The organism is Duganella aceris (assembly GCF_011090165.1).
In the GTDB taxonomy this organism is placed as follows: Bacteria; Pseudomonadota; Gammaproteobacteria; order Burkholderiales; family Burkholderiaceae_D; genus Rugamonas; species Rugamonas aceris.
The window spans coordinates 965,045-1,018,145 of the sequence record NZ_JAADJT010000001.1 but is presented as its reverse complement, the minus strand read 5'-3'; the positions used below and the strand labels follow the sequence as shown (position 1 = coordinate 1,018,145).

General features: G+C 68.1%; 38 protein-coding genes (1 of these 38 only partly in view). 22 read left to right on the top strand and 16 right to left on the bottom strand.

The features are described from left to right. Together GW587_RS04510 and GW587_RS31155 are read left to right on the top strand one after the other, a co-directional pair. A partial coding sequence (locus GW587_RS04510; RefSeq protein ID WP_166098985.1) for a transposase occupies nt 1–342 on the top strand: 342 nt, incomplete at its 5' end. A 9-nt stretch (nt 343–351) separates the two neighbouring features. Then, complete coding sequence (locus GW587_RS31155) at nt 352–510, top strand: type II toxin-antitoxin system RelE/ParE family toxin (protein ID WP_166099175.1); 159 nt, start codon at nt 352–354, stop codon at nt 508–510. A 3-nt stretch (nt 511–513) separates the two neighbouring features. Here GW587_RS31155 and GW587_RS04500 read toward each other — a convergent pair whose 3' ends face one another. Both GW587_RS04500 and GW587_RS04495 read right to left on the bottom strand, forming a co-directional pair. Next, nucleotides 514–1,125, bottom strand: a complete 612-nt coding sequence (locus GW587_RS04500) for an FMN-dependent NADH-azoreductase (RefSeq protein WP_166098983.1) — start codon at nt 1,123–1,125, stop codon at nt 514–516. After that, nucleotides 1,122–1,577: a GNAT family N-acetyltransferase gene (locus tag GW587_RS04495; RefSeq protein WP_166098981.1), complete on the bottom strand. Its 456-nt coding sequence runs from the start codon at nt 1,575–1,577 to the stop codon at nt 1,122–1,124. The genes GW587_RS04500 and GW587_RS04495 overlap by 4 nt, the downstream gene beginning before the upstream one ends. Nucleotides 1,578–1,662: 85 nt before the next feature. Between GW587_RS04495 and pdxR the strand changes: the two genes are divergently transcribed. Both pdxR and GW587_RS04485 read left to right on the top strand, forming a co-directional pair. Further along, the gene (pdxR, locus tag GW587_RS04490; protein WP_166098979.1) at nt 1,663–3,081 is read left to right on the top strand and encodes a MocR-like pyridoxine biosynthesis transcription factor PdxR; all 1,419 of its coding nucleotides are present in this window, start codon (nt 1,663–1,665) and stop codon (nt 3,079–3,081) included. A gap of 56 nt (nt 3,082–3,137) precedes the next feature. After that, the gene (locus tag GW587_RS04485; protein ID WP_166098977.1) at nt 3,138–4,859 is read left to right on the top strand and encodes a cation:proton antiporter domain-containing protein; all 1,722 of its coding nucleotides are present in this window, start codon (nt 3,138–3,140) and stop codon (nt 4,857–4,859) included. 119 nt (nt 4,860–4,978) lie between these two features. Here GW587_RS04485 and GW587_RS04480 read toward each other — a convergent pair whose 3' ends face one another. Beyond that, nucleotides 4,979–7,018, bottom strand: a complete 2,040-nt coding sequence (locus GW587_RS04480) for an NADPH-dependent 2,4-dienoyl-CoA reductase (RefSeq protein WP_166098975.1) — start codon at nt 7,016–7,018, stop codon at nt 4,979–4,981. 75 nt (nt 7,019–7,093) lie between these two features. Between GW587_RS04480 and GW587_RS04475 the strand changes: the two genes are divergently transcribed. After that, the gene (locus tag GW587_RS04475; protein WP_166098974.1) at nt 7,094–7,693 is read left to right on the top strand and encodes an SRPBCC family protein; all 600 of its coding nucleotides are present in this window, start codon (nt 7,094–7,096) and stop codon (nt 7,691–7,693) included. A 1-nt stretch (nt 7,694) separates the two neighbouring features. On the opposite strand, the gene GW587_RS04470 is transcribed toward GW587_RS04475, so the two are convergent. The 6 genes from GW587_RS04470 to GW587_RS04445 form a co-directional block, all read right to left on the bottom strand. Further along, nucleotides 7,695–8,147, bottom strand: coding sequence for a hypothetical protein (locus tag GW587_RS04470; protein WP_166098971.1), 453 nt, complete (start codon nt 8,145–8,147; stop codon nt 7,695–7,697). An 18-nt stretch (nt 8,148–8,165) separates the two neighbouring features. Next, nucleotides 8,166–8,609 (bottom strand): DUF2721 domain-containing protein, encoded by a 444-nt coding sequence (locus GW587_RS04465; protein ID WP_166098969.1) that lies wholly within the window; start codon nt 8,607–8,609, stop codon nt 8,166–8,168. Between the two features lie 117 nt (nt 8,610–8,726). Beyond that, nucleotides 8,727–9,683 carry a prolyl aminopeptidase gene (pip, locus tag GW587_RS04460; protein WP_166098966.1) on the bottom strand — a complete coding sequence of 319 codons (957 nt, stop codon included), beginning with the start codon at nt 9,681–9,683 and terminating at the stop codon, nt 8,727–8,729. A gap of 96 nt (nt 9,684–9,779) precedes the next feature. Beyond that, nucleotides 9,780–10,520, bottom strand: a complete 741-nt coding sequence (gene phbB / locus GW587_RS04455; protein WP_166098962.1) for an acetoacetyl-CoA reductase — start codon at nt 10,518–10,520, stop codon at nt 9,780–9,782. Between the two features lie 76 nt (nt 10,521–10,596). Beyond that, a complete protein-coding gene (locus tag GW587_RS04450) occupies nt 10,597–11,775 on the bottom strand; it encodes an acetyl-CoA C-acetyltransferase (RefSeq protein ID WP_166098960.1) in 1,179 nt (392 codons plus the stop codon). A 253-nt stretch (nt 11,776–12,028) separates the two neighbouring features. Further along, on the bottom strand, nt 12,029–12,937 hold the full coding sequence (locus GW587_RS04445; protein WP_166098957.1) for a LysR family transcriptional regulator: 909 nt from the start codon (nt 12,935–12,937) through the stop codon (nt 12,029–12,031). Nucleotides 12,938–13,044: 107 nt separating this feature from the next. Here GW587_RS04445 and metE point away from each other — a divergent pair, with 107 nt between their 5' ends. From metE to minE, 4 genes are all read left to right on the top strand, one after another. After that, on the top strand, nt 13,045–15,444 hold the full coding sequence (metE, locus tag GW587_RS04440; RefSeq protein WP_166098955.1) for a 5-methyltetrahydropteroyltriglutamate--homocysteine S-methyltransferase: 2,400 nt from the start codon (nt 13,045–13,047) through the stop codon (nt 15,442–15,444). 167 nt (nt 15,445–15,611) lie between these two features. Next, the gene (minC, locus tag GW587_RS04435) at nt 15,612–16,397 is read left to right on the top strand and encodes a septum site-determining protein MinC (protein ID WP_166098953.1); all 786 of its coding nucleotides are present in this window, start codon (nt 15,612–15,614) and stop codon (nt 16,395–16,397) included. Nucleotides 16,398–16,424: 27 nt separating this feature from the next. Next, nucleotides 16,425–17,240 (top strand): septum site-determining protein MinD, encoded by an 816-nt coding sequence (gene minD / locus GW587_RS04430; RefSeq protein WP_166098951.1) that lies wholly within the window; start codon nt 16,425–16,427, stop codon nt 17,238–17,240. A gap of 2 nt (nt 17,241–17,242) precedes the next feature. Beyond that, complete coding sequence (minE, locus tag GW587_RS04425; protein WP_166098948.1) at nt 17,243–17,494, top strand: cell division topological specificity factor MinE; 252 nt, start codon at nt 17,243–17,245, stop codon at nt 17,492–17,494. Nucleotides 17,495–17,497: 3 nt separating this feature from the next. On the opposite strand, the gene GW587_RS04420 is transcribed toward minE, so the two are convergent. Further along, nucleotides 17,498–18,010 carry a hypothetical protein gene (locus GW587_RS04420; protein WP_166098945.1) on the bottom strand — a complete coding sequence of 171 codons (513 nt, stop codon included), beginning with the start codon at nt 18,008–18,010 and terminating at the stop codon, nt 17,498–17,500. A 235-nt stretch (nt 18,011–18,245) separates the two neighbouring features. Between GW587_RS04420 and GW587_RS04415 the strand changes: the two genes are divergently transcribed. From GW587_RS04415 to prmC, 5 genes are all read left to right on the top strand, one after another. After that, on the top strand, nt 18,246–18,935 hold the full coding sequence (locus GW587_RS04415) for a response regulator transcription factor (protein ID WP_166098942.1): 690 nt from the start codon (nt 18,246–18,248) through the stop codon (nt 18,933–18,935). 104 nt (nt 18,936–19,039) lie between these two features. Next, on the top strand, nt 19,040–20,314 hold the full coding sequence (gene hemA / locus GW587_RS04410; RefSeq protein ID WP_166098939.1) for a glutamyl-tRNA reductase: 1,275 nt from the start codon (nt 19,040–19,042) through the stop codon (nt 20,312–20,314). 66 nt (nt 20,315–20,380) lie between these two features. Further along, nucleotides 20,381–21,457 carry a peptide chain release factor 1 gene (prfA, locus tag GW587_RS04405; RefSeq protein ID WP_166098937.1) on the top strand — a complete coding sequence of 359 codons (1,077 nt, stop codon included), beginning with the start codon at nt 20,381–20,383 and terminating at the stop codon, nt 21,455–21,457. Between the two features lie 83 nt (nt 21,458–21,540). Further along, the gene (locus tag GW587_RS04400; protein ID WP_166098934.1) at nt 21,541–22,011 is read left to right on the top strand and encodes a disulfide bond formation protein B; all 471 of its coding nucleotides are present in this window, start codon (nt 21,541–21,543) and stop codon (nt 22,009–22,011) included. Then, nucleotides 22,008–22,856, top strand: coding sequence for a peptide chain release factor N(5)-glutamine methyltransferase (prmC, locus tag GW587_RS04395; protein WP_166098931.1), 849 nt, complete (start codon nt 22,008–22,010; stop codon nt 22,854–22,856). The genes GW587_RS04400 and prmC overlap by 4 nt, the downstream gene beginning before the upstream one ends. On the opposite strand, the gene GW587_RS04390 is transcribed toward prmC, so the two are convergent. The 3 genes from GW587_RS04390 to GW587_RS04380 all read right to left on the bottom strand — a co-directional run bounded on the left by GW587_RS04390 (nt 22,831) and on the right by GW587_RS04380 (nt 37,835). Beyond that, a complete protein-coding gene (locus GW587_RS04390; protein ID WP_166098929.1) occupies nt 22,831–23,862 on the bottom strand; it encodes an ATP-binding protein in 1,032 nt (343 codons plus the stop codon). The two genes, prmC and GW587_RS04390, sit on opposite strands and share 26 nt — an antisense overlap. Beyond that, nucleotides 23,859–24,656 (bottom strand): response regulator transcription factor, encoded by a 798-nt coding sequence (locus GW587_RS04385; protein WP_371875539.1) that lies wholly within the window; start codon nt 24,654–24,656, stop codon nt 23,859–23,861. The genes GW587_RS04390 and GW587_RS04385 overlap by 4 nt, the downstream gene beginning before the upstream one ends. Nucleotides 24,657–24,788: 132 nt before the next feature. Next, nucleotides 24,789–37,835, bottom strand: coding sequence for an Ig-like domain-containing protein (locus GW587_RS04380; protein ID WP_166098926.1), 13,047 nt, complete (start codon nt 37,833–37,835; stop codon nt 24,789–24,791). 239 nt (nt 37,836–38,074) lie between these two features. On the opposite strand from GW587_RS04380, the gene gshA reads away from it, so the two are divergent. Continuing rightward, nucleotides 38,075–39,679, top strand: coding sequence for a glutamate--cysteine ligase (gene gshA, locus GW587_RS04375; RefSeq protein WP_166098923.1), 1,605 nt, complete (start codon nt 38,075–38,077; stop codon nt 39,677–39,679). 22 nt (nt 39,680–39,701) lie between these two features. Then, nucleotides 39,702–40,745 (top strand): histone deacetylase family protein, encoded by a 1,044-nt coding sequence (locus tag GW587_RS04370; protein ID WP_166098920.1) that lies wholly within the window; start codon nt 39,702–39,704, stop codon nt 40,743–40,745. Here the strand turns inward: GW587_RS04370 and GW587_RS04365 are convergent. After that, nucleotides 40,742–43,147, bottom strand: a complete 2,406-nt coding sequence (locus tag GW587_RS04365; RefSeq protein WP_166098918.1) for a PepSY domain-containing protein — start codon at nt 43,145–43,147, stop codon at nt 40,742–40,744. The two genes, GW587_RS04370 and GW587_RS04365, sit on opposite strands and share 4 nt — an antisense overlap. A gap of 255 nt (nt 43,148–43,402) precedes the next feature. Between GW587_RS04365 and GW587_RS04360 the strand changes: the two genes are divergently transcribed. Both GW587_RS04360 and GW587_RS04355 read left to right on the top strand, forming a co-directional pair. Beyond that, nucleotides 43,403–43,828 carry an organic hydroperoxide resistance protein gene (locus tag GW587_RS04360; RefSeq protein WP_166098916.1) on the top strand — a complete coding sequence of 142 codons (426 nt, stop codon included), beginning with the start codon at nt 43,403–43,405 and terminating at the stop codon, nt 43,826–43,828. Nucleotides 43,829–43,923: 95 nt separating this feature from the next. Continuing rightward, nucleotides 43,924–44,376 carry a GNAT family N-acetyltransferase gene (locus GW587_RS04355; RefSeq protein WP_166098914.1) on the top strand — a complete coding sequence of 151 codons (453 nt, stop codon included), beginning with the start codon at nt 43,924–43,926 and terminating at the stop codon, nt 44,374–44,376. Here GW587_RS04355 and GW587_RS04350 read toward each other — a convergent pair. Both GW587_RS04350 and GW587_RS04345 read right to left on the bottom strand, forming a co-directional pair. Next, nucleotides 44,373–45,890, bottom strand: a complete 1,518-nt coding sequence (locus tag GW587_RS04350; protein ID WP_229259275.1) for a sensor histidine kinase — start codon at nt 45,888–45,890, stop codon at nt 44,373–44,375. The two genes, GW587_RS04355 and GW587_RS04350, sit on opposite strands and share 4 nt — an antisense overlap. Beyond that, nucleotides 45,880–47,277, bottom strand: a complete 1,398-nt coding sequence (locus GW587_RS04345; protein WP_166098911.1) for a sigma-54-dependent transcriptional regulator — start codon at nt 47,275–47,277, stop codon at nt 45,880–45,882. The genes GW587_RS04350 and GW587_RS04345 overlap by 11 nt, the downstream gene beginning before the upstream one ends. 170 nt (nt 47,278–47,447) lie before the next feature. On the opposite strand from GW587_RS04345, the gene GW587_RS04340 reads away from it, so the two are divergent. The 4 genes in view from GW587_RS04340 to GW587_RS04325 are tightly spaced (at most 29 nt apart) and all read left to right on the top strand, a layout consistent with a single transcriptional unit that may run on beyond the window. Next, nucleotides 47,448–48,731 carry an efflux RND transporter periplasmic adaptor subunit gene (locus tag GW587_RS04340; protein WP_229259274.1) on the top strand — a complete coding sequence of 428 codons (1,284 nt, stop codon included), beginning with the start codon at nt 47,448–47,450 and terminating at the stop codon, nt 48,729–48,731. A gap of 29 nt (nt 48,732–48,760) precedes the next feature. Then, nucleotides 48,761–49,441, top strand: a complete 681-nt coding sequence (locus GW587_RS04335) for an ABC transporter ATP-binding protein (protein WP_166098909.1) — start codon at nt 48,761–48,763, stop codon at nt 49,439–49,441. Between the two features lie 5 nt (nt 49,442–49,446). Then, nucleotides 49,447–51,840, top strand: a complete 2,394-nt coding sequence (locus GW587_RS04330; protein ID WP_166098906.1) for an FtsX-like permease family protein — start codon at nt 49,447–49,449, stop codon at nt 51,838–51,840. Between the two features lie 11 nt (nt 51,841–51,851). After that, nucleotides 51,852–53,101, top strand: partial view of an ABC transporter permease gene (locus tag GW587_RS04325; protein WP_166098903.1) — the 5' portion only. It continues 1,165 nt past the right edge of the window; only the first 1,250 of its 2,415 coding nucleotides appear in the window; it begins with the start codon at nt 51,852–51,854; the stop codon falls past the right edge of the window.

The following is a 53,101-nucleotide window of genomic DNA, read 5'->3' as shown; positions in this document are numbered from 1 at the left end:
GAATTGTTGGCCGCAAACCAAGCGTTGATGACGGTCTACGTGATGAGGGCGAGCTTGAAGGAACTCTGGCAGCCCACAGATCCTCGGCGCTGGCGGACTGCTTGGCGAGCGTGGCACGCCATGGCAATAAGCAGCGCCATTGAGCCACTGGTTCGCTTCGCCAAACGCCTTAAATTGTACTGGAGAGGTATCTTGGCCCGAATGCGTTGGCCGATGCACACCGGCCAACTCGAAGGCATCAACAACCGGATCAAGGTCATGAAACGCATGGCCTACGGCTATCGCGACTCTGATTTCTTCTTCATGAAGATCAAAGCCGCGTTTCCCGGTAATCCGCGATGAACCTAAAAAATAACCCAGAATCCTCATCTCGGCGCACCACACGCGGAATTTCGCGAATGGCCGGCCAAGTTCGGAAAGCGCGCCTACATGCTGCGCTACTTCATTCTGGAAAACGGCGACGTCCTGATCACCCGTGTCTGGCATAGCCGGGAACAGCGGCCCGCTTGACTGCTAAGCGACGACGAAGTCCAGCTCTTTCTCGACGGCCGCGTATGCGGCCGTCATCGCTTCCGGGTCCATCACGGTGGCTTCGGCCGAGATGAAGTTGAGGCTCTTCAGGCCTATCGTCGCCAGGATCGCGCGCAGATAGGGTTCGAAGAAGTCGGGCTGGCGCGCGCGCTCGCCGGTGCGGTAGCCGCCGGAGCTGACCGCGATGTACACCGGCCGGTCCGGCAAGGTGCCGATCTTGCCGTGCGGCGTGGCGTTGAAGGTGACGCCGATCCGCACCACGTGGTCGATCCACGCCTTCAACACCGACGGCACCGTGAAGTTGTGCATCGGCGCGCCGATGACGATGCAGTCGGCCTGCTTCAATTCCTCGATCAGCAGATCCGACCAGGCCAGCGACGACAGCCCCTGCGCATGCGCCTCGCCGCCGCTGGCGCGGCTCAAGGCGCTGGAATACTGGCCGTCGACATGCGGCAGCGGCGTCTCCGACAGGTCGCGCGGCACCACCCGCGCCTGCGGATGGCGCGCCTGCAAACGCTCGACCACGTGGCGCGACAACTGGTAACTGGCCGAATCGCCGGCGCGGGAACTGCTGGTGATGTGCAGGATGTTCATGCCGCTTCCTTCAAAAGTTTGCCGAAACGCAGGGCGCCCGGCAGCAGGCCCTCGCGGAAATAGAAGCGCTGGCCCAGCCCGTTGGTGAGGGCGGTGTCGAGCACCAGTTTGACGCAATCGGCGCGCTCCGCATAGCCGGTCAAATGGGTGAGCAACTGCGAGCCCCAGCGCTGGCTGCGGTGCTTTTCGCCGGCGATCAGGTCGTCGACGTAGAGGAACTTGCCGTACACCAGATTTTCCTGCAGCCGATAGCCGGCCAGCGCCACCACCTCGCCATGCTCCCACGCCGCCAGGATGCGGTAGCCCTGTTCATTCTGGCGCGTCACGCGTGCCACGAATTCGTCCTCGTTCTGCAGATGCGGCCGCAGCTCCTTCATCACCGGGTAGCAGGCGCGCAGTTCGGCCTCGGTTTGCACCTCGCGCAAGGCGGTGCCGTGTAGTTTGTCGTTCATGTTCATGCCCTCAATTCGAATGAGGCCAGTGTAGAACTTTTATGGCACAATCCACAGAGCCATGAAACAACATCCTGAGTAGGCCATGAAAACCAGCAAGCCAGACTTCCTGCAACTCGACCCCGGCGCGGCGGAACCACTGTACCGGCAGATCTACACCCGCTTTCGCGGCGCCATCGCCGACGGCCTGTTGCAGCCGGGCGCGCGCATCCCCGCCGCGCGCGCGCTGGCGCTGGAACTGGGCCTGGCGCGCGGCACGGTGGAATCGGCCTACGCGCTGCTGACGGCGGAAGGCTACGTCGAGACGCGCGGCCAGGCCGGCACCATCGTCACGCCGGCGCTGCTGCGCCACGCGGCGCTGGCCCCGGCCGCGCCGGCCAGGGATCCGGTACGCGCGCTGCCCGGCTCCCCCACCGCCGCCAGCCGGCCGTTCCAGATGGGCCTGCCGGCGCTGGACGCCTTCCCGCGCAAGGTGTGGGCGCGGCTGGCGGCGCGCTCGGTGCGCGCCACCCAGCCCGACGACATGGCCTACCCGCCCTACGCCGGCGTGCCGGCGCTGCGCACCGCCATCGCCACCTATCTGCAACTGTCGCGCGGCATCGACTGCGCGCCGTCGCAGGTGTTCGTCACCAGCGGCTACCGCAACACGATGGAACTGGTCACGCGCGCGCTGCTGCGGCCCGGCGACGACGTCTGGGTCGAGGATCCCGGCTACCCGCCCACCGGCGCGCTGCTGACCGAGGCCGGCATGCGGATCGTGCCGGTGCCGGTCGACGCCGACGGTTTGCAGGTGGCGCATGGCATCGCCGCCGCGCCGGCCGCCAGGGCCGCCGTGGTCACGCCGGCGCATCAAAGCCCGCTGTGCGTGTCGCTGTCGCTGCCGCGCCGCCTGGCGCTGCTGGACTGGGCGGCGCAGGCCGGCGCCTGGATCGTCGAGGACGACTACGACGGCGAATACCGCTACGTCAGCCGCCCGCTGCCGGCGCTGCAAAGCCTGGACCGCGAAGGCCGGGTGCTGTACGCCGGCACCTTCAGCAAGGTGCTGATGCCGGCGGCGCGGCTGGCCTACCTGGTGGTGCCGCCGGCGCAGGTCGAGCGCTTCGAGCGGATCACCCAGACCTTCGCCGCCGGCGGTCCGACGCTGATGCAGAACATCGTCGCCGACTTCATGAACGAGGGCCACTTCGCGCGCCACATCCAGCGCATGCGGCGCCTGTACGCCGAGCGGCGCCAGATCGCCGCCGACGGCCTGGCCGAGGTGCTGGGCAAGCATTTCCAGATCGATCCGCAGCCGGGCGGCATGCACATGGTGCTGCGCATGCAGGGCCACCACACCGACCGACCGCTGGTGGCGCGCATGCACCGCGAAGGCATGGGCGCGCACGCGCTGTCGGCCTTTACGCTGCTGCCGCCCGCCGCCTCCGGGCTGCTGGTGAGCTTCACCAATATCGACACCCCGCAGCGCGCGCGCGAGCTGGGAAGGCGGATCGTTCATTTGCTGTGAAACCGGAGTGTGCTACGCTAGGGTTCATCCACCCCACTCTCAGGAGCCCCGTACGCATGCCCCACAATATCAGCCTGATCACCACCATCGCCGCCGCACTGGGTTTCGGCCTCCTGTTCGGCTATCTTGCAACGCGCCTGCGGCTACCGGCGCTGGTGGGCTATCTGGCTGCGGGCATCATCATCGGCCCGGCGACGCCGGGCTTCGTGGCCGATACCGCGCTGGCCGGACAGCTGGCCGAGATCGGCGTGATGCTGATGATGTTCGGGGTCGGCCTGCACTTCTCGCTCGACGATCTATGGCAGGTGCGCAAGGTCGCGCTGCCCGGCGCGATATTGCAGATCGCGGTCGCCACCGCGCTCGGCATGGGGCTGGCCCACTTCTGGGGCTGGAGCATCGGCGGCGGGCTGGTGTTCGGCCTGGCGCTGTCGGTGGCCAGCACGGTGGTGCTGCTGCGGGCGCTGGAGGAACGCGGCATACTCGATAGCTTCAACGGCCGCATCGCGGTCGGCTGGCTGGTGGTCGAAGACTTGGTCACGGTGCTGGTGCTGGTGCTGCTGCCGGCGCTGGCCGGCTCGCTGGGCGGCGTCTCGGTCGACGCGCACGGCGCGCCGGTGGCCGCCGGCGACGTCAACCTGTGGAAGACGCTGGCGCTGACGCTGGGCCAGGTCGCCGCCTTCATCGTGCTGATGCTGGTGGTCGGCCGCAAGCTGTTCCCGTGGATCCTGTGGCAGGTGGCGCGCACCGGCTCGCGCGAGCTGTTCACGCTGTGCGTGATCGCCGCCGCCGTCGGCATCGCCTACGGCTCGACCCACTACTTCGGCGTCTCGTTCGCGCTGGGCTCCTTCTTCGCCGGCATGGTGCTGCGCGAATCCGAACTGGCGCACCGCGCCGCCGAGGAATCGCTGCCGCTGCGCGACGCGTTCGCGGTGCTGTTCTTCGTCTCGGTCGGCATGCTGTTCGAGCCGGCCATCATCCTGGAGCAGCCGCTCAAGCTGCTGGCGGTGGTGGGCATCATCGTGGTCGGCAAATCGGTGGCCGCCTTCCTGCTGGTGATCATCCTGCGCTACCCGGCCAAGACCGCGCTGATGGTGTCGGCCAGCCTGGCGCAGATCGGCGAATTCTCCTTCATTCTGGCGGCGCTGGGGCTGTCGCTGAAGATGATGCCGGTCGAGGGACAAAGCCTGATCCTGGCCGGCGCGATCATCTCGATCGCGCTCAATCCGGTGGTGTTCCATGTGACCAAGCCGCTGGAGCGCTGGTTGTCGAAGAATCCTTCGCTGGCGGCCAAGTTCGAGCGTCCGGCCGATCCGCTGGCGGAGCTGCCGATGTCGGTGCCGCACGAGCATCTGCGCGGCCAGGTGGTGTTGGTGGGGTATGGCCGCGTGGGCCGCCGCATCGCCGCCGCGCTGAAGGAGCGCGGCATTCCCTTCGTGGTGGCGGAGCAGAACCGCGAAGTGGTCGATCAGCTGCGCAAGGACGGCGTGCACGCCGTGGCCGGCAACGCCGGCGAGCCGGCGGTGCTGATCCAGGCGCACATCGCGCACGCCAGCATGCTGGTGATCGCGACGCCGGACACCTTCCACGTGCGGGCGATGATCGAGACCGCGCGCGCGCTCAACCCGGACATCAAGACCGTGGTGCGCACCCACAGCGACGAGGAAGCCGACCTGCTGCGCTCCGAGCGCGCCGGGCAGATCTTCATGGGCGAGCAGGAGCTGGCCAAGGGCATGACGGAATACGTGCTGGAGAACGTGAAACAAGCCAGCCACCACTAACGTCGTTCCCGCGCAGGCGGGAACCCATAGAACGCCGGCCGGCATGCGGTGTATGGATCCCCGCTTTCGCGGGGATGACGGGGCGGCGCGGCGGCAAGGGCTGCGCGGCCGGCCGGGCGTCAGAGACTGACCGCCAGCTCCGCGCCTTCCTTGATGGCGCGCTTGGCGTCCAGTTCCGCCGCCAGCGCGGCGCCGCCGATCTTGTGGAAGCGCGGCCACGATGCATTCGCCTTCACCTCTTCCTCCGACGGCATCAACTCGGTCAGGCTGTCCTGGCCCGCGCACACCACCACGTTATCCACCGCCAGCAGGCGCTGCTCGCCGCCGACGGTGATGTGCAAACCCTGGTCGTCGATGCGGTCGTACTGCACGCCGCTCAGCATCACCACGCCGTTGCGCGCCAATACCGCGCGGTGCACCCAGCCCGAGGTCTTGCCCAGGCCCGCGCCCGGCTTCGAGGTCTTGCGCTGCAGCAGATACAGCTGGCGCACCGGCTCCGGCTGCGACGCCGGCACCAGCCCGCCCGCCGTATCGCCCTTCATGCCGACGCCCCACTCCCTGGCCCACACATCCAGCGCCAGCGGCAGCGGATGCGTCGGATCGTGCAGCAGGAATTCGCCCATGTCGAAACCGATGCCGCCGGCGCCGATGATCGCCACCCGCTTCCCCACCGGCTTCTTGTCGCGCAGGACGTCGACATACGACAGCACCTTCGGATGATCGATGCCTTCGATCGGCGGCTTGCGCACCTTGATGCCGGTGGCGACGATCACGTCGTCGTAGCCTTCGGCCAGCAGCTGCTCGCGCGTCGCGCGCACGCCCAGCTTCAGCGTCACGCCGGTCAGTTCCAGCTTGCGCCGGAAGTAGCGGATGGTCTCGGCGAATTCCTCCTTGCCCGGCACCTGCATCGCGATCTGGAACTGGCCGCCGACGCTGTCGGCCGAATCGAACAGCGTCACCTCGTGGCCGCATTCGGCCGCCACCGTCGCCGCCGACAAGCCCGCCGGTCCGGCGCCGACCACCGCCACGCGGCGCGGCTTGACGGCCGGTTTGTAGACCAGCTCCGTCTCGTGGCAGGCGCGCGGATTCACCAGGCAGCTGGCGCGCTTGTTGGAGAAGGTGTGGTCCAGGCAGGCCTGGTTGCAGCCGATGCAGGTGTTGATTTCATCGGCGCGGCCCTGCGCCGCCTTGACCACGAAATGCGCATCGGCCAGGAACGGCCGCGCCATCGAAATCATGTCGGCGTCGCCGCGCTGCAGGATGCCTTCCGCCTCGGCCGGCATGTTGATGCGGTTCGACGCCACCACCGGGATCGACACCTCCAGCCGCAGCCGCCCCGCCAGGCCGGCGAAGGCGCCGCGCGGCACCGAGGTGACGATGGTCGGCACGCGCGCCTCGTGCCAGCCGTAGCCGGTGTTGAGGATCGACACGCCGGCCTGCTGCAGCGCCTTGGCCACCGCTACCACGTCGTCCCAGGTGTTGCCGCCGTCGACCAGATCGAGCAGCGAATGGCGGTACATGATGATGAAGTCCTCGCCCACTTCGGCGCGGATGCGCTTGACGATTTCCACCGGCAGCCGCATGCGGTTCTCGATGCCGCCGCCCCAGCGGTCGGTGCGCAGGTTGGTGCGCGCGCACAGGAACTGGTTGATCAGATACCCTTCGCTGCCCATCACCTCGACGCCGTCGTAGCCGGCGTCGCGCGCCAGCTTCGCGCAGCGCGCGTAGTCGCGGATGGTCGCTTCGATCCCGGCCTCGGTCAGCGCGCGCGGCTTGAACGGCGAGATCGGCGACTTCTTGTCCGACGCCGACACCACGAACGGCTGATAGCCGTAGCGGCCCGCGTGCAGGATCTGCATCAGGATCTTGCCGCCCTCCTCGTGCACGGCGGCGGTGACCTTGCGGTGGTTGAACACGTCGCCCTTGAAGTTGAGCGTGCCGCCGAACGGCAGCAGCCATCCCGAGCGGTTCGGCGAGATGCCCCCGGTGACGATCAGCCCCACGCCGCCGCGCGCGCGCTCGCGGTAGAAGGCGGCCAGCTTGCCGTAGTTGTAGAAGCGGTCCTCTAAACCGGTGTGCATCGATCCCATCACCACGCGGTTGCGCAGCGTGGTGAAACCGAGATCAAGGGGGGCGAGCAGGTGCGGGTAGCTTGTCATGATGATGTAGGTTGAATTTTGTATCAGTGAGGTGCCGCTCTTGTATTCTGCCATCCTTTCCCTTACGCTGGACAGATGAAGCGATTCCTTGTGTTTTTGTTGTTAGGTGTGACCGCCCAAGCGGGGTTGGCGCAAGCACCTAGGCTTGAATTGCCCAAGCTGGAGGTGTCGGTCAACCGCGTCGATGTGGACGCCATGCACATGTATGAAGTGGACGCCACCGGCACGGTGGCGGCGCCACTGCCGAAGGTATGGCGCATCCTGACCGGCTATGAACGCATGGCCGAATTCGTGCCGGACATGGAGTCGTGCCGGGTCCTGTCACGCAACGGTAACGAAGTGATCCTCGAACAGTTCGGCGTCGCGCGCTTCCTGTTCATGTCCAAGGCCATCCACCTGATCGTGCGCGCCACCGAGCAGCCGATGTCGTCGATCGACATCACGCTGATTTCGGGCGACATGAAGCACTACGAATCGCATTGGGAATTGATCCCGGTCCCCGAGACCGGCGGCACCCGCATCGTCTACAGCGGCAAGATGATCCCGAACTTCTACGTGCCCGGCATCCTCGGTTCCAAGATGATACGCAGCGATATCCAGCGCATGATGAACGCGGTGCTGGCGCGGCTCGACCGCCGCGACGAGCCGCGCGTCGAAGCCGTGCCGGGCAAGTGAATCAGGCCAGGTAGGTATCGCGGTCGCGCAGCTCGGCGAAGTTTTCCAGGCTGCCGATCTTGATCAGCACCGGATTCAGACTCAGCTTGGCCTGCATCGCGCGCCAGGCGAATTGCCATTCCTGTTCCTGCGCTTCGGCCAGGGTCTTGGTGAAGGCCGCGCCCAGCGCCGCGCGGGCGCCGTACTCGACCGCGCCGTCGATGCCGGCCCAGCTGGGCAAGGTGCGCTGCACCGCGCGGTGCAGGCGCTCGCCGAATTCCTCGCTGTTGTGGATCACCAGGCAGCTGTCGGCGTTGAACAGCTCGAACAGCTTGCGGTCCCAGGCCTTGGAAAAGCTCAGCGTCAGGCAGCTGGAGGCGGGCGTCAGGATGAATTGGCCCTGGGTCAGCGCCAGTTCCAGGTCTTCGCGCACGCCGTAGCGGTGCAGGGTCGGAGGGCGTTGGTAGTCGTGCATGATGCTAGTCTTTACAGGTTATTTCAGCGGCCGCCGCACGTGTCGGTGCGAGCGCATCGCCGCCGAGGCGATGAAAATTTCACGCAGCAGGAAGCAGAAGCTGCCGATCAGGCACAGCATCGCCGCCACGAACATGCCGGCGATGTACTTGTCCAGCGAGAGATTGGTGATATCGCCCAGGAACAGCATCGCGATCACCAGGCAGATCAGCAGGCCGCAGGCGGTCGACAACGTGATCGCGGTGTTGATCAGGTGCGAGCGCCGGTACAGCACATCGAGCTCGTTCAGGTAGACATCGCTGTAGCCGATGTCGAGCCGGTCCTCCAGCACCCGCGAACGGTCGATGATGCGCGCCAGGCGGTTGGTCAGCACCAGCAGATTGGTGCACACGCCGGTCAGCAGGAACACCGGCGCGATCGCCAGTTGAATGATGTGGCCGATGTCGCCGATCTGAATGTTCATGAATGCGTATAAGCTGGGTTTAATGCCGGTCTCTCTGGGCTGATATTGCGGTGTAAGCCGTAGTGTAGCAGCCCGCGCCGCCGGCGGGCCGTTTTCCCGGCCGGGCGCAGGCGCGCGCTAGGCAAACGTGCGGCTGCGCTTGAAGCGTTCGGTGGCCGCCACCAGCGCCGCCGCGATGCCGCTTTCCATCGCGCCGTGGCCGGCGTCCGGGATCACGTGCATCACCGAACCGGGCCACGCCTGCTGCAGCCGCCATGCCGACACCGGCGGGCAGATCACGTCGTAGCGGCCCTGCACGATCACCGCCGGCAGGTGGGCGATGCGGCCGATGTCGCGGATCAGCTGGTCGTCGCCGAAGAAGCCGAGGTTGGCCATGTAGTGCGACTCGAGCCGGCCGACGCCGAGGTCCAGCGCGTCCGACGGCGGGTCCTCCGCCTGCGGCAGCAGGAACACGCGGCGGCCCTCGAAGCGGCTCCAGGCGCGCACCGCCGGCCAGTGCACCGCCGGATCGTCGCTCATGATGCGGCGGACGTAGGCTTGCAGCAGGTCGCCGCGCTCCGCCTCCGGGATCGGCGCGACGAACTCGGCGTGCACCTCCGGATGGAACCACCTGGCGCCGTCGAGGAACCAGTCGATTTCCGTTTGCGTGCAGAGGAAGATGCCGCGCAGGACGAAGCCGAGGCAGCGCTCGGGATGCGCCTGGCCGTAGGCCAGCGCCAGCGTCGACCCCCACGAGCCGCCGAACACCAGCCACTGCTCGATCTCGAACAACGCGCGCAAGCGCTCGATGTCCTCGACCAGCAGCTGCGTGGTGTTGTTGCGGCACTCGCCCAGCGGCGTCGACTTGCCGGCGCCGCGCTGGTCGAACAGGATCACGCGGTACTGCTCGGGATCGAAGAAGCGCCGGTGCGCCGGCGACAGGCCGGCGCCGGGGCCGCCGTGCAGGAACACCACCGGGATACCGTCCGGATTGCCGACTTCCTCCCAATAGATGGTGTGCAGGTCGTCGACCGCCAGCATGCCGTGCCGGGATGGCGCGATGGGCGGGAACAGCGGGGAGGATGGGTCGAACATGGCGGGCCTTGAAAACTTGAAGAGCAATAATGGATTGTACGAAAAAAAAGCCGGGATCGCGAACGATCCCGGCTTTGCGGTGCGCCAGCGCCGCGATTACGACATGTGCTGGCCGCCGTTGATGGCGATGTTGGAGCCGGTGACGAAGGCCGCCTCGTCCGACGCCAGGTAGGCCACCAGGCCCGCGACTTCTTCCGGCTTGCCCAGGCGCGCCATCGGAATTTGCGGAATGATCTTGGTGTCGAGCACTTCCTGAGGGATTTCGCGCACCATCTTGGTGCCGATGTAGCCCGGCGAGATGGTGTTGACGGTCACGCCCTTGCGCGCCACTTCCAGCGCCAGCGCCTTGGTGAAGCCGTGCATGCCGGCCTTGGCCGCCGAGTAGTTGGTCTGGCCGAAAGCGCCCTTCTGGCCGTTGACCGACGAGATGTTGATGATCCGGCCCCAGCCGCGCTCCACCATGCCGTCGCACACCGGCTTGGTCATATTGAACACGGAATCCAGGTTGGTGGCCATGACGGCGTCCCAGTTCGGCTTGTCCATCTTCTTGAAGGTCATGTCGCGCGTGATGCCGGCGTTGTTGACCAGCACATCGACCGGGCCAATCTCTTTTTCGATCGCGGCGATGCAGGCGGCGGCCGAATCGTAGTCCGACACGTCGCACGGATAGGCGCGGAAGTTGAAACCTTGGTCACGGGTAGTGGCCAACCATTGCTCGACCTTCGGATTGCCAGGGGAATACGTGGTGACTACGCAATAGCCCAGCGCCGACAGCTTGAAACACACCGCTTCGCCCAGACCACCCATACCACCGGTTACTAACGCAACTCTAGCCATTTTCGTCCCCTCTTTTAATGAACATTGAACTCATGCAACGGCGCCGGATCTGTGCCCGGCGCCGTACCAACCTTGCTTACGCGCGCTCGATCGCCAGCGCCACGCCCATGCCGCCGCCGATGCACAGCGAGGCCAGGCCTTTTTTCGCGTCGCGACGGATCATTTCGTGGATCAGCGTGACCAGGATGCGGGCGCCGGACGCGCCGATCGGGTGGCCGATGGCGATCGCGCCGCCATTGACGTTGATCTTGCTGGTATCCCAGCCCATTTCCTTGTTGACCGCCACCGCTTGCGCGGCGAAGGCTTCATTGACTTCCAGCAGGTCCAGGTCGTCCGGGGTCCAGCCGGCCTTCTTCAGGCACAGGCGGGTGGCCGAGACCGGGCCCATGCCCATGAAGGCGGGATCCAGGCCGGACGAGGCGTAGGCCTTGATCTTGGCCAGCACCGGCAGGCCCAGCTCCTTGGCCTGGGTGGCCGACATCATGATGACGGCGGCGGCGCCGTCGTTCAGGCCGGAGGCGTTGCCGGCGGTGACCGAGCCGTCCTTGGCAAAGGCCGGACGCAGGCCGGCCAGGCCTTCGATGGTCGAACCCGGCTTGATGTATTCATCGCTGTCGAACACGATGCTGCCCTTTTTCTGCACGATTTCCAGCGGCAGGATCTCATCCTTGAACTTGCCGGCTTTTTGCGCGGCCTCGGCCTTCAGCTGCGAATTCAGCGCGAATTCGTCCTGCTCGGTGCGCGAGATGTCGTATTTTTTCGCCACGTTTTCCGCCGTGGTGCCCATGTGGTACTGGTTGAACGCGTCCCACAGGCCGTCGACGATCATGCTATCGGTCATCTTGATGTCGCCCATGCGGAAGCCGTCGCGCGAACCGTTCATCACGTGCGGCGCGGCGCTCATGTTCTCCTGGCCGCCCGCGATGACGATTTGTGCGTCGCCGCATTTAATCGCCTGCGCCGCCAGGTGGGTGGCTTTCAAACCGCTACCGCAGACGTGGTTGATGGTGAAACCGGGTATGGTGTTCGGCAAGCCGGCCTTGATGACGGCCTGGCGCGCCGGGTTCTGGCCGACGCCGGCGGTCAGCACCTGGCCGAGGATGGCTTCGCTGATCAGGTTGGGATCGATGCCGGTCTTCGCCAGCAGGCCCTTGATGACATGCGCGCCCAGTTCGGACGCCGGGGTCTTGGCCAGGCTGCCGCCGAATTTACCCACACCGGTACGGCCAGCGGCCACGATAACTACATCATCCATGTGATTCTCCAATGCGCCGGACCGTGCCGGCTTAGTTTAGCAACAACGCGAACTTCGATGATACGCTTCCCGCCGCAAGGGCGTAGGAGGTTTCGATGGTGCGTCGCCGCGAGGAATCGCCGAGACTTGTCTAGCAGCATCCATGCCAGCGGTGAGCAACCGTCGGGGAGTCATCGTAAGCGCCGCTTCGGCGGCTTACTTTGATTTGCGTCAAGTCCCGTGAACGACATTTTGAAGAAACCATATCAATTTGTCACGGCAATAATTTGATACCGTCGAGGGTGGCGGCGCACTGCTCGCGTATCACGTTGACGAAGTCGAGCACGTAGGCTTTCTGCTTTTGCGCCTCGGGCACGGAGACGTACAGATCGCTCCACAGGCCATGGTCGCCGATCGGTTTGGCGATCACGTAGTCGTAGTCGACATAGTTCTTGATGCCCCAGTTCGGCAACGCGGCGATGCCGCGCCGGCTGGCCACCAGTTGCAGCACCGCCACCGTCAGCTCGGCGGTGCGGCGTTCGTAGCGGATGTTGGCCGGCTGGAGCACTTCGCGGATCAGGTCGATGCGGGTTTCCGGCACCGGGTAGGTGATCAGGGTCTCGCCTTCGAAATCGGCGGCCTGCAAGCGGCGTTGCGCCGCCAGCCGGTGCTTCTGCGCCATCACCACCAGGATTTCAAAGCGAAACAGCGGGAAGGTGGCGAACTCGGGGCCGTACGGCGAGCCGATCACCAGGTCGGCGTCGCCGCTGCGCAGCAGCTCGGCCGGCTCGCTGTGGAAGCCCGACACCAGGTCGATTTCCACCTCCGGCCAACGTTTGCGGAATTCATCCATGACCGGCATCAGCCAGTCGAAGCAGGTGTGGCACTCCAGCACCACGCGCAGCTGGCCGGTGTCGCCCTGGGTCAGGCGCGCCACTTCGCGCTCGGCGGTTTCGATTTCCGGCAGCAGCAGATCGGCCAGCTTGAGCAGCCGGGCGCCGGTGGCGGTGAAGCCGATCGGCACGGATTTTCGCTCAAAAAGCGGCCCGCCGTAGCGATCTTCCAGTAACTTGATTTGATGCGACAGGGCCGACTGGGTCAGGTTGAGCAGCTGCGCGGCGCGTACCAGACTGCCCGCCGAGCGCAGCGCGCTGAGGGTGCGGAGGTGGCGTATCTCTAGCATGGTCTATTAATATTTTTCATGTGAAGCCGCAAAATCTTTCGTTTTGATTATAGACCGGTTTGCCGCACACTTTATAGCACCAATATTAAATGCGGATGACACAGATCATGACCAATTCGAACAAAACCATACACAGCCACATCCTCGGCTTCCCCCGCATCGGCGCCGCGCGCGAACTGAAATTCGCGCTGGAGGCGAACTGGCGCGGCGAACTGCCGGACGCGCAACTGGAGGCGGTCGGCCGCGATTTGCGCGCCCGACATTGGGCGCTGCAACAAAATTCGGGCCTGGACTTCGTCACCGTCGGCGATTTCGCCTACTACGACCAAGTGGCCAACCATGTGCAGCTGCTGGGCTGCGAACCGGCGCGCTACGGCTTCACGCCGGAACAAACGCAGCTGAGCCGCTACTTCACCATGGCGCGCGGCGACAGCTCGGCCCGGCACGACCACGCCGATTGCGGCCACGACCATGCCAACGACGGCGGCCTGCACGCCTCGGCCGCACTGGAAATGACCAAGTGGTTCGACACCAACTACCACTACCTGGTGCCGGAATTCACGCCGGAGACCGAATTCTCGCTGGCCTGCGAACGCCTGTTCGACGAGGTGGCCGAGGCGCAGGCGCTGGGCCACGCGGTCAAGGCGGTGCTGATCGGTCCGTTGAGCTTCCTGTGGCTGGGCAAAGGCAAGGCGGCGGACGGCGGCGCCGACGGCTTCGACCGCCTCGCCCTGCTGGACAAGCTGCTGCCGGTCTACGGCCAGGTGCTGGACCGCCTGAAGGCGCAAGGCGTGCGGTGGGTGCAGGTCGACGAGCCCATCCTCGGCCTCGACCTGCCGGCGCCGTGGCGCAGCGCGTTCGAGAACACCTACTGGCAGTTGAACCAGGTCGGCGTGCCGCTGCTGCTGGCGACCTATTTCTCGCCGCTGGAGGAAAACCTGAGCCTGGCCTGCCGCCTGCCGGTGGCCGGGCTGCACGTCGACGGCGTGCGCGCCGCGCACGAGCTGACCAGCATCGCCGACTGGCTGCCGGTGCACAAGGTGCTGTCGGTCGGGATCGTCGACGGCCGCAACATCTGGCGCACCGACCTCGACGCGGCGCTGGCCGTGCTGGCGCCCATCGCCGACAAGCGCGCCGGCAAGCTGTGGCTGTCGGCCTCGTGCTCGCTGCTGCACGCGCCGTTCACCTTGGCCGCCGAGACCGCGCTGGACGGCGAGATCAAGTCCTGGCTGGCCTTCGCCACCGAGAAGCTGGACGAGCTGCATCTGCTGAAGCAGGCGTTGCGCGTGGACGCCGGCGCCGGGCTTGACGATGCCGCCGCCGCAGCGGCAACCGCAGCCGCGCTGGCGACGTCGCGCGCCGCCATCGCCGGCCGCCGCGCCAGCGCCCGCGTGCACCAGTCCGCCGTGCGCGAGCGCGTCGCCGCGCTGCCGGCCGACGCCGACCAGCGCCGCTCCGCCTTCCCGCAACGCCAGGCGCAACAGCGCGCGCGCTTCAAGCTGCCGGCCTTCCCGACCACCACCATCGGCTCCTTCCCGCAGACGCCGGCGATCCGCGCCGCGCGCGCCGGCTTCAAGCGCGGCGAGCTGGACGCGGCCGCCTATGAAATCAAGATGCGCGAAGAAATCGCCTACGCCGTGCGGCGCCAGGAGGAACTGGAACTGGACGTGCTGGTCCACGGCGAGGCCGAGCGCAACGACATGGTCGAATACTTCGGCGAGCAGCTGGACGGCTTCGTCTTCACGCAACTGGGCTGGGTGCAGTCGTACGGCTCGCGCTGCGTCAAGCCGCCGATCATCTTCGGAGACGTCAGCCGGCCGAAGCCGATGACGGTGGCGTGGACGGTGCACGCGCAAAGCCTGACCGCCAGGCCGATGAAGGGCATGCTGACCGGTCCGATCACGATCCTGCAATGGTCGTTCGTGCGCGACGACCAGCCGCGCGCGCTGACCGCGCTGCAGATCGCGCTGGCGATCCGCGACGAGGTGGCGGACCTGGAACAGGCCGGCATCGGCATCATCCAGATCGACGAGCCGGCGGTGCGCGAAGGCTTGCCGCTGCGCCGCAGCCGCTGGGACGCGTATCTGGATTGGGCCACGCGCGCGTTCCGCGTCTCGGCCAGCGCGGCGGCGGACGGCACGCAGATCCACACCCATATGTGCTACGCCGAGTTCAACGACATCCTGCCGCAGATCGCCGCCATGGACGCCGACGTCATCACCATCGAGACCAGCCGCTCGGACATGGAGCTGTTGAACGGCTTCGGCCAGTTCCGCTATCCGAACGAGATCGGGCCGGGCGTGTACGACATCCACTCGCCGCGCGTGCCGGGCAAGGAGGAGATGGTGCGGCTGCTGCGCAAGGCGGGCGCGGTGATCCCGCCGGCCAACCTGTGGGTCAATCCGGACTGCGGCCTGAAGACGCGCGGCTGGGCGGAAACCGACACCGCGCTGCGCAACATGGTGGCGGCCGCCAGGCAGCTGCGCGCCGAGCACGCGATCTACTAACCCCGGTAAGGCGGGGTCTGACCCCGTACGGGGTCAGACCCCAGGCTGCGTCGCCGTGCGGGGTGCGGCGCACCAAACGGAGCCAGCCCTCCCCTTCCGCCGTTTTTGACAGTAAAATGCACGGGCCTGCGCATGCGCGCGAGGTTAACCCTCTACTACTGTCGCCCATGTCCAAGAGCCTGTTTCAAAAGCCCATAGAAATCAAGATTTCCACCGTCGTCGCCGTCTCCGCCATCCTGTCCACGGCGGACCGCCTGGCCCTCGACGCCGCGCTGGCCGAAATGACCGGCGGCAGCGCCGACTTCTTCGACGACGACCTGACCGTGATCGACGTCGCCGCGCTGCCGGAAGGCTGCGGCCAGATCGACTGGGCCGGCATCATCGCCGTGCTGACCAAATACCGCCTGAAGCCGGTCGCCGTGCGCAACGCCGCGCCGGCGCTGCAGGCCGAGATCGCCGCCCACGGCCTGAGCCTGGAAACCGCGACCCGGCCGCGCGACGACGACGCCGCCCCGGCCAAACCCGCCAAGCCGGCCGCCGCCGCAGCGCCCGCGCCCGCCCCGACGCCGGCCGCCGCGCCCGCCGCCGACGGCTTCCCCGGCAACGCCGGCGTGATGATCATCGACACCCCGGTGCGCGCCGGCCAGCGCATCTACGCGCGCGGCTGCGACCTGATCGTCACCGCCGTGGTCAACAACGGCGCCGAAATCATCGCCGACGGCAGCATCCACGTCTACAGCACCCTGAACGGCCGCGCCCTGGCCGGCGCCTCCGGCAACGCCGAGGCGCGCATCTTCGCCCTGAGCATGGCGCCGGAACTGGTGTCGATCGCCGGCGTGTACCGTACTTTCGAAGACGGCTTTCCGCAGGAATTTGCGCGTTCTCCTGCGCAAATCCGCTTGGTGGGCGACCGAATCGATATACTATCTGTCAATTCTGCAACCCGCGCTTGAAAAACACTTCTCTGAAAAGGATTATTTGTGGCGAGAATTATTGTTGTTACGTCCGGTAAGGGCGGTGTCGGTAAGACCACTTCCAGCGCCAGCTTCTCCACCGGCCTGGCCATGCGCGGCCACAAGACCGCGGTGATCGACTTCGACGTCGGCCTGCGCAATCTCGATCTGATCATGGGCTGCGAACGCCGCGTGGTGTACGACCTGATCAATGTGATCAACAAGGAAGCGAGCCTGACCCAGGCGCTGATCAAGGACAAGCACTGCGACAACCTGTTCATCCTGCCGGCCTCGCAGACGCGCGACAAGGATGCGCTGTCCGAGGACGGCGTCGAAGTGGTGCTGCACGAGTTGATCAACATGGGCTTCGAATTCATCATCTGCGATTCGCCGGCCGGCATCGAGCACGGCGCGCTGATGGCGCTGACCTTCGCCGACGAAGCCATCATCGTCACCAACCCGGAAGTGTCGTCGGTGCGCGATTCGGACCGCATCCTCGGCATCATCCAGGCCAAGTCGCGCCGCGCCCAGACCGGCGGCGAGCCGGTCAAGGAACACCTGCTGATTACCCGCTATTCGCCGAAACGGGTCGAAGCGGACGAAATGCTGTCGTACGAAGATGTGCAGGAAATCCTGCGCATACCGCTGATCGGCATCATTCCGGAATCGGAATCGGTGCTGCACGCCTCGAACCAGGGCAACCCGGCGATCCACTTCAAGGGCACCGACGTCGCGGAAGCCTACGAGGACGTGGTCTCGCGCTTCCTCGGCCAGGAACTGCCGCTGCGCTTCACGACCTATGAAAAGCCGGGCCTGCTGCAGCGTATCTTTGGGAGCAAGTAACCATGGCACTGCTTTCTTTCCTGTTCCCGCCCAAACCGAAAACCGCGACCGCGGCCAAGGAGCGGCTGCAGATCATCATCGCGCGCGAGCGCAACGGCCGCAGCGGCCCGGACTTCCTGCCGGCGCTGCACAAGGAGCTGATCGAGGTGATTTCGAAGTACACCAAGGTCAACGCCGACGACATCAAGATCTCGCTGGACCGCCAGGGCAACCTGGAAGTGCTCGACGTCAACGTGGTGCTGCCGGACGCGTAAGGCTCACGCCGGCCGGTGCACGCCGGCCGTGATGAGTTCCTGCGCCACCCTGGCGCAGGCTTCGACGTGCTGGTAGCCGATCTTGCGGAACGCCATGAAGCCGATCCCGGCCGACGCCAGCTGCCCGGCCAGCGGCACCAGCTTGCCGGCCTGGCGTGCCACCGTCTTGAAGCCGGTGCGACGCAACACCTGCATCACCACCTCGCGCGTCACCAGTTTCCCCACCAGCATGCCGCCGACGCCCAGCGCCGCCTCGTAGGCGATCAGCCGGAAGCGCGGTTGCAGCCGCTCGATCTGCCGCTCCGACAGGCCGAACTCCTGGTTGATGTCGTCGATCAGCAGCGCGAACAGGCGCAGGTCCGACACCACGTCCAGTCCGGGGATCGGCACCGCCGCCACCCCGGCCGACACCATCGCGCGGCGCCGCACCAGCCGCCGGCATCGCTCGCGCACGGCGTCGATGTCGCGCGCCGAAGCCGGCACCAGCGTCCAATTTGTGTCTTTTTCGCGTCTCATGGCGGCTCCCGGCGTCAACGATACGTTCTTGCCATTTTTCAACTTCGGCATTGAATTCGGCGTTTTTCCAGTGTACCGTGTAATCAATAAACCGGCGCGCACGGTGAATTACGGCATTATCAGAGGATCAAGATTAGTGTCTAGAAAAAAATAATTGGCCATTTTGTTAATTAATTTGTAAATCTCTGTTATATTTGAAGTTACTTCTCCTTAACATTTTCCAACGGGCAGTAGTATGAGAATCGCCATACTTGACAATGACCGCAGCCAAGCCGACTTGATCTGCCAGGTGTTGACGTCGGCCGGCCATGTTTGCCACAGCTTCCAGACCGCCAAGGACTTGCTGGCGCAGCTGCGCAAGGACAGCTACGACATGCTGGTGCTCGACTGGCAGGTGGTCGACCTCGGCGCCGCCGAAGTGCTGCGCCGCGCCCGTGAAAAGCTGCCCGACAACGCCCCGGTGTTGTTCCTGACCACCAGTTCCGGCGAGGACGATATCGTCGCCGGCCTGGGCGCCGGCGCCGACGATTACATGATCAAGCCGCTGCGCCGCAGTGAAATGGTGGCCCGCGTGCAGGCCTTGCTGCGGCGCGCCTACCCGGCGCAGAACGGCGCCGAACAATTGCAATTCGGTCAATATGTGTTCGAGACGCGGCCCGGCCGCCTGCTGATGGACGGCGCGGTGTTGGATGTGACCCACAAAGAGTTCTACCTCGCACTGTTATTTTTCCGCAACATCGGCCGGCCGCTGTCGCGCGCCTATATCCATGAAGCGGTGTGGATCCGCGAGACCGCCGTGCCGTCGCGGACCATGGACACCCACGTCTCGCGCGTGCGGAATAAATTGCAATTAAAACCAGAAAACGGCTTCCGCCTGGTACCGGTGTACAGTTACGGCTACCGGCTGGAAAAACTCGGCGCCTGACCCCGCGCCGGGCCCGCACCGCTTGCTATATCATTGGGCAGTCCACACGGCAACACTCTGAGACACGGGGTATAATGTCGGCTAATTCACCGCCCGGACCCGAAATGCAGCTGCTTGCCGTCGGCCTCAACCATAACACCGCACCGGTCTCGCTACGCGAGCAGCTGGCGTTCGCCCCTGAGCAACTGGGGCAGGCGGTGGTGGCGGCGCGGTCATGGTTCGAGCGCATCGACCATCGCGGCTCGGACGAAGCGGCGATCCTGTCGACCTGCAACCGCACCGAACTCTACGCGGCCAGCCAGGTGCCCGACCCGCTCGACGCCGGCGCCCACTTCCTTGCCGATTTCCATCAGCTGAATTACGCCGAGCTGCGCCCGCACCTGTACCTGCTGCCGCAGCACGAAGCGGTGCGCCACACTTTCCGCGTCGCCTCCGGGCTCGATTCGATGGTGCTGGGCGAGACCCAGATCCTGGGCCAGATCAAGGACGCGATCCGCACCGCCGACGAAGCCGGCGGCCTGGGCACCTATCTGCACCAGCTGTTCCAGCGCTCGTTCTCGGTGGCCAAGGAAGTGCGCAGCACCACCGAGATCGGCGCCCACAGCGTCTCGATGGCGGCCGCCGCCGTGCGCCTGTCGCAGCGCATCTTCGACAAGATCTCCGAGCAGAACGTGCTGTTCATCGGCGCCGGCGAGATGATCGAATTGTGCGCCACCCACTTCGCGGCGCAGAATCCGAAATCGGTCACCATCGCCAACCGCACGCTGGAACGCGGCGAGATCCTGGCGCACCGCTACGGCGGCCGCGCCATCCGCCTGGCCGACCTGCAGGACAAGCTGCACCAGTACGACATCGTGATCTCCTGCACCGCCTCGTCGCTGCCGCTGATCGGCCTGGGCATGGTGGAGCGCGCGATCAAGGCGCGCCGCCACAAGCCGATGTTCATGGTCGACCTGGCCGTGCCGCGCGATATCGAACCCGAAGTGGCGCGCCTGAACGACGCCTTCCTGTACACCGTCGACGATCTCGGCAAGGTGGTGCAGACCGGCCTGGAAAACCGCCAGGCCGCCGTGGCGCAGGCCGAGGCCATCATCGAGACCCGGGTCCAGTCCTTCATGCACTGGATCGACGACCGCGCCGTGGTGCCGGTGATCCAGAGCCTGCACGAAAACGGCGAAGCGCTGCGCCAGCTGGAGCTGGACCGCGCACGCAAGATGCTGGCGCGCGGCGACGACGTCGACGCGGTGCTGGAGGCGCTGTCCAAGGGCTTGACCGCGAAGTTCATGCACGGCCCGCAGCAGGCGCTGCACCGGGCGCAGGGCGAAGAACGCGCCCACCTGGCCGAGCTGCTGCCGCAGCTGTTCCGCGGCCGCCGTTAGCGGCACCTCCGCCGTTCCGATGCCGCCCTCCGCGCGGCGCTTGTCACACCTCTCAAAGAATACGCTATGAAACCATCCATGCTGGCCAAACTCGACCAATTGGCGAACCGCCTGGTCGAACTCGATGAATTGCTGATGTCCGAAGGCGCGACCAGCAATATGGACGCCTACCGCAAGATGACCCGCGAGCACGCCGAACTCGGTCCGCTGGTGGCGCTGTACAAGTCCTACCAGGACGCGCTGGGCGACCTGGACGCGGCGCAGCAGATGCTGGCCGATCCGGAGATGAAGGACTTCGCCCAGGACGAGATCGAGGCGGCCAAGACGCGCCTGGCGGAACTGGAAATCGAACTGCAGAAGATGCTGCTGCCGAAGGATGCCAACGACGAGCGCAACATCTTCCTGGAAATCCGCGCCGGCACCGGCGGCGACGAATCGGCTTTATTCGCGGGCGACCTGCTGCGCATGTACACCCGCTTCGCCGAGCGCAATCGCTGGCAGGTGGAGGTGGTGTCGGAATCGGCGTCGGACCTGGGCGGCTACCGCGAGGTGATCGTGCGCCTGATCGGCAACAGCGTGTACTCGAAGCTGAAGTTCGAATCCGGCGGCCACCGCGTGCAGCGCGTGCCGGCCACCGAGACCCAGGGCCGCATCCACACCTCGGCCTGCACGGTGGCGGTGATGCCGGAGGCGGACGAGGTCGAGGACGTCAACATCAATCCGGCCGAGCTGCGCATCGACACCTACCGCGCCTCCGGCGCCGGCGGCCAGCACATCAACAAGACCGATTCCGCCGTCCGCATCACCCACCTGCCGACCGGCATCGTGGTCGAGTGCCAGGACGACCGCTCGCAGCACAAGAACAAGGCGCAGGCGATGAAGGTGCTGGCGGCGCGCATCAAGGACGTGCAGCTGCGCGAGCAGCAGTCGAAGGAGGCGGCCACGCGCAAGAGCCTGATCGGTTCGGGCGACCGCAGCGAACGCATCCGCACCTACAACTTCCCGCAGGGCCGCATGACCGACCACCGCATCAACCTGACCTTGTACAAGCTGGACTTCATCATGGACGGCGACCTGACCGAGCTGACCAACGCGCTGGCGGCCGAGCACCAGGCCGAGTTGCTGGCGGCGCTGGGCGATTAAGAGCGCTCTAAGGTTGCAATGACAACTTTGTGCGAAAATTGCCCGCTACCGCCATCTCGCTCCCCGCACCTGAACGGATCACCATGATACATACACGCTCCCTGCTGTTGTCCATCGCCATCGCCAGCTTCGGCCTGATCGGCGTCGCCCTGTATTTGCAGCACGGGCTGGACATGCTGCCTTGCCCGCTGTGCGTGATCCAGCGCTACCTGTTCATCGCCATCGGCGTATGCGCGCTGATCGGCGCCTACGGCAAGCCGAAGGTCGGCGCGGGCCTCGGCCTGCTGGCCGCGCTGGGCGGCCTGTTCACCGCCGGCAAGCACCTGTACATCCTGGCCCATCCGGGCCTGTCGTGCGGCATCGATCCGGTGGAAACCTTCCTCAACAAGATCCCGACCGCGACCTACCTGCCGTTCCTGTTCCAGGCCGACGGCCTGTGCGAGGACGCGCTGGCGCCGTGGTTCGGCCTGTCGATTCCGCAGTGGTCGTTCCTGTGGTTCGGCCTGTTCACGCTGTCGCTGGGCTGGTTGCTGATCCGCCGCACGCGCCGATGATCGCCGACGCCGACGCCATCACGGCGGGCGTCAGCATCGGCGCCCTGCAGGTGCAGTCGCTGCTCGATCCGCTGGACAACCGCGTGCTGCTGTGCCACGCGCTGGCGCTGTCGCGCGTCGGCCTGATCACGCAGTCGGAACGCGTGCTGGACGACGACGAGGCGCAGCGCTTCGCGGCGCTGGTGCGGCGCCGCATCGCCGGCGAACCGGTCGCCTACATCGTCGGCCGGCGCGAATTTTTCGGCCTGCCGTTCGAGGTCGACGGCGCGGTGCTGATTCCGCGTCCCGACACCGAGCTGCTGGTGGAGCTGACGCTGGAACGCCTGCCGCCGCAAGGCCGGGTGCTCGACATGGGCACCGGCAGCGGCGCCATCGCGGTGGCGCTGGCGCACACGCGGCGCGACGCCGACGTCACCGCGCTCGATGTCAGCCCGGAGGCGCTGGCGGTGGCAAAGCGCAACGCGGCCAACAACGGGGCGCGCGTCGATTTCCTGCACAGCGACTGGTATGCGGCGCTGGAAGCCGGCGGCGTGGCGCGGTTCGACGTCATCGCTTCCAATCCGCCGTATATCGCCAGCGGCGACCGGCATTTGTCCGAGGGCGATCTGCGTTTCGAGCCGGTCGAGGCGTTGACCGATCATGCCGACGGCCTGTCGGCGCTGCGCACCATCGTCGCCGGCGCGCCGCCCCATTTGCGGCCGCAGGGCTGGCTGTTGATGGAGCACGGCTACGATCAGTCGGCCGCCGTGCGCGCGCTGCTGGCCGATGCCGGCTATGCCGAGGTGCAAAGCTGGTGCGATCTGGCGGGCATCGAGCGGGTCAGCGGCGGACGCCTGGCGCGCTGACCGCCAGCAGGCGGCGCAGCGCGTTCAGCAGCACCTCCGGCGGCGCGGGCTTGTACAGCACGCAGGCGAAGTCCTGCGGCCGCTGCGGCGGCAGCATCGCGTGCAGCAGCACCGGCGGCCCATCCTCGTGCGCTACTTCATTCCATACGTTTTCATTCGCGCACAGCACCAGCGCCGGGCGGCCCGCGCCGGCTTCGCTCAGCACGTCGAACGCGGCGCTCTCCAGTATTTCCAGCAGGTAGTCGTGCATCGGGCCGTGCGGTTCCAGCAGCAGCACCGTGCGGCCGTCGCCAAAGGGTTCGGGCGGATCGAAGCGCGGCGCCGGCGGCATCGCGTCGTGTTCCTGCGCCAGCGGGACCGTGATCTGGAAGCGCAGGCTGTCGCCGGCTTGCTGCAAGCGGCCGTCCATCGCGCGCACCAGATGCGCGGCCAGCATCAGGCCGGGATCGATGGCGTCGCCGGCCAGCGAGGCGGCGACGTCGCGCCATGCGTCGTTGTCGTCGTTGTCGTTGTCGTCGTTGTTGTCGTTGTCGTCGTGGGTGGCGGCGCAGGTGCCGGTGCCGAAGCGCAGCGTCACCGCGCCGGGGACCGCTGTCACGCGCAGCGCCAAAGGGCGCACGCTGGCCGCCGCAGGCATGGCGTCGGCCATGCGCACGGCGTGCTGGTGCAGTTTGCGCAGCGTGTGCGCCAGCAGGCGCGCATCGAGCACCGCCAGCGCCGGCAAGGCCTGCAGCGCCGCGTCGTCGTGCGCGGTGTGCCGCAGCAGCGCGTGCAGGTAGGCCGGCGCCGGGGTCAGCTCGGGCGGCTGCAATTCATAGCGGGCGCAATCCTGCAAATCGGCCAGCCATTCCAGCTGGCGTCGCGCGGCGCTTTCGATGGCGCGCGGATCGGGCGCCGACCCGGCGGCTTGGGTGGCGATGCGCGCCAGCGGCGCGCGCAGGTCGTGATTCAACAAGGCCAGCAGGCGGGCGCGGACACGTGCGGCGTCGTCCGCCGCACCGCTCATGAAATGCCGCTGACCTGCCGCGCCGCCAGGCGATAGGCGGTCGGCGTGGCGTCGACGTGTTCGCGGAAGGCGGTGGCGAAGTTGGCCGCGCTGCTGAAGCCGGTCTTCTCGGCGACCTGCTGCACGCTCATGTCGGTGTCGGCCAGCAGCTGGCGCCCGCGCGCGATGCGCGCCTCGCCGAGATAGGCGAACACCGTCATGCCGGCGTGCTGGCGAAACGCCTGCGACAAGCGCTTTTCATGGGTGCCCAGCGCGCGCGCGATGCCGGCCAGCGTCAGCGACGCCGACAGGTTGTCGTCGATCAGCCGCATCGCGGCGGTGGCCAGCACTTCGTCCGGATGCGGCGCGACCCGGGACGGCGCCGCGTCCGGCGCCACCGGCGCCGCCGAGGCGGAGGACGATGCCGCCGCCGGGCGCCGCATGTTGGCCAGCTCCAGGTGGATGCGCACCCTGGCGAAGACTTCGGCCGGGTGGTAGGGCTTGGCGACGAAGTCGACGCCCCCCATCGCCAGCCCGGCCACCCGCTCGTCCGGCTCGTCCAGCGCGCTGAGGAAGATCACGGGTATCGCCTGGGTGATCGGATTGGCCTTGAGCAGGCGGCAGGCGGCGAAACCGTCCAGCCCCGGCATGCGGACATCGAGCAGGATCAGGTCGGGCCGCATCGCCAGCGCGCTCTGGTAGCCGGCGTTGCCGTCGCAGGCGCTATAGACGTGATACTGCTGCCGGCGCAGCAGATCCGTCAAAAAGCGCAACTCCTCCCGCTCGTCGTCGACGATCAGGATGGTGGGCCGCACTTGCTCGGTGGTGGAGAAGGCTAAGATGACGCACTCCCGGTAGGCATACGCGCCGATTATGCATCTGTTCTCTACCGCACTGTACGTCCCCGCTCACAGCAAAACCATTTTCACCTCGCGCAGAATGGCATCCTACAAGCTGCCGATCAAATTCAAGCCGCTGGTGCCGAATTGGGTGCCTACCAAGGTGGCATCCACCGCCAGCAGCGCCACCAGGTCGGCGCGGCTATGGCTGTCCAGGTACACGTCCCACTGCGCCAGCGCGGTGGCGCCGGCGTCGTGCTGGGTCGCGTTCTGGTACAGCAGGTTGACGAAGGCCGCGTCGTCCATCGCGCCGTAGCGCTGGCTGAACTCCGCCGATTCGATGAAGCCGCGCGCCAGGTCGCTGCCGTGCGCGCCGCTGTCGACCCAGTGCCCGAAGCCGGAAAAGTCGCCGGCGCGGTCCAGCGTCAGCTGGTACAGCATGCCGATTTCCTGCAGCGTGGCCTTGCCGGCCTGGGTGAAGCCCAGGTCCAGCGTCGCGCCGTTGAATTCGCCGCGCTCGATCAGGCGCACGGTATCGCGGGCGCCGTCCGGCTCGACGATCATCACATCGCCGGCGGCGCTCAAGCTCATGCTGTAGCCGGAAGCCGCGCCGGCGTAGACCACGGTGTCGACGCCGTCGCCGCCGACCAGCAGGTCGGAGCCGGCGCCGCCGTCGAGACGGTCGTCGCCGGAGTTGGCGATCCAGCCCTGCTCCTGCGTCAGCAGCTCGCCGCCCAGCGTCACGCCGTCGGCGGTGACCCACAGCGCCTTGTGCTCGGCGCTCAGCGCGATGTCGGCGAACACGCCGGCGCGCGTGGTCAGGTCGCCCGGCGCGGCGGCGTCCAGCTTGGCCACCCAGTTCGCCGATTCGGCAGCGGTGGCGGCCCTGCCGACGCTGTTCTGCAGCAGCGCGGCGACGTAGTCCTGATTCGACAAGGTCATCAGGCCGGCGCGCGCCTCCGGCGCCACCAGGAAGCCTTCGGCCAGCTGCTGCACCGTCATGTCCTTGGTGCTCCAGAAGCTCAAGCCCACCAGGTCCGGCGCGCGCTGGAAGGCCGCGTGGTACAGCAGCGACAGATCCTGCAGATGGGTGGCGCCGGCGGCGCTGAAGCCCAGTTGCGCGACGTCGTGGTTCAGCTCCGCCGCCTGCAGCGCCTCCATCGCGCCGGCGCCGGTCAGCGCCATCTGGTGCTGGCCCACCACCTTGCCGTCCTTCAGATAGAACTGCCACTGGCCGCTGTCGCTGCGGCCGCCCTGCAGCACGTCGCCGCCGGCGCCGCCGGCCAGCACATCGTTGCCGCGGCCGGCGAACAGGATGTCGTTGCCGTTGCCGCCGTCCAGATGGTCGTTGCCGGCGGCGCTGCCCAGCACATCGTCGCCGTCGTTGCCGAACAGCGTGTCGTCGTCGCTGCCGGTGGTCAGCACGATGTGCTGCGCCGCGCCGTCGCCGATGATGAAGTTCTTGCCGGCGCCGCCGCTCACCGTGGCGGTGCCGATGATCGCGGCGAAATCGATGTGATCCATCTGCAGCCCGATGCCGGGCGGCAGCAGGCGGGCGTCGACCACCAGTTCGATCGAAGTCGCGCCGGGCGCGAGATCGCCCTGGCGCGGGCCGCCGGACGGCGCCAGCGCGTCGCCGTTGACCAGGATGGTGGCGCCGTCGGCGACGCCGGCGGCGTTCAGCGTCAGCGTGGCGTGCTGCTGCTGCACCGCCGCGTCCAGGCCGGCCAGATACTGGCGCGCCTGCGATTCCATCATCGCCTGCGTCGCCTGCCCGGCGGCCGTGTGGTCGTCGATGCGGCCGATCAGGTCGGTCAGCGCCATGCCGCCGCTCAGCAGCGAGGCCGGGCCGCTGGCCTCGAAGCCCACGCCCACCGGCAGGCTGACGGTCAGCGTGGTGCCCACGCCCTGCGCGTTGGGCGCGATGCCGATCGGGATGTCGGCCAGCGTGGCGTGTTCGGTGCTGGTGTCCTCCGGCCGGGTGCTGGTGACCACCGGCACCGAGAAGGCGCGCGTGGCCAGGCCGGTGCGCGCGTCGATGCCGTCCAGCGTGCGGATCTGCACCCCGTCCACCAGGGTCGGCGTGCCGGCCTGCGGCGGCGTGGTGTTGACCGCCAACACCAGCGGCGTGGCGGCCACGTTGGCGTTGCCGGCGGCATCCGAGAACAGATGGCCCGCCACGCTGACCGACACCGGGACGGTGCTGTCGGCGGCCGGCGTCAGCGTCACGGTGTAGCTGGTGCCGCTGCCGCTGAAGTTGCTCAGCGTGCCGCCGCTGACGATGACGTCGGCCAGCGTCAGCACGCCGGCGTCGCTCAGCGTCAGCGTCAGCACCGCGCTCTGGCCGGCGCTCAGCGCGGCGTTGCTGCTGCTGATGGTCACCGTCGGCGCCTGGGTGTCGACCACGAACGGCGTCGCGCTGGCGGTGCTGGCGTTGCCGGCGGCGTCGGCCACCCGCACCAGCAGCGTGCCGCTGCCGGCCAGCGTCACGCCGGCCAGCGTCCAGCTGGTGCCGCTGACGCTGGCCGTGGCCCAGCTGGCGCCGTTGTTCAGCGAAACCTGCACCACATCGCCGGCGGCCAGCGGCGCGCTCAGCGTGCCGCTCACGTCCTGCGACGGGTTGTTGGTGATCAGGTCGCCGGAGGTGCCGCTGTCGTTCAGCAGCTGGACGCCGCCGGCGGTGGCGGTCGGCGCCACGGTGTCGATCTGCAGCGACGGGATGGTGCCGGCGCTGCCGTTGTTGCCGGCGGCGTCGGCGTAGCCGCCGGTGACGCTGATGGTGGCGCTGCCGCTGGCGACGCCCGAGGTCGGCGTGAAGGTCGCGGTGTACACCAGCGGGTTGGCGCTGGCGGTGATCGGTCCCAGCGTGCCGCCGGCGACGACGACGTCGCCGGCGCCGAAGCCGGTCGGCGCTTCGCTGAAGGTGAAGCTGATGATGGCCGGGGTGACGCCGTTGGCGGTCGCCATATTGCTGCTGATGATGACCGTCGGCACCGACTGGTCGAAGGCGTAGGCGGTGGCGGTGTCGGCGCTGTGGTTGCCGGCGGCGTCGAGCACGCGCACCCGCAGCACGCCGCTGCCGCTCAGCGTGTGGCCCAGCGACCAGCTGCTGGCGCCGACCGAGGTCACCGCCTGGATCCAGTTGGCGCCGTCGTCGAACGAGACCATCACCGTGTCGCCGGCGGCCATCGGCGCCGACAGCGTGCCGCTGACGATTTGCGCCGCCGTCGAGGTCACCAGGTCGGTGCCGCTGCTGCCGGTGTCGGCGGAGAACGACGGCGTGCCGCTGACGGCGGCCGGCGCTAGCGTGTCGATGGCGACCGACGGCGAGCCGCCGGCGCCGCCGCTGTTGCCGGCCGCGTCGCCGTAGACGTTGGCCGCGACGCTGATCACGGCGGCGCCGGCGGCCAGGCCGGCGGTCGGCGTGAACACGGCGGTGTACACCAGCGGATTGGCGCTGACGGTGAAGCCGCTCAGCGTGCCGCCGCCGACCGTGACGTCGCCGACCGCGAAGCCCAGCGGCGCCTCGCTGAAGGTGAAGCTGATCAGCGCCGTGTCGCCGGCCTTCAGCGCCGCGCTGCTGCTGGTGATGACCAGCGTCGGCGGCTGGGCGTCGATGCTGATGGCGGGACCGCTGGCGCCGACGCCGAGGTTGCCGGCGGCGTCGGTGTAGGCGCCGGCCGGCAACAGCACGCCGGCGGCGCCGCTGTAGCCCGGCGTCGGCGTGAACACGGCGGTGTAGACGCGCGGATTGGCGCTGGCGGCGAAGCCGCTGAGCGTGCCGCCGGCCAGCACCAGGTCGGTGTCGACGAAGCCCTGCGGCGCCTCGCTGAAGGTGAAGGTCAGCGTGGCGCTGTCGCCGGCCTTCAGCGTCGCGGCGCTGGAGGTGATGGCGACGCCCGGCGCCAGGGTATCGAGCACGAACGCCAGCGTGGTGGCCGCGCCGTGGTTGTTGGCGGCGTCGGTGACGCGCACCTGCAGCGTGCCGCTGCCGCTCAGCAGCATCGGCGCCAGCGACCAGCCGTTGGCGCCGGGGGCGCTGACCGCGCTGGTCCAGCTGACGCCGTTGTCGAACGAGACCTCGACGATCTCGCCGGCGGCCAGGTTGGCGTTGACCGTGCCGGAAATGGTTTGCAGCGGGTTGTTGGTCAGCAGGTCGGTCGGGCTGGCGCCGGTGTCGGCGGAGAACACCACCGTGGCGCCGCCGGTGGTCGGCGCCAGCGTGCTGAAGGCGATCGGCGCGACCGCCGCCGCCAGGCCGGCGTTACCGGCCGCGTCGAGGTAGCTGCCGCCGCCGACGGTGATGCTGGCGCTGCCGCCGGCCACGCCGGGGGTCGGCGTGAACAGCGCGGTGTAGACCAGCGGATTGGCGGTCAGGCCGAAGCCGCTGAGGGTGCCGCCGGTGACGGCGACGTCGGCGCCGGTGAAGCCCAGCGGCGCTTCGCTGAACGTGAAGGTGATGGTGGCCAGCTCGCCGATCTTCAGGTTGGCCGCGCTGCTGGTGATCAGCAGCGCCGGCGGCGCGGTGTCGACCGCGATCAGCGGCGACGCCACGGCGGCGCCGGCGTTGCCCGCCACATCGGTGTACAGGCCGGCCGCCAGCGTGACGCCGGCCAGGGCGCCGCCCAGGCCCGCGTTGGGCGTGAACAGCGCGGTGTAGACGCGCGGATCGGCGCCGACGGCGAAGCCGCTCAGCGTGCCGTTGAGCGGCACCAGGTCGGCCTGGGTGAAGCCGCTCGGCGCTTCGCTGAAGGTGAAGGTCAGCGTGGCCGCCTCGCCGGCCTTGACGGCGGCGGCGCTGCTGGTGACGGTCATGGTCGGCGCCACCAGGTCCAGCACGTAGCCGGCGCTGAAGGCGGCGCCAGTGTTGCCGGCGGCGTCGGCGACCCGCACCTGCAGCGTGCCGCTGCCGGACAGCAGTTGCGGCGACAGCGCCCACAGGTTGCTGCCGGCCGAGGCCAGCGCCGGCAGCCAGTGCGCGCCGTTGTCGAGCGAGACCTGCACCTGCTCGCCGGCGGCCAGCGGCGCCGACAGCGTGCCGCTGATCACCTGCGACAAGGCGTTGGTCACCAGGTCGCTGCCGCTGGCGCCGTTGTCGGCCGAGAACGCGACGGTGGCGCCGGTGGTGGCCGGCGCCAGCGTATCGATGGCGATGGCGCCGCTGCTGGCGACGGCGCCGGGGTTGCCGGCCAGGTCGGTGTACAGGCCGGCGGCGACGCTGATCGTGGTGCTGGCGCTTGCGGTGCCGGCGGTCGGGGTGAAGGTGGCGGTGTACACCAGCGGATCGGCGCTGGCGGCGAGGCCGCTCAGGGTGCCGTTGGCGGCGCTGATGTCGGCCAGCGAGAAGCCCAGCGGCGCGTCGCTGAAGGTGAAGGTGATGGTGGCGGTCTCGCCGATCTTCAGCGCGCTGGCGCTGGAGACGATGCTCAGGCTCGGCGCCAGCGTGTCGACGCTGATCGACGGCGTGGCGCCGCCGCTGCCGGTATTGCCGGCGGCGTCCGCATACAGGTTGTTGCCCAGCGTGACCGAGGCGGCGCCGGTGTAGCCGGGCGTCGGCGTCAGCAGCACCGTGTACACCAGCGGGTTGGCGGTGGCGGTGAAGCCGCTCAGCGTGCCGCCGCTGGCGATCAGGTCGCCCAGCGCGAAGCCGGCCGGCGCCTCGCTGAAGGTGAAGCTGATGGTGGCCGACTGGCCGGTGCGCAGGCTGGCCAGGTCGCTGCCGACCGTGACCGTCGGCGCGGTGGTGTCGAGCACGTAGGCGTGGCTGCTGACGGCGCCATGGTTGCCGGCGGCGTCGCTGACGCGCACCTGCAGCGTGCCGGAGCCGCTCAGCGTCTGGCCGGTCAGCGACCAGCCGTTGCCGGCGCCGGTGGCGGCGATCCAGTCGACGCCGTTGTTCAGCGACACCTCGACCACGTCGCCGGCGGCCAGCACGCCGCCGCTCAGCGTGCCGCCGATGGTTTGCGCGGCGGTGCGGGTGATCAGGTCGGTGTTGCTGCTGCCGGTATCGGCCGAGAACAGCACGCTGCCGCCGACCAGCGCCGGCGCCAGCGTGTCGACGCTGATGCTTGGCGGCGCGCCGGCCAGGCCGCCGTTGCCGGCCAGGTCGGCATAGGCGCCGGCGGCCACGCTGATCACCGCGTTGCCGGCGGCGACGTTGGCGGCCGGCGTGAACACGGCGGTGTAGACCAGCGGGTTGGCGGTTTGCGTCAGGCCGCTCAAGGCGCCGTTGCTGACAGCGATGTCGCCCAGGCTGAACACCGCCGGCGCTTCGCTGAAGCTGAAGGTGATCAGCGCGGTGCCGGCGCCGTTGAGCGCGGCCGCGCTGCTGGCGATGGTCAGCGTCGGCGCCACCGTGTCGATGTGGATCGGCGCCATGCTGCCGCCGACGCCGGCGTTCAGCTGGGCGTCGGTGAACAGGCCGGAGGCGACGCTGATGGCGGCGTTGCCGGCGGCCAGGCCGGCGCTCGGCGTGAACACCGCGCTGTAGACCAGCGGGTCGGCGGTGGCGGCCAGGCCGCTCAGCGTGCCGCCGCTGACGACGATGTCGTCCGCCGCGAAGCCCACCGGCGCGGCGCTGAACTTGAAGCTGATGGTGGCGGTCTCGCCGGCCTTGAGCGCGCTGCTGCTGCTGCTGATCGCCAGGCCCGGCGCCACCGTCGCGTAGCTCAGCGGCGTCACGGCGGCGGCCAGGCCGGCGTTGCCGGCCAGGTCGGCGTAGGCGCCGGCCGCCACCGCGATGGTGCCGACGCCGGCCGCCTGTCCGGCCTGCGGCGTGAAGACGGCGGTGTACACCAGCGGATTGGCGGTGGCGGTGAAGCCGCTCAGGGCGCCGCCGCCGACCGTGATGTCGGTGGCGTCGAAGCCGACCGGCGCTTCGCTGAAGGTGAAGGTGATCAGCGGCGCGTCGGCGCTGTTCAGCACCGCCTTGCTGCTGGCGATGCTCAGCGTCGGCGCGGCCTGGTCCAGCGTGTAGCCGGCGCCGTAGGCGGCGCCGTGGTTGCCGGCGGCGTCGCTGACGCGCACCTGCACCTGCTGGCCGGCGCCGGACGCCAGCGTCTGACCCGCCAGCGACCAGGCGTTGCCGCCGGTGGCGGCGCTGGCGGCGATCCAGCTGGCGCCGTTGTTGAGCGAGACTTCGACCACCTCGCCGGCCTGCAGATTGGCGCTGACGGTGCCGCTCAGGTTTTGCGCCGCGACGTTGGTGACCAGGTCGCCGGCGCTGCCGCTGTCGCTGGAAAACACCACCGAGGCGCCGCTGGTGGCGGGCGCCTGGGTGTCGATCGCGATCGCCGGCAGCGTGGCGCCGGCGCCGGCATTGCCGGCCAGGTCGGTGTAGCCGCCGGCCGTGATCGAGACCACGCCGCTGCCGCCGTCGACCCCGGCGGTCGGGGTGAAGACGGCGGTGTACACCAGCGGATTGGCGCTGGCGGCAAAGCCGCTCAGCGTGCCGCCGTTGACGCTCAGGTCGGCCACCGAGAAGCCCACCGGCGCTTCGCTGAAGGTGAAGCTGATGGTGGCGGTCTCGCCGGCCTTGAGCGCGGCGGCGCTGCTGGTGACCACCGCCGTCGGCGCCTGCGTGTCCAGCACATAGCCGACCGCATACGCGGCGCCGTGGTTGCCGGCGGCGTCGCTGACGCGCACCTGCAGCACATTGCTGGCGCTCAGCGTCTGCCCGGCCAGGGTCCAGCTGTTGCCGGCGCCGACGCTGGCGCTGCTCCAGCTGGCGCCGTTGTTCAGCGAGACCTCGACGATCTCGCCGGCGCCGAGCGCGCTGGCCAGCGTGCCGCTGATGGTCTGCGCCGCGACATTGGTCACCAGGTCGGTGGCGCTGCCGCCGTTGTCGGCCGAGAACAGCACCAGGTTGGCGACCGCCGTGGGCGCCTGCGTGTCGATGCTCAGCGACGGCGTCGACGACGCGGTGGCGCCGTTGCCGGCCAGGTCGGTGTAGGCGCCGCCGGCGATGGTGATGCTGGCCGAGGTGTTCTGCAGCCCGGCGGTGGGGGTGAACAGCGCGGTGTACACCAGCGGATTGGCGCTGACCGCCAGCCCGCTCAGGGTGCCGCCGGTGGTGACGATGTCGCCGGCCGTGAAGCCGACCGGGGTTTCGCTGAAGGTGAAGCTGATCACCGCCGTTTCGCCGGCCTTGACCGCGCCGGCGCTGCTGCTGATCGCCACCGACGGCGCCAGCGTGTCGATGCCGATCGGCAGCATGCTGCCGCCGCCACCGCTATTGCCGAACACGTCGTTGTACGAGGCGGCGGCCACGCTGATGGTCGCCGCGCCCGACGCCAGGCCGGCGGCCGGCGTGAACAGCGCGGTGTACACCAGCGGATTGGCGGTGGCGGTCAGGCCGCTCAGCGCGCCGTTGGCCACCGTGATGTCGCTGGCGTCGAAGCCGCTCGGGGTCTGGCTGAAGGTGAAGCTGATCTGCGCCGTCTCGCCGCTCTTCAGCGCCGCCGCGTTGCTGGTGATGGCCAGCGTCGGCAACGCGGTGTTGACCGCGATCGGGACCGTGGCGCTGGCCTGGCCGTTGTTGCCCGCCAGGTCGGCGTAGCCGGCGGCCTTGACCGCGACCGTGGCGTTGATGCCGGACTGGCCGGCGGTCGGCGTGAACACGGCGGTGTACACCAGCGGATCGCCGGTGGCCGCCAGCCCGCCGACGCTGCCGCCGGCGACGTCCAGCGAGGCGGTGCTGAAGTTGGACGGCGCCTCGCTGAAGGTGAAGGTCAGGTTGGCGCTCTGGCCGGCGCGCAGCGCGGCGGCGTTGCTGCTCAGGGTCACCGTCGGCGCGGTGGTGTCGAGCACATAGGCGGCGCTGAACACCGCGCCGTGGTTGCCGACGGCGTCGTTGACGCGCACCTGCAGCGTATCGCTGCCGGCCAGCATGCGGCCGCCCAGCGACCAGGTGGTGGCGCCGACGGCGGCGCTGGCGTTGACCCAGGTCTGGCCGTGGTCCAGCGACACCTGCACCACCTCGCCCGCCGACAAGGCGGCGTTGAGCGTGCCGCTGACGGTCTGCGCCGCCGTGCGCGTCACCAGGTCGGTGTTGCTGGCGCCGGTGTCGGCGGAAAACGCCACCGTCGACGCCACCACCGTCGGCGCCAGCGTATCGATGCTGATCGACGGCGTGGCGCCGGCGATGCCGGCGTTGCCGGCCAGGTCGGTGTAGCCGCCGCCGGTGACGGTGATGCTGGCGGCGGCGCCGGCCACGCCGGCGTCCGGCGTGAACACCGCCGTGTACACCAGCGGGTTGGCGCCGACCGTGAAGCCGCTCAGCGTGCCGCCGGTGGTGACGATGTCGCCGGAGGTGAAGCCCAGCGGCAGTTCGCTGAAGGTGAAGGTGATGTTGGCGACGTCGCCGCTGTGCACCGCCGCCAGGTCGCTGGTGATGGCCAGCGTCGGCGCCTTGGTGTCGACCGCGATCGGCAGCGAGGAGGCGCCGCCGCCCTGGTTGCCCGGCACATCGGTGTAGCTGCCGCCGGCGACGCTGATGGTGGCGTTGGCGCTGACGTTGGCGCCGGGCGTGAACAACGCCGTGTACACCAGCGGATTGGCGGTGACCGCCAGGCCGCTGAGCGCGCCGCCGCTGACGCTGACGTCGTTGGCGGCGAAGCCCACCGGCACGCTGCTGAAGGTGAAGGTGATGTGGGCGGTCTCGCCGGTTTTCAGCGTCGCCGCGTCGCTGGTGATCAGCACGCTCGGCCCCAGCGTGGTGATCGAGATGTTGGCCGAGGTGGCGCCGCCGCCGTTGTTGCCGGCCAGGTCGGTGTAGCTGCCGGCGGTCAGCGCGACGCTGCCCAGCAGGCCGCTCAAGCCGGCGTTGGGGGTGAACTCCACCGTGTAGACGTTGGGGTTGGCGGTCGCCACGAGGTTGGCCAGCGTGCCGCCGGTGGCGCTGAAGTCGCCCAAGGCGAGGCCGGACGGCGCCTCGCTGAAGGTGACCGTGATCAGCGCGCTCTCGCCGCTTTTCAGCACGCCGACATTGCTGCTCAACGAGACGCTCGGCGCACTGGTGTCGAGCGCGTAGGCGGAGCTGGTCGCGGCGCCGGCGTTGCCGGCCGCGTCGACCACCCGCACCTGCAGGGTATTCGCGCCGCTGATGGTTTGCCCGGCCAGCGCCCAGGCGTTGCTGCCGGCGCTGCCGCTGGCGGTGCTCCAGGTGGCGCCGTTGTCGAGCGAAACTTCGACATGCTCGCTGGCCGCCAGGTTGGCGCTCAGCGTGCCGCTGATGTTCTGCGCCGCCGTCCTGGTGACCAGGTCGGTGGGGCTGGCGCCGGTGTCGGCGGAGAACGCGACGCTGGCGCCGGTGGTGGTCGGCGCCGTGGTGTCGAGCGCGTAGCCGACGCTCAGCGGCGTGCCGCTGCCGCCGATATTGGTGACGCGCACCTGCAGCGTGCCGGCGCCGCTCAGCGTCTGGCCGGCCAGCTGCCAGCTGCTGGCGCCGACGCCGGCGCTGGCGGTGCTCCAGGTGGCGCCGTTGTCGAGCGAGACCTGGACCGACTCGCCGGCCGCCAGGCCGGCGCTGAGCGTGCCGGAAATGGTTTGCGCCGCGAACTTGGTGATCAGGTCGCTGTTGCTGACGCCGCTGTCGTTGGAGAAGGCGACCGTCAGCGCGACGGTGGCGCTGCTGGTGGCCGAGACCACGCTGGTGGCGCTGTTGCTGACGATGACGCTGCCGTCATTGATGCTGACGGTGAAGGTGGTGGTGGCGTTCATGCCGGCCGTGCTTTGATACACCAGCGCCTGCAGCGCCGCCTGCGCCGCGCCCGGCGCCGCCGCCGCGTGGGTATAGGTGACGCCGCCGTCGACGGTGCTGAAGCCCGACGCGCTCAGCGAGGCCGGCGTGAACGCGCCCTTGGCCGCGCTGTCCGGCGTGATGGTGACGATCACCGAAGCGCCGACGTCCGGATCGCTCAGCACCACGGCGCCGAACGGATGCACGCTGCCGCCGGCGGCCATGCCCTGCCCGGCCGCCGTGCCGCTGAACTGCGGCGCGTCGTTGACCGAGGTGGCGGTGATCACGGTGCTGCTGTTGGCGGCGCTGGCGGCGCCGTTGCTGTCGGTCGCGGTCAGCGTGAAGGTGGTGTTGACGCCGACGCCGACGGCGGCCTGGTTGGCGGTCGGCGTGAACACCAGCGCCTTGAGCTGCGCCGTCAGCGCGGCCGGAGTGGCGGCGCTGAGCGTGTAGCTGCCGGCGCTGCCGGACAGCCCGCCGCCGCTCAGGGTGCCGTTGGCGCCGTTGTAGCTGATGGTCATGCTGACGTTGTCGCCGTTGATGTCGGCCACGGTGACGTTGCCGAACGGCTGCAGCGTGGCGTTGTCGCCGACGCCGGCGGCGGCCGCGCCGGTGATGGTCGGCGCGCTGTTGGCGACGTTGCCCACCACCACCAGCGCGCCGCTGACGGCGATGCTGGTGTTGCCGATGCTGCTGTTCCAGTCGTCGCCGGCCGACAGCAGGTAGGTGGTGCCGCCGGCCGACTGGGTGCCGCTCTTGTTGAGCAGCAGCTCGACGGCGGCGATGTCGGCGCCGGACAGCGTCACCGAGAACGAAGTGGCGCTGCTGACTTCCACGTTGCCGGTGGTGCTCAGCGCGCGCGATACGCCGCCCTCGCCCCGCAGCGACAGCGCGGCCACGGTGATGTCGTTGGCCGCGCCGCTGACGCCGACCAGGTTGCTGCCGCTGACGGTCAGCACATGGGTGGTGGCGTTGTAGCTGGCCGAGGTGATGGTCGGCAGCTGCACGTTGCTGACCGTGATCGGGTTGCCGGTCAGGTCCTGGCCACCGCTGAGGTTGCCGTCCCAGTTGGCCGCCGCCGCCAGGTTGAAGCTGGTGCCGTCGACGCCGGCGGCGCCGTTCTTGTTCAGGATGCCGCCGATGGCCAGCTTGTCGGCCGCGTTCAGCGTGATCGACACCGAGGTGGCGCTGGCGGCGCTGACCACGGGCGAGGTCAGCGTATAGGTGGCGCCGCCCTGGCCGGTGACGGTGAACTTGCCCGGATCGATGGCGTCGCCGCTGTTGATGCCGGTGGCGCTGATGGTCAGCACGCCGGCGCCGGCGTCGTAGGCGGCCGAGGTGACGCTGTTGGCCGGGCGCGCGTTGGCGATCGTCACGTCGTCGATGCCGACCTCCAGGCCCAGCGGATTGACGATGCGCACGCCGTAGATGCCCTTGAAGTTGGCCATCGAGGCGAAGTTCAGCAGGCCGTATTCGTTGATCACCAGGCTCAGCAGCGAGACTCCGACCCCGGTCGGCTGGTAGTTCGCGTCCAGCGCGTAGACGGTATAGACCACGGTGCCCAGCAGGTTGCCGAGCAAGCCGCCGCTGCCCAGCTTCAGGCTGACCATGTCGAACACGCCGCTGTTGGCGCGCAGGTCGACGTAATTCACCCACGACAGCAGCGAGCCATTGACGGTCAGGCGGTCGTCGCTCAGCGGCAGACCGATCAGGCTGTTGCCGTTGGCGTTGAGCACCGTGACGCCGCCGCCGTTGCTGCTTTGCGCGTACAGGTCCAGTCCGCTGCTGGCGACGTTGTCGACGTGGACCACGGCGCCGGCGGCCAGGCCGCTGGCGTTGAGCAGCACCACGTCGCTGGCGGTGTTGAAGGTGATGGTGCCGTTGACGCCGTTGTTGACCAGCCCCAGGTCGCCCGCGTACCCCTGCTGCGCCGCGGCGCCGATGGCCGAGGCGGCCTGGATGACGCCGGTGCTGTATTCCAGGTCCCAGTTGCCGTGGGCGCCGGTCAGGTCGGTCGAGGCGGCCACGTCGGCGCCGCTGGCCAACGCCAGCGCGTCGACGAAGGCGGTGCCCAGCGTGCCCTGCGCCACGTCGCAGCCATAGATCAGCAGGTCGCCGCCGTCGCGCAGCGCGCCGCCCCATTCATTCAGCGCGGCGGCGTAGTGGTCCAGATGCGCCTGGTCCAGCGTCGCGGTGCCCAGTTGCAGCCGGCCGGCCTCGCCGTGCGAGACGATCTGGATGCTGTCCAGGCCCTGGTGGCGGCGCAGCACGTCGGCGATCTGCTCGACGCCGTCGCGCCAGGCGGCCAGCTTCACCACCAGCACATCGTCGGCCGCGCCGGCGATCAATTGCTGCGCGTCGGCCACGCCCGCGTCGATAAATAATACGGACCGATATGTAGATTCTTGCTTACTCATGTTGCCACCCCGCATTATTTTTCCCGATGATCGATTATCGGTAGCTTTAAAGGGATCGCAAAATTTTCCGGTTTGCCAAACATTTCGTCCGGTGTGGCAAAGGCCAAAGTCTGCCGCCGCACGTAGCCAACGGCCTGCCTTTGTTAAAATGATCTTTTTCCCGCCTTCCGGCGAGTTCGGCCAATTTCGGTTACTCTCAGCATCGCTAATTTATTTGCTGCACAAGAAAGGATTTCAAATTGCCAACTCTATTGACCCGACGCCTGGCCCTGCTGGCCGATGAGAAGCACCGTGGCGTGCTGGGAGGCGGCTTGCGCGGCATCGAGCGGGAAACCTTGCGCGTGGACGGCGCCGGCCATCTGGCGCATACGCCGCATCCGGTGGCGCTGGGGTCGGCGCTGACCCACCCGCAGATCACCACCGACTACGCTGAAACCCTGCTGGAGTTCATCACCCCGGCCGAATCCGACATCGCCGTCACGCTGGACAAGCTGGAGGGCATCCACCGCTACGCCTACAGCAAGCTGGGCGACGAGCTGCTGTGGAGCCAGTCGATGCCGTGCCGCCTGCCGGCCGAAGAGGACATCGACATCGCCTGGTATGGCAGCTCCAACCTGGGCACGCTCAAGCATGTGTACCGGCGCGGCCTGGCGCTGCGCTATGGCAAGGCGATGCAGTGCATCGCCGGCATCCACTATAACTACTCGCTGGACGAGCGCCTGTGGCGCGTGCTGGCCGAGAACGAGCCGCAGGGCGCCAAGCGGCTGTCGGCCAAGTCGTACCAGTCCGAGGCGTACCTGGCGACCATCCGCAACTTCCGCCGCTACAGCTGGCTGCTGATGTATCTGTTCGGCGCCTCGCCCGTGTTGTCGAGCAATTTCCTGCGCGGCCGCGCGCACAAGCTGGAGACGCTGTCCGACGACACGCTGTACCTGCCGTACGCCACCAGCCTGCGCATGAGCGACCTGGGTTACCAGAACGACGCGCAATCGGGCCTGAGTCCGCACGAGAACTGCCTCGACAGCTATGTCGCGGCGCTGACCAAGGCGGTCAACCAGCCTTATGAGCCGTATGCGGCGCTGGGCACCAAGCGCGACGGCGAATGGATACAGCTCAGCACCAACGTGCTGCAGATCGAAAACGAGTACTACTCCACCATCCGCCCGAAGCGCGTGATCCAGACCGGCGAGCGGCCGATCCAGGCGCTGTGCGCGCGCGGCGTGCAGTACATCGAAGTGCGCTGCATGGACGTCGATCCGTTCGAGCCGGTCGGCGTCAGCCTGCAGGCCGGCCGCTTCCTCGACGCCTTCCTGCTGTTCTGCGCGCTGGAGGAAAGCCCGGCCATCGCGCCGGAGGAAGGCGCGCGCCACACGGAAAACTTCGCCCGCACCGTCAAGGAAGGCCGCCGTCCGGGCCTGACGCTGAACAACGGCCAGGCCGAAGTCACGCTGCAAAGCTGGGGCGCGGAACTGCTGGAGCGGATCCGCCCGGTGGCCGAACTGCTCGACACGCTGCGCGGCGACAGCCAGCACGCCGACGCGATGCAGGCGCAAGCGGCCAAGCTGGCCGACGCCGGACTGACGCCGTCGGCCAAGGTGCTGGCGGCGCTGCGCGCCAACGGCAAGTCGTTCGCCGCGTTCGCGCTGGCGCAAAGCGAAAAGCACGCGGCGCACTTCCGCAGCCATCCGCCGAGCGCCGACGAAGCGGCCTACTTCGACGGCATGGCCGCCGTCTCGCTGGCCGAGCAGGCGGAGATGGAAGCGGCGCCGCAATCCAACTTCGACGACTACGTCGCCGCCTACCGCGCCAGCAATCTGTGCCATTCGCAGCAGGTCAGCGAATAAGCGATCAAGCGAAGAGACTCCCTTGCTCACCTTCTACAACGAACTGCACGCCCAGCACCGTGGCCGCTACGAGATTTTTCGCGGCGAGATGGTGCCCTGCTTTGAAAAGCCGGAGCGGGTGGATGCGGTGCTGGCGGAGCTGGGACGGCGCGGCCTGGGCAAGATCGTCACGCCGCACGGCGTGCCCTTGATGTCGCTGGAGCGCATCCACACCCCGCGCTACCTGCACTTCCTGCGCACCGCCTGGAGCGAATGGCTGGCGCTCGACCCGGCCAACGCCGGCAAGGACGCCTTCCCCGCCGTCTGGCCGGTGCGCACGCTGCGCGACGACATCGAGCCGGACAACTTCTGCGCCAAACTGGGCTTGTACTCGATGGACAGCGGCACGCCGCTGACGGCCGGCACCTGGACGGCGGCCAAGACCGGCGCCGATTGCGCGGTCAACGCGGCGCATGCGCTGCGGCTGGGGCAGCGCGGCGCGTTCGTGTTGAGCCGCCCGCCCGGCCATCACGCCGGCGCGGATTTCTTCGGCGGCTACTGCTTCCTCAACAACGCCGCGCTGGCGGCGCAGCACATGCTGGACGACGGCGCCAAGCGGGTCGCCATCATCGACATCGACTACCACCACGGCAACGGCACGCAGAGCATCTTCTATGGCCGGGACGATGTGCTGTTCATCTCGATCCACGCCGATCCGCGCAGCGAGTATCCGTTCTATCTGGGGCACGCGGACGAGCGCGGCGAGGGCGCGGGACTGGGCTACAACATGAACCTGCCGCTGCCGGCCGGCACCTCGGCCAAGGCCTGGTTCGCGGCGCTGGAGACGGCCTGCATCCGCCTCGGCAGCTTCGCGCCGGACGCGCTGGTGGTGTCGCTGGGGGTGGACACCTTCGCCGGCGATCCGCTGTCGCGCTTCGCGCTGCAAAGCGCCGATTATCTGAAGGTCGGCGAGCGGCTGGCGTACCTGAATCTGCCGACCGCCTTCATCTTCGAAGGCGGCTACGCGGTCAAGGAGTTGGGCACCAATGTGGTCAACGTCCTTGAGGGCTACGAGACCGCGCTTTAATACACGTCGCGGCGATAGCGGCCGGCTTCGATCATCGCCTCCAATGCGGCGCGGCCGATGATCTCCTCCAGCGCGGCGTCGACGCCGCCGGCCATGCCTTGCAGGCTGCCGCAGACATACAGCACGGCGCCGTCGGCGATCCACTCGCGCAGCACATCGGCCTTTTCGCGCATGCGGTCCTGCACGTAGTGGCCGCCGTCGGGGTCGCGCGAGAACACCAGGTCCAGTTCAGGCAGGAAGCCGCCGTCGCGCCAGCGGCCGATCTCGTCGGCGCAGATGGCGTCGAAGGCGCGCTGGCGTTCGCCGAAGATCAGCCAGTTGCGCGCTTCGCCGCCGGCCACGCGCGCCCGCAGGTGCGAACGCAGGCCGGCCATGCCGGAGCCGTTGCCGATATAGATGGCCGGCAACGCCGCCTGCGCATGCGCGTCGAACGATGGATTGGCGATCAGGCGCACCCGCACCTCGTCGCCGAGCGCCGCCCGCGCGGTCAGCCAGCCGGAGGCCAGTCCCATGCCGACGCCGGCGCCAAGGTCGTGCCGCTCCTGGCGCACGATCAGCTGCATGCCATCCTGCGGCAAAGACGCCAGCGAATAACGGCGCGGCGTCTCGTGCGCACCGTAGTGGCCGGGCCAGATATCGACCAGCGCGCCCGGCTTCCAATCGACGCCCGCGTCGCCGCTCAGCGTGAGCTCGTACAGCGGATGGCCCACGCTGCCCTCGTTGAGCAGCACCCGTTCCGTCAAGCGCCAGCTGGCGTAGTCGGTATCCGGCGCGGCGGCCGACAGCGACATGTCCGCCGCCTCCGCGCCGCTCAACTCGCGCAGCGCATGCGACCAGCGCCCCAGCGCCACCGGATCGCCGTTGTCGACCTCGATGATCGGATGCAGCGGCTGGGCGCCGAGCACGCGCAAGCGCTGATCCAGCGCCTGGCCGAAGCCGCAGAATTCCACGTAATGCTTGTCGCCCAGCGCCAGCACCGCGTACTGCATATGCGCCAGCGCCTCATGCTGGTCATGCAGCAGACGGCTGAAGCGGCGCGCCGGGTCCGGCGGCTCGCCCTCGCCGAAACTGCTGGCGACGAACAGCGCGCGACGATACTTGCCCAATTGCGGCGGCGTGAGTTTTTCCAGCGAATGCACATGCACCGCGACGCCGGCCTTTTGCAACGCCGCCGCGCTTTGCAGCGCCAGACGCTCCGCCTGGCCGGTCTGGCTGGCGTAGGCCATCAGCACCGGATCGCCGGCATCGGCGCCCGCCGCGCCGCCGGCCAACCGCTTGCGTTCCGCCAGCGCCTCGCGCTTCGCCTTGCGACGCTTCAGGTACAGCATCCAGCCGGTGATGCCGAAACCCGGCAACGCCAGCGCCGCCAGGAACACAATGAATTGCCCGGTCAAACCGAAGTAGGTACCGATATGCAGCGGATAGATGGTCGATTGCAGCCGCGCGCCCATCGGCATCTCGGCGTAAGGCTCGTTCTTCACGATCGCGCCGGTCTGCTGGTTGATCAAGATCTTGCCGCGCGCGCGCACGTGCGGCGCATCCTTCGTCACCCACAGGATCTGCAGCGGCTGCGACGCTTTTTCCGGCGGCCGCAGGAAGGCCATGTTCCAGTTCGGCGCAGCCCGCTCGAAAGCGGCCCAGGCCAGGTCAAGCTCGGCGGCATCCGCCTTGGGTGGCTTGGCGGCTTTGAGCTTGGGCTTGGCGGCGGCGGCGGCGCGCGGCGGACGCGGCGTGCCCAGCCAGCCGTCGACCATGTCGCGGATCGGATCGAAGGCCCAGTACACGCCGGAGAAAGTAAACATCAGGAAGATCACCATCACCCAGGTGCCCGCCACCGAATGCAAGCCCCACAGGAAGGAGCGGCCCTTCATGCGCGTATCGAAGGTCAGCCAGGTGCGCCAGTCGAACACGCGGCGCGGCCATCGCAGATACAGGCCGCTGAGCGCAAGGCCCATCAGGCAGAAGGCCAGGGTGCCGCTGACCATCTTGCCCTGCTCGCGCGGCAGCAGCAGGAAGCGGTGCAGCGACTCGATCCATTCGAAGAATTCGGCGTAGTGCAGCTCCGGCAGCAACGCGCCGGTGTAGGGATGCAGGTAGATCGTCTCGCCGCGCTGCTCGCCCGGCTGCGGCGCGAAAAAGACCCGCACCGTGGTGTCGGGTTGCGCGTAGACGATGATGCTGCTGATGCGTTCCTGCGGCCGCAGCAGCTTGGCCGCCTGCGCCAGCTGCGGCGGCGTCAGCGTCGGCCCGGACTGCGCCGGCACGCTCAGCACGCCGGGGTTCAGCAGGTCGAGCACCTGTTCGCGGAAAGCGAGGATGGCGCCGGTCAGACCGATCACGATCAACACCGTGCCGGCGGTGATGCCGACGAACCAATGCAGTTGGAACCAAAGCTTTTTCACAGGTCTACTTTCTCACTTAGAATGCGGGACATTCTATATATAATGCGAATCATTATCAATTACGGCGACTACTTAAAATTTTTATAGAAATCGCTTGCTATTAAATAGTGCACGATATATAGTCTCTACATCGGCGCTGCAAACAACGCCAGACAGTAGTAGATTAGCAAGCTGCTTACCTCCTTAGGTAGATAGCGAGCGATTAGATAGTTACCTAAAATTAATGTAGTTCCACCCACTGAAAAGGAATTCATCATGTCGATCGAAAAAGTACTGTACCGCGCAACTGCAACCGCCACCGGCGGCCGCGAAGGCAAAGCTGTGTCCTCGGACGGCGTGCTGGACGTCAAACTGACCACCCCGAAAGAACTGGGCGGCGCCGGTGCTGTCGGCACCAATCCTGAACAACTGTTCGCCGCCGGCTACTCGGCTTGCTTCCTGGGCGCGATGAAATTCGTCGGCGGCCGCGACAAGATCGCCGTGCCTGCCGATGTGTCGATCCAGGGTACCGTCGGTATCGGCCAGATCCCTACCGGTTTCGGCATCGAAGTCGAACTGAAAATCTCGCTGCCGGGCCTGGACCGCGAAACCGCCGAGAAGCTGGTCGCCGCCGCCCACATCGTCTGCCCTTACTCGAACGCCACCCGTGGCAACATCGACGTGACCCTGACCATCGTTTAATTCAGCGCCAGTCAGTCCGACCCGGCCGGCCCCTCATGCGAGGCGCCGGCCTTTTTCACATACAATCGTTGTTTTGATCCCGACCGAGATACGACATGATTGAGTGGCAATGGCTGGCTTTCGAGGACATCCCCCGCAACGACTGGTATGAGGTGCTGCTGCAGCGCCAGCAGGTCTTCATCCTGGAGCAGACCTGCCTGTATCCGGATATCGACGGCGCCGATCCGCTGTGCCACCACCTGATGGGCTGGCGCGAGAGCAACGGCAAGCGGTCGCTGGTGGCTTACCTGCGCTGCGTGCCGCCGGGCGTGAAGTTCGACGAGATGTCGCTGGGCCGCGTGCTGACCACGCAGGAGGGGCGCGGCGGCGGCATCGGCCGCGAGCTGGTGGCCAGGTCCATTCCGCTGGCCGAGCAGCTGTATCCGGGCCATCGCTTCCGCATCGGCGCGCAGGCGCACCTGGAAAAATTCTACGCCAGTTTCGGCTTCCAGACCGTGACCGAGCCGTATGACGAAGACGGCATCATGCACGTCGACATGGTGCGCTAAAAAGTGAGGATGAAGCGCGCGCCGGCGCTGACCGAACGCGCGTAGCGCACCGTACCGCCGTTGGCGTGCACCAGGTGCCGCACCATCGCCAGGCCGATGCCCCTGCCCTGCTTTTTGGTCGAGAAGAACGGCGTGAAGATATGCGCGGCCAGCGCGTCCGGAACGCCCGGGCCGTTGTCGGCCACTTCGATGCGCAACCGGCCGCCCCGGCTCAGGCGCGCGCTGACCTGCGCTTGCGGCGACGCCGTCGCGGCCGCGGCCAGCGCTTCGGCGGCGTTCTTCAGCAGGTTGATCAGGGCTTGCTCCAGCTGGCCGGGATCGATCATCGCTTCCAGCGACGCCGGTTCCACCGAAAATTTCAGGCCGCCGCCCAAGGCTTGCCATTGCGGCGCCAGCAGCGCGGCCAGGCGTTCGAACAGCTCCTCCAACGGCACCCGCTGCGGCTGCGCCGGCGACACGGTCGACAGGCTGCGGTAGCTTCCGACGAAGTCCACCAGGCTGGCGGCGCGGCGGCTGATCGCGTCCAGCGCGGTGCCGAGGTCGGCGTGGATGTCGGCCGGCAGGCCGGATGCGGCTTCGTCCAGCAAGCCGCAGGCGGTGCGCGACAGCGAGGCCACCGGGGTCAGGGAGTTCATGATTTCGTGGGTGAGGACTTGCACCAGTTCGCGCCAGGCGTTCAGGGCTTCGGCTTCGAGTTCGCTTTCGACCGGCATCAGCGCGGCCAGGCGTTGCGGTGTGCCTTGCAGCGTCAGCGCGGAGACGGCGACCAGCGCGCGTTCGACGCCGCGCTCGGTGTCGAAGCCGATCAGGCGGCGCTGGCCGGCCGCTTGCGCCGCCAGTTGTTGATGCAGATCCTGCGGCGCGCTGGCGCGGCCCGGCGCCAGCAGACGGCGCGCGCTCGCGTTCAATGGCGCGACATCGCCGGCGCCGGCCGCGTTCTGGATGCGGAACAGCGCAATCGGCGCGTGTTCAAGACGGGCTTCCAGCGCCTGCATGGCGTCGGCAAGTTCGTGATGCCGCGCGACGGCGCCGCCATCCGCCGCGAACGCGCCGCCGGCGTAGTAGTCGCCGTATTGGTCGCCGTATTGTTCGCCGTATTGTTCGCCGTATTGTTCGCCGCTTTGGTCGCCGCTTTGGTCGCCGCAGTGGTCGCCGTTCGCGCCGGTGCGATCGCCATAATCGCCGGCGGCGCGGGCGGCATCAGCGCCGCCTGCCGGGCCAAGCGCGCCGCTTGCGGCGCTTGACCTGCCAGCGCCGCCCACGCCTCCTGTTCCCGCGCCGTTCGCGCGGATTGGGCGACCGTCGCGCCTTGCGACTTCCTCACGCGGCATGCGCGGGGCGAGGCGGCGCAGGCATTGCCATAGCAGCGCTGCCGGCAAAACGGCGAGCAGGCCGCACAGCACGATGCGGCGCGGCTCCGGCGCGGGCGACAGCATGTCCGCCGCAACGGCCAGCGCCATCAAGCCGGCGGCACCGGCGGCGACGCCTAGCTTGAGCGCGCGTTCAGATGCCATGCTTGCCCAGCTTGCGGTACAAGGCCGCGCGGCTGATGCCCAGCGTCTTCGCCGCGTGGCTGATGTTGCCGTTGAATTGCGCCAGCGTGGCCGCGATGGCCTCGCGCTCCAGCGCATCGAGCGTCATGTCGCTCGGCAGCCCGCCGCCCGCAACAGCCGCGCCAGCGCCCAGCGGGGCGGCAGCGGCAGCGGCGGCAGCAGCGGCAAAGGCGCCGGTGGCCGCGCCCGCCGCCGAGCCAAGCGCGAAATCGGCCAGCGCGTACTCCGCGCCCTGCCCCAGGATGGCCGCGCGCTCGCAAGCATGCCGCAGCGCGCGCACATTGCCCGGCCAATCATGCCGAACCAAGGCCTCCAGCGCCGCCGCCGACACATTGCGCGCCGGCCGCTGGTACTGCAACTCATACAGCCTGAGATAATGCGACAACAGCAGCGGAATATCCTCCCGCCGCTCGCGCAACGGCGGCACGCGGATCACGATCGTATTCAAGCGGAACAACAAGTCCGGCCGAAACACCGCCGGATCGAACAAGCGCGCCTCCTCCAGATTGGTCGCGCTGACGATGCGCACATCGATGGCCTCCGGCTTGTCCGCGCCGAGCGGCGTCACCTCGCGCCGCTCCAGCGCCGTCAGCAGCTTGGCCTGCGCCGCCAACGGCATATTGCCGATTTCATCCAAAAACAGCGAACCGCCGCGCGCCGCCTGGAAGCGCCCCGCCCGATCCGAGCGCGCATCGGTGAACGACCCCTTGCGATGCCCAAACAACTCGCTCTCGAAAGTCGACTCCGGCAACGCCCCCATATCCACCGCCAGCAAGGTGCCGGCCGCACGGCGCGACTGTGCATGAATCGCGCGCGCCACCAGCTCCTTGCCGACACCGTTCTCGCCCAGCACCATGACGTTGGCCTCGGTCGGCGCCACCCCGGCGATCAGCGCCTTCAGTTCGCGCATCGCCGCCGACTCCCCCATCAACTCCGGCGACGCCGCCGACGCCCCGCCCTGCAACGCCGCGCGCCGCGCTAGCGCCTGGTCGACCGCCGCCACCAGCCGCGCGTTATCCCACGGCTTGGTGATGAAATCGCCCGCGCCGCGCTTGAGCGCCTCCACCGCCAACGGCACATCCGCATACGCCGCCATCGCGATCACCGCCGGCGGACGCGTTTGCGCCCGCAGCTTGTCGAGCAAAGCCAAGCCCTCCGCGCCGTCGATGCAACCCGGCGTGAAGTTCAGATCCAGCAGCACCACATCCGGCACGCGCTGCGCCAGCAAGGCCGGCAGGCCGGCCGGATCGCACAGCGTCGCGACCTGGCCGTAGCGCCGCCGCAGCAGCAATTGCGCGGCGGTGGCGACATCGGCGTCATCATCAAGTATCAGTACATAGGCGGTCATGCAGGCATTCTAGCAGCCACCGCAACGCTGTCGAGCGGCCGCCGGACGCCGCGCCGGCATGACTGTCCATTCGCGAACAGCGGCCGGTGTCCGGAAATGAACACCTCCCGGCAACCTGCCCCGCAAAGCCGCGTTTCGGTGCATGGCACGGCGTTTGCAATAAGCTCCATATGCACATCGAAAAAAAAATTCCCGCCAGCGGCGCCGCCATGGATATCGTGGTGCCGCGACGACGCGGCAAGGCCATCGCGCTTGGCGCCGCCGCAGCGGCGGCGACCGCGCTGGCGGCCTACGCGCTGTGGGCCTGGATGCCGCACGGCCTGCAGATCGAGGGCGCCGGCCTGCGCATCGGCCAGGCGGCGCAAGGCGTGTTCGTCGACGAGATCGTGGTGCGCGCCAGCGCCGAGCCGCTGAACTCCGTGATTCTCGACTCGGTGGAATCTGGCCGGGTGGAGGAAGTCTTCGCCACCGACGGCGCGCTGGTGAAGAAAGGCCAGCTGCTGTTCCGCATCTCCAACCCGCAGCGCAACCTGGAACTGCTGGCGCGCCAGTCCGAGCACGCGGTCAGCATCTTCAACCTGTCCAACCTGCGGGTGTCGCAGGAAGCCAGCGCCAACGACCACCAGCGCCGGCTGGACGATCTGCAATTCGCGCTGGACCAGGTGCGCAAGCAGCACGCGCGCAACGTCAGGCTGGCGGCGCAGGGCTTCATCTCCAGCGTCGCGCTGGAGGAGTCGGCCGACAAGCTGGCGCAGCAGCAGCGCACGCTGACGCAGGAGCAGCACGCCACCCGCGCCGAAATCGGCGTGCGGCGCGACGCCGAACAGCAGCTGGAATCGGCGATACACGGCTTGAGCTCCGGCCTGAAACTGGTCTCGGCCACCGTCGAGGCGCTGGCGGTGCGCGCGCCGGTCGAAGGCCGGCTGACCAACTTCCGCTTGCAGGTCGGCGAATCCATCGCCACCGGCAAAAACATCGGCCGCATCGACGATCCGCAGCGCTTCAAGCTCTCCGCCAGCGTCGACGAATATTATCTGAACCGGATGGCGGTCGGCCGCACCGGCGGCGTCAAGCAGGATGAACGCAACTACGCGGTCGCCATCGGCGCCATCTACCCGCAGATCAAGGAAGGCCGCTTCGCGGTCGAGCTGCTGTTCCAGAACGGCCAGCCGCCGGTGCTCAATCCCGGCCAGAGCCTGGACGCGCGCATCACGCTGGGCGAGCCGGCGCGCGCGCTGCTGCTGCCCAACGGCGCCTTCATCAACGACAGCGGCGGCGCCTGGGTGTACGTGGTCGACGCGGCCGGCCGCAGCGCGCAACGGCGCCCGGTGCGCATCGGCCGCCGCAGCAACAGCCAGATCGAAGTGCTGGACGGCCTGGCGGCCGGCGACAAGGTGATTCTCTCCAGCTACGCCGCCTACGGAAATTCACCCAGGCTGCAGATTACGCAGTAAATTCACGCTATCACTCAAAAGGGACGCACATGCTCAAACTCGTCGGCATCAGCAAAATCCATCAGGCGGGAGAAATCCAGACCACCGCCCTCGATCGCATCGACCTGGAGATCGAGGCGGGCGAATACGTCGCCATCACCGGGCCGTCCGGCTGCGGCAAGTCGACCATGCTCGGGATACTCGGGCTGCTGGATGTGCCCAACCACGGTGAATACTGGTTCGAAGGCCAGAACGTGGCCGGCTGGAACGAGTCGCAGCTGAACAAGCTGCGGCGCGGCCGCATCGGTTTCATTTTCCAGAGCTTCAACCTGATCGAAGAACTGACCGTGTTCGAGAACGTCGAACTGGCGCTGGAATACAACGGCACGCCGGCGCGCGAACGGCGCCAGCGGGTCACGGCGATGCTGGAAAAACTCGGCGTCGGGCACCGCGCCTCACACCGGCCGTCGCAACTGTCGGGCGGTCAGCAGCAACGGGTGGCGATCGCGCGCGCGCTGGTGGCCGGCCCCGCCGTGCTGCTGGCCGATGAACCGACCGGTAACCTGGACAGCGCGCACGGCGACGAAGTCATGCGCCTGCTGCGCGAGATCAACGCCGAAGGCACCACCGTGGTCATGGTCACCCACTCGCCCGAGCATGCGGCGCAAGCGTCGCGCACCCTGAACCTGCTCGACGGCCGCATCATGGTCGACGCGCTGCAAGCGGCGTAAGCACGATGAACCTGCGCGATTTCCGCATCGGCTGGCGCCTGCTGTGGCAGCAGCCTGCCTACTCGCTGGTGGTGACCGGCGGCCTGGCGATCGGTTTCGCCGCCTGCTTCCTGCTGTTCGGCTTCGTCGAATTCTGCCTCAACTACAACAACGCCATTCCCGACAACGACCGCGTGGTCGTGGTCAAGCAGCGCATCAACGTCTTCCCGCGTCCGGAATGGCAGGCCTGGGCCTTCCTGCCGTTGCGCGATGTCGCGCTGGCCAGCGGCATGGTGGAAGAGGCCAGCATCGCCAAGCCGATCGATACGCCGCTGCGCGCCGGCACGGAACTGCGCGCGATGAACCTGCAAGTGGTCGATCCGGCGTTCCGCACCATGTTCGCCGTCGCCGCGCTGGAGGGCGACCTGACCACCGCGCTGACGCAGCCGGACGGCATCGCATTGACCGTGGCCGGCGCGCAGAAGCTGTTCGGCAACGGCGCGGCGCTGGGCCAAAGCGTCAAGATCGGCGACGCCACGCTGCAAGTGCGCGCGCTGCTGCGCGACCCGCCGGCCAACAGCACCCAGCGCTACGAAGCCTTGATCGGCACCGGCAGCAGCGCATGGGACGAGCGCGACACCGCGATCAGCAAGTGGGGTCGCGGCACCGTCTACCTGAAACTGAAGCCCGGCGCCTCGATGCCGGCGCTGACCGCGCTGCTGCAGGAGGCCACCGAAAAATCGCCGATGAACCAGCGCGTCAAGAACAGCGCGATGGGCAAGGGCCTGAACGGCCGCAACGTGGCCGATATCAGCCTGCTGCCGTTGAGCGACGCCTATTTCGACGAAGACCTGGCCGGCGGCCGCAACGCCGAGCAGTACGGCCAGCGCAGCACCGTCTACGGCCTCGCCGCCGGCGGCCTGCTGATCCTGCTGCTGGCGGCGATCAACTACGTCAACCTGGCGACGGTGCGCACCCTGCGGCGCCAGCGCGAGATCGGCGTGCGCAAGCTGCTGGGCGCCAGCGCGGCGCGGCTGGTGCGCCAGTTCCTCAGCGAGGCGGTGCTGACCGCCTTGTTGTCGGCCGTCGCCGGCCTAATGCTGGCGTGGTTGCTGCTGCCGCTGTTCTCCGACCTGGTGAACCGCCCGCTGGCGGGCATGTTCACGCCGCTGCGCTGCCTGATCGCATTGGGGTTCGCGGCGTTCATCGGCATGCTGGCCGGCGCCTATCCGGCCTGGCTGGCGCAGCACGCGCTGCCCGGCCTCGCGCTGGGTGGGCGCGGCAACAGCGAGACGGCCGCCGGCATGTGGGTGCGGCGCATGCTGACCGTGCTGCAGTTCTCCAGCGCGATGGCGCTGAGCGCGACCGCGCTGGCGGTCAACTGGCAGACCTCGTTCGCCAGCCACGCCACGCCCGGCTTCGATCCGGCCGGGCTGCTGGTGCTGGATTTGCCGGGCGGCGAAGCGGGCAAGCCGGCGGCCACCGCGTTCATCGAGCGCCTGCGGCGCGTGCCCGGCGTGGACGGCGTCGTCACCATCTCCGAGGCGGTGGGCCGCGACGGCTTCAAGCTGATCTCCACCATCACCACCAAGGACGGCAACGACATTCCAATGGAAACCAAGAACGTCAGCCCGAACTGGTTCGAAGTCAATCATGTTCAGGCCGAATACGGCCGCGCGTTCGACCCGGGCCACGATCCGAACGACACCAAGGATCTTGACGGCGTGATGGTCAACGCGGCCGGCGCGCTGGCGCTGGGCTATGCGACGCCGCAAGCGGCGGTGGGGCAGGTGCTGCCTGGCGGCGCGCAGATCATCGGTATCGCGCCGGAGATACGCTTCCAGGGCTTGCGCGTACCGTCCAAGGCCACGCTGTACAAGATTCGTCCCGGCCAGGTACTGGCGATCCGCACCGGCGACAGCCTGCAAGCCGCCGCCGATGCCATCGCGCCGCTGTGGCGCAGCCAGTTCCCCAACGCGATCATGGAATTGAAAACCCAACAGGCGGTGCTGGCTGAACGCTATGTGGCCGACACGCGCCTGACCCGCACGCTGACGCTGACCAGCGCGACCGCGATCGCACTGGCGGCGTTCGGCATCTACGTGCTGTCGGCCTACAGCGTGCAGCGCAACCGTCGCCAGATCGTGATGCGCAAGCTGTACGGCGCGCGCGGCGTCGACATCGCGTTGATGATGGGACGCGAGTTCTCGCTGCTGATCGGCGCCGGTGCGCTGCTCGGCCTGCCGTTCGCGGCGGTATCGATCCAGCGCTACCTGGCAAGCTACACCGAGCGCGCGCCCATCGGCGGCTGGACGCTGGCCGCCGCGCTGGCGCTGGCCCTGCTGGTGGCGCTGCTGGCCACCGCGCGCCACACCATCACCGCATTGCGCATGTCGCCATCCCTGGCACTGCGAGACTAAAGGAGGCCGCCATGGCGCCACGCGATTTTCGTATCGGCTGGCGCCTGCTGCTGCGCCAGCCATTTCATTCGGCGGTCGAGATCCTCGGCCTGGCGGCGGGCTTCGCGATCTGCTTCCTGCTGCTGGGTTTTGTGCGCTACTCGTTCAGCTACGACGACGACGTGCCGCAACGCGAGCGCGTGTTCGTGGTCAAGCACCGGCTCAACTTCATCCCACAGCCGCAATGGATGGAATACACGCCGTTCGCGCTGCGCGGCGTGGCCTTGCAAAGCGGCCTGCCGCTGGAGGTCAGCGCCTGGTGGCCGCGCAAGACCACGCTGCAACTGCAAGGCCGCTGGCAGGAGCTGGAAGTCACCGCCGTCGACCCGGCGTTCCAGTCCATCGCCGGCCTGCGTGCGCTGGAAGGCGATCTGCATCAGGCGCTGATCCAGCCCGACGGCCTGGCGCTGACGCGGCAAGCCGCGCGCCGCCTGTTCGGCGACGCGCCGGCCCTGGGCCGCACGGTCGAGATCAACCGGCAAGCGCTGCAGGTGCGCGCCGTGCTGGCCGACCGTCCATCCAACAGCACCATGCAGTTCACCGCGCTGGCCGGCACCGGCAGCGCGCTGTGGCCGGAACAGGAGCGCCGCGACGCGCTCGCCAACTGGATGGGCATCGGCGGCCGCATCTACGTCAAGACCGGCGCCGGCGTCACGCCGCAGGCCTTGCAGACCGTGTTGCAGGAGGCGGTCGACCGCGCGCAGTGGCAAAACCTGTCGACACCGGAAATGAAGACCGCGCTGGGCCAGCGCAAGATGGTCGATATCGGCCTTGGACCGCTGGCCGACGCCTACTTCGACCGCAGCGTCGCCAATACCATGGGCACCGGCGCGCGCGGCGACATGCGCATGGTGCTGGCGATCGGCGCCGCCGGGCTGCTGATACTGCTGCTGGCGGTGGTCAACTACGTCAACCTGGCGACGGTGCGCACGCTGCGCCGGCAGCGCGAAATCGCGGTGCGCCGCGTGCTCGGCGCCACCACCGCGCAATTGCTGCGGCAGTTCATGGCCGAGGCGATGCTGCTGTCGCTGGCCGCCGCCGCGCTGGGCGTACTGATGGCGTGGCTGCTGCTGCCGCTGGCCTCGGATCTGCTGGAGCGCCGGTTGGACGGCATGTTCACACCGGGCGCGATCGCCGCCTGCCTGCTGCTGGGCGCATTGGTGGGCGCGGTGGCCGGCTTTTATCCCGGCTGGCTGGCGCGCGGCGTCGACATGCGCGAAAC

Bases quoted from the DNA above. Each gene is read 5' to 3' on its own strand.
- GW587_RS04500 (WP_166098983.1), bottom strand. From the start codon at position 1,125: ATGAACATCCTGCACATCACCAGCAGTTCCCGCGCCGGCGATTCGGCC.
- GW587_RS04495 (WP_166098981.1), bottom strand. From the start codon at position 1,577: ATGAACGACAAACTACACGGCACCGCCTTGCGCGAGGTGCAAACCGAG.
- pdxR (WP_166098979.1), top strand. From the start codon at position 1,663: ATGAAAACCAGCAAGCCAGACTTCCTGCAACTCGACCCCGGCGCGGCG.
- GW587_RS04485 (WP_166098977.1), top strand. From the start codon at position 3,138: ATGCCCCACAATATCAGCCTGATCACCACCATCGCCGCCGCACTGGGT.
- GW587_RS04480 (WP_166098975.1), bottom strand. From the start codon at position 7,018: ATGACAAGCTACCCGCACCTGCTCGCCCCCCTTGATCTCGGTTTCACC.
- GW587_RS04475 (WP_166098974.1), top strand. From the start codon at position 7,094: ATGAAGCGATTCCTTGTGTTTTTGTTGTTAGGTGTGACCGCCCAAGCG.
- GW587_RS04470 (WP_166098971.1), bottom strand. From the start codon at position 8,147: ATGCACGACTACCAACGCCCTCCGACCCTGCACCGCTACGGCGTGCGC.
- GW587_RS04465 (WP_166098969.1), bottom strand. From the start codon at position 8,609: ATGAACATTCAGATCGGCGACATCGGCCACATCATTCAACTGGCGATC.
- pip (WP_166098966.1), bottom strand. From the start codon at position 9,683: ATGTTCGACCCATCCTCCCCGCTGTTCCCGCCCATCGCGCCATCCCGG.
- phbB (WP_166098962.1), bottom strand. From the start codon at position 10,520: ATGGCTAGAGTTGCGTTAGTAACCGGTGGTATGGGTGGTCTGGGCGAA.
- GW587_RS04450 (WP_166098960.1), bottom strand. From the start codon at position 11,775: ATGGATGATGTAGTTATCGTGGCCGCTGGCCGTACCGGTGTGGGTAAA.
- GW587_RS04445 (WP_166098957.1), bottom strand. From the start codon at position 12,937: ATGCTAGAGATACGCCACCTCCGCACCCTCAGCGCGCTGCGCTCGGCG.
- metE (WP_166098955.1), top strand. From the start codon at position 13,045: ATGACCAATTCGAACAAAACCATACACAGCCACATCCTCGGCTTCCCC.
- minC (WP_166098953.1), top strand. From the start codon at position 15,612: ATGTCCAAGAGCCTGTTTCAAAAGCCCATAGAAATCAAGATTTCCACC.
- minE (WP_166098948.1), top strand. From the start codon at position 17,243: ATGGCACTGCTTTCTTTCCTGTTCCCGCCCAAACCGAAAACCGCGACC.
- GW587_RS04420 (WP_166098945.1), bottom strand. From the start codon at position 18,010: ATGAGACGCGAAAAAGACACAAATTGGACGCTGGTGCCGGCTTCGGCG.
- GW587_RS04415 (WP_166098942.1), top strand. From the start codon at position 18,246: ATGAGAATCGCCATACTTGACAATGACCGCAGCCAAGCCGACTTGATC.
- hemA (WP_166098939.1), top strand. From the start codon at position 19,040: ATGCAGCTGCTTGCCGTCGGCCTCAACCATAACACCGCACCGGTCTCG.
- prfA (WP_166098937.1), top strand. From the start codon at position 20,381: ATGAAACCATCCATGCTGGCCAAACTCGACCAATTGGCGAACCGCCTG.
- GW587_RS04400 (WP_166098934.1), top strand. From the start codon at position 21,541: ATGATACATACACGCTCCCTGCTGTTGTCCATCGCCATCGCCAGCTTC.
- prmC (WP_166098931.1), top strand. From the start codon at position 22,008: ATGATCGCCGACGCCGACGCCATCACGGCGGGCGTCAGCATCGGCGCC.
- GW587_RS04390 (WP_166098929.1), bottom strand. From the start codon at position 23,862: ATGAGCGGTGCGGCGGACGACGCCGCACGTGTCCGCGCCCGCCTGCTG.
- GW587_RS04380 (WP_166098926.1), bottom strand. From the start codon at position 37,835: ATGAGTAAGCAAGAATCTACATATCGGTCCGTATTATTTATCGACGCG.
- GW587_RS04360 (WP_166098916.1), top strand. From the start codon at position 43,403: ATGTCGATCGAAAAAGTACTGTACCGCGCAACTGCAACCGCCACCGGC.
- GW587_RS04355 (WP_166098914.1), top strand. From the start codon at position 43,924: ATGATTGAGTGGCAATGGCTGGCTTTCGAGGACATCCCCCGCAACGAC.
- GW587_RS04350 (WP_229259275.1), bottom strand. From the start codon at position 45,890: ATGGCATCTGAACGCGCGCTCAAGCTAGGCGTCGCCGCCGGTGCCGCC.
- GW587_RS04345 (WP_166098911.1), bottom strand. From the start codon at position 47,277: ATGACCGCCTATGTACTGATACTTGATGATGACGCCGATGTCGCCACC.
- GW587_RS04340 (WP_229259274.1), top strand. From the start codon at position 47,448: ATGCACATCGAAAAAAAAATTCCCGCCAGCGGCGCCGCCATGGATATC.
- GW587_RS04335 (WP_166098909.1), top strand. From the start codon at position 48,761: ATGCTCAAACTCGTCGGCATCAGCAAAATCCATCAGGCGGGAGAAATC.
- GW587_RS04330 (WP_166098906.1), top strand. From the start codon at position 49,447: ATGAACCTGCGCGATTTCCGCATCGGCTGGCGCCTGCTGTGGCAGCAG.